Raw genomic sequence first — 57,017 nt, 5'->3', positions numbered from 1 at the left:
CGAGGCGCTCGGTCAGCTGCTCCGCCGCCTTGATGGCGTTGGAGTTGAAGGCGCCGGCCAGACCGCGGTCGCTCGTGAGGAGCAGGACCGCGGCACGGGTCGGGTTCTCCGCCTCCGTGGTGAGCGGGTGCTTGGTGTTCGACCCGGTACCGACCGCCGTGACCGCGCGGGTGAGCTCCTGCGCGTACGGCGCGGAGGCCGCCACCTTGCGCTGCGCCTTGACGACGCGCGAGGCGGCGATCATCTCCATCGCCTTGGTGATCTTCTTGGTCGCGGTGACGGATCGGATGCGACGCTTGTAGACCCGGAGCTGGGCTCCCATGAGTCAGGTCCTTCCTTACGTCACTTGGCGGCGGACGGGGCGTCCTCGCCGAGCAGCTTGCCGTCCGAGGTCTCGAACTGCTTCTTGAACGACGCGATCGCCTCGGCGACGGCCTGCAGGGTGTCGTCCGACATCTTGCCGCCCTCGCGGATGGAGGTCATGAGGCCCTGCTCCTGGCGGTGCAGGTACTCCAGCAGCTCCTTCTCGAAGCGGCGGATGTCGGCGACCGGCACCTCGTCCATCTTGCCGGTGGTGCCGGCCCAGACGGAGACGACCTGGTCCTCGGTGGCCATCGGCTGGTACTGGTCCTGCTTCAGCAGCTCGACCATGCGCTGACCGCGCTCCAGCTGCGACTTCGACGCGGCGTCCAGGTCGGAACCGAAGGCGGCGAACGCCTCCAGCTCACGGAACTGGGCGAGGTCCACGCGGAGGCGGCCGGAGACCTGCTTCATGGCCTTGTGCTGGGCGGAGCCACCGACGCGGGAGACCGAGATACCGACGTTCAGGGCCGGGCGCTGACCGGCGTTGAACAGGTCGGACTCCAGGAAGCACTGGCCGTCGGTGATGGAGATGACGTTGGTCGGGATGAACGCCGAGACGTCGTTGGCCTTGGTCTCGACGATCGGCAGACCGGTCATCGAGCCGGCACCCATGTCGTCGGAGAGCTTGGCGCAGCGCTCCAGGAGACGGGAGTGCAGGTAGAAGACGTCACCCGGGTAGGCCTCGCGGCCCGGCGGGCGGCGCAGCAGCAGCGACACGGCGCGGTAGGCGTCGGCCTGCTTCGACAGGTCGTCGAAGATGATCAGGACGTGCTTGCCCTCGTACATCCACTGCTGGCCGATGGCCGAGCCGGTGTACGGCGCCAGGTACTTGAAGCCGGCCGGGTCGGACGCCGGGGCGGCCACGATGGTCGTGTACTCCAGCGCGCCGTTCTCCTCCAGCGCGCGGCGGACCGACGCGATGGTGGAGCCCTTCTGGCCGATGGCGACGTAGATGCAGCGGACCTGCTTGTTCACGTCGCCCGAGCGCCAGTTGTCGCGCTGGTTGATGATCGTGTCGACGGCCAGGGCGGTCTTGCCGGTCTGGCGGTCGCCGATGATCAGCTGACGCTGACCGCGGCCGATCGGGGTCATGGCGTCGACGGCCTTGTAGCCCGTCTCCATCGGCTCGTGCACCGACTTGCGCTGCATGACCGTGGGGGCCTGCAGCTCGAGGGCGCGGCGGCCCTCGGTCTCGATCTCGCCGAGGCCGTCGATCGGGTTGCCGAGGGGGTCGACGACGCGGCCGAGGTAGCCCTCGCCCACGGCGACCGACAGGACCTCGCCGGTGCGGGTGACCGGCTGGCCCTCCTCGATGCCGCTGAACTCACCGAGGACGATGGCACCGATCTCGCGCTCCTCGAGGTTGAGGGCGAGGCCGAGGGTGCCGTCCTCGAACTTCAGCAGTTCGTTGGCCATGGCCGAGGGCAGGCCCTCGACCTTCGCGATGCCGTCGCCGGCAAGGGTGACCGTACCGACCTCCTCGCGCGAGGCCGCGTCCGGCTTGTACGACTGGACGAAGTTCTCCAGTGCGTCCCGGATCTCCTCCGGCCGGATCGTGAGCTCCGCCATCTGAGTTCCCTGCTCTCCTTGTTGGGCCCGAAGTTTCACTTGGGGGGTATTCCACGAGTCGGGACTCCCCCCAATGAGAGGTGAATCCTCTGCACGGCCCAACCAGGGCCGTCGTAAGTACGTACTGCTACTGCTACTGCTTTTTGTGCTGTTGTCGCGCGGGGGCGTCAGCTCGCCAGTCGGCGGCCGGCGTCCTCCAGACGGTCCGCGATGGAGCCGTTGATGACCTCGTCACCCACCTGCACCCGGATCCCGCCGAGGACCTCGGGGTCCACGTCGAGGTTGAGGTGCATCGGACGGCCGTAGACCTTCGCGAGGGCCGCGCCGAGGCGCTGCTTCTGCGTGTCGCTCAGCGGCACCGCCGAGGTGACGACGGCGACCATCCGGTCCCGCCGGTCGGCGGCGAGCTTGGACAGGGATTCGAGTCCCGACTCCAGGCTACGTCCCCGGGGCGCGGTGACAAGGCGCGTCACCAGACGCTCGGTGGTCCGCTCCGCCCGGCCGCCGAGCAGGCCGCGCAGCAGCTCGCTCTTGGCCGCGGTGGTGGCCGACCGGTTGGTCAGCGCGGCGCGCAGCTCGGTGTTCGAGGCGACGATCCGGCCGAACCGGAACAGCTCGTCCTCGACGTTGTCGAGCCGGCCCCGCTTCTGGGCGGCGGTGAGGTCGGCGGTGTTCGCCAGCTCCTCCAGGGCGTCCACCAGGTCGCGCGACTGCGACCAGCGGGAGCGCACCATGCCGGCCACCAGGTCGGCGGTCTGGCCGCTGATCTGGGCGCCGAGGAGACGCTGGGCGAGTTCGGCCTTGGCCTCGCCGGCCTGCGCCGGGTCGGTGAGGACCCGACGCAGCGACACCTCGCGGTGGAGCAGCGCGGTGACGGCGGCCAGCTCGTCGGCGAGCGAGCCGGCGTCCACGGACGTGGAGTCCGTCAGCGCGTCGAGACGCTCGCGTGCGGCAGCCAGGGCCTCGCGGCTCGCTCCGTTCATCGGGTCGCCTCTGCCTTCGTCGCCTTGTCGTCCAGCTCGTCCAGGAAGCGGTCGATGACGCGGCTCTGGCGGGCGTGGTCCTCGAGGGACTCGCCGACGAGCTTGCCGGCCAGCTCGGTGGCCAGCTTGCCGACGTCCTGGCGCAGCGCGGACGCGGCGGCCTTGCGGTCGGCCTGGATCTGGGCGTGACCGGCGGCGATGATCTCCTCACGCTGCCGCTGGCCTTCCGCGCGCATCTCGGCGATGAGCGTGGCGCCCTGCTCCTGCGCCTCCTGGCGCAGGCGCGCGGCCTCGTGCCGGGCCTCGGCGAGCTGGGCCTTGTACTGCTCAAGGACGCTCTGGGCCTCGGTCTGCGCGGCCTCGGCCTTCTCGATACCGCCCTCGATGGCCTCGCGACGCTCTTCCAGAACCTTGTTGATGTTCGGGAGCAGCTTCTTGGCGAGGAAGCCGAAGACGATGACGAAGGCGATCAGGCCGATGACAAGCTCGGGGATCGGCGGAATGAGAGGGTTCTCGCCCTCCGATGCCGCGATCGTGAGCAGCTGGCTCATGTGGGTGCCTTTCGTCTAGTCGGCTGGTCTGTGTCAGCGATCAGTAGCCGTAGACGAACGGCATGACCAGACCGATCAGGGCGAGCGCCTCACAGAAGGCGAAGCCGAGGATCTGGTTGGCACGGATCAGGCCGGCAGCCTCGGGCTGACGGGCCATGGCCTGGGTGCCGTTACCGAAGATGATGCCGACGCCGACGCCGGGGCCGATCGCGGCGAGACCGTAACCGATGGAACCGAGGGAACCTTCGACGGCAGCAAGGGTCTGGGACATGCCAGTTCTTCCTTTTCCTTTACGGACCGGTGGGGGTTGGCCACCGGACGACTTGGTTGAGGGCGGGGTGGTTGCCGGCTCAGTGGTGCTCGGCCAGCGCGCCCTGGATGTAGGTGCACGTGAGCAGGACGAACACGTACGCCTGCAGGGCCTGGATGAACAGCTCGAAGGCGGTCATCACGATGACCATCACGAACGACACACTCGCGTAGGCGATGCCGACGCCGTTCAGCAGGTACCAGCTGGCGATCGTGAAGAGCAGCAGCAGGGTGTGCCCGGCGAACATGTTGGCGAAGAGTCGCACGGCGTGGGTGAACGGCCGGATGAGCAGGTTCGAGAAGAGCTCGATCAGCATGGCCAGCGGCAGCACCGCACCGAGCGACTTGTCGTAGCCGGTGACGTTCTTCCAGAAGCCGACGAAGCCGTGCCGCTTGAAGGTGAGCGAGACCCACAGGATGTAGACGAGCAGGGCCAGGACCATCGGGTAGGCGATGATCGAGGTGACCGGGAACTGGGCGACCGGAATGATCGACCAGAGGTTCATCATCCACACGAAGAAGAACAGCGAGACCACGAGGGGGACGTACTTCTCGCCCTCCTTCTTGCCGATGGTCTCGTAGACGACACCGCGCCGGATGAAGTCGTAACCCGCCTCGGCGACCATCTGGAGCTTGCCCGGCACCACCTGCGGCCTGCGGAAGGCGGCCCAGAAGAAGCCGACGATGATGATCGAGCCGAGCAGCGCCAGCAGCATCGTCTTGTTGAAGTACAGGTTGCTGTCCCCGTCGCCCAGGAGCGGCTGGAACAGGAACGAGTGCAGGCCCGGGGAGACCTCGGCGAAGCCGCAGCCGTCAAAGATGTGACAGTCGGTGTCGAAGGCGAGCACCTGTGTCGGGTCAGCACTCACCGCGGGCTCCTTCATCGTGGCGCATGGGTACGGCAACCTCGTTGTGTCGGCGCGGCGCGGAGCCGCTGTACGGCACGGGACTGGTGTTACGGATGTGGGGGCGGCTGTGGGGCATCTCGCCTCGCGAATGAGCAGGCGTCAGCTGGGATGCCCGCGCCCGCGATGCCGCAGTTGGCACCGGACGATAGCAGGACTTCACATGCCTCTTTATCCCGGCCCTACCCCTCACGACGAGTGGCCCGTCTTTTCGGGCTTTTCGCCCGACGATTCGGGTTCGACGTAGAGAATCTTGGACTTCATGTGGGCGCGCGTCTGGGCGGCGATCCAGGCGAGGGTGCCGGCGACCAGGGTGAGCGCGAAGGCCCGGGGATTGAACAGCGTCGTGTTCTTGAACGCGGCGACGAAGATGAACAGCAGAAGAATCTGTGCCGCGTAGAGCATCAGGCCCATCGCTTGGAACAGGTGCGGAAGCGATTTGGCGGTGCGCTGGAGGATGTAGAGGCCCAGCCCCATGAAGAGGATCACCACGAGCGTCCCCACCACGGCACCGATCGCGCCCTTGCCGCCGGCGACCACGGCGCTGACGACGGCGGCTACCGCGCCGACGGCAGCCGTGGGCACGGCAGCCTGAAGCAAGATCCGGACGTCATTGGACGGCATGGCGGCAACTCCGCTTTTCACAGGGGGCAGGGTGTCGTCATGGACGAGCGTAGTCCCGGGCCGAACGGTGTCCTGACGCTCAAGAGACCGTCGCACTACGGTCCTTAAGGCTTACCCGGGGGTTCTCGTGAACCGTATCACAAACTATTTGATGAGGTCTTTACCTGTGGGTGTGCTTGCTGTCACACATGAGAGTGACAGCGCGCGTATGTGCAATTACTGCGCCCACTTGTCTGGTAATGGGGTACTTCGTTCCCCCACGACTTGGCAATGCTCTAGTCAGATTCTTACCTTGTGCCTCTTACCTGGCCCGCGAACGGGGGCCCACGGCAGTGGCCCCGTTGACGCCTGAGACCCCTGCGGCCACCGGCACCCGCTCCTCGTCCGCGTCCACCGCGGGCACCGGCTCGGCCTCGACGGCGACGGCGCCGCGGCGGCGGTAGCGGGGCGGCACGAAGCGCTCGGCCCAGCGCGGGGCGCGCGGCGTGAAGCGCGGCAGCAGGAGCAGCACCAGCCCGACCGCGCTCAGCACGACCACGCCCAGCACGATCCACATCGACGCGGAGTTGACGGAGTAGGTGAGCGCACCGAAGGCGATCAGCGCCGACCAGAAGTACATGATCAGCACCGCGCGGCTGTGCGAGTGCCCGATCTCCAGCAGCCGGTGGTGCAGGTGCCCCCGGTCGGCGGCGAAGGGCGACTGGCCGCGCCAGGTGCGGCGGACGATCGCGAGGATCAGGTCGGCGGCCGGGATGGCGATGATGGTCAGCGGCATCAGCAGCGGGATGTAGACGGGCACCATCTGGTGCACGGTGTTGCGCTCGGAGCCGGAGAACAGCTTCATCACGTCCGGGTCGACCTGCCCGGTGACGGAGATCGCGCCGGCCGCCAGCACGAGGCCGATCAGCATCGAGCCGGAGTCGCCCATGAAGATCCGGGCGGGGTGCATGTTGTGCGGCAGGAAGCCCAGGCACATGCCCATCAGGATGGCCGCGAAGAGGGACGCGGGCGCCGCGGCCTCGATGCCGTACGAGTACCAGATCCGGTAGGCGTACATGAAGAACGCCGCCGCCGCGATGCACACCATGCCGGCCGCGAGACCGTCCAGGCCGTCCACGAAGTTGACCGCGTTGATGGTGATGACGACCAGCGCCACCGTCAGCAGGGTGCCCTGCCACTGGGTGAGGGCCACCGTGCCGACGCCCGGCAGCGGGATCCACAGGATGGTCAGACCCTGCACCACCATCACGCCGGCGGCGATCATCTGGCCGCCCAGCTTGATCAGGGCGTCGATCTCGAACTTGTCGTCCAGGACGCCGATCAGCCAGATCAGGGCGGCTCCGGAGAGCAGCGCGCGCGGCTCGTTGGACTTCTCGAAGACCTCGCTGAGGTTGGTGAGGTGGTCGGCGACCAGCAGTCCGGCGCACAGCCCGAAGAACATGGCGATACCGCCGAGGCGCGGAGTGGGCTCCCGGTGCACGTCACGTGCCCGGATCTCCGGCATCGCCCCCGCAACGATCGCGAACTTCCGTACCGGCCCTGTCAGCAGATACGTCACCGCGGCCGTGATGCAGAGCGTCAGCAGGTATTCACGCACGGGCTTCCCCACAGGTCTCGCTGGCCATTCCCAGCCTCACACCCTAGCGATGCGCGCATATGGTTGAGGACTTCCGGGTAGCGACGATGGTTGCACGTGTGGCTGTGCACATGCGTGCGCCTACCCCGCCTCAGTCCGCATACGGCGGGAACTGCGCGACCAGGTCCCGCACGTCGTCCCGCGCCCGGGCCGGCTCCGTGCTCCCCCTGAGCACCTCGGCGACCAGGGTGGCCACCGCCCGCATCTCCCGCTCGCCCATGCCCTGGGTGGTCACCGCCGCCGTGCCCAGGCGCAGCCCGCGGGTGTCCGCGTGGGGCAGCGCACAGCAGTCCAGGACGATCCCGGCCGCCGCGAGCCGGCCCCGGGCCGTCCTGCCGTCGACGCCGAGCGGGGCGGGATCGGCGGTGAGCAGGTGGGTGTCGGTGCCGCCGGTGGTGACGGTCAGGCCCTCGGCGGCCAGGTGGGCGGCGAGGGTGCGGGCGTTGGCGATCACCTGATGGGCGTACGCGGCGAAGGCCGGTGTCGACGCCTCCCCGAAGGCGACCGCCTTGGCGGCGATGGTGTGCATCTGCGCGCCGCCCTGGGTGAACGGGAAGACCGCCCGGTCGACCCGCTCGGCCAGGTCGGCCCCGCACAGGAGCATGCCGCCGCGCGGTCCGCGCAGCACCTTGTGCGTGGTGGCGCACACGACGTCGGCGTACGGCACCGGGCTGGGCGCCGCTCCCCCGGCGACCAGCCCGATCGGGTGCGCGGCGTCCGCGATGAGGTAGGCGCCCACCTCGTCGGCGATGTCGCGGAAGGCCGCGTAGTCGGGGTTGCGGGGGTAGGCGATCGAGCCGCACACGATCGCCTTGGGGCGGTGGCCGCGGGCCAGGGTGCGCACCTGGTCGTAGTCGATCAGCCCGGTCTCCGCGTCCACCCCGTAGCCGACGAAGTCGAACCAGCGGCCGGAGAAGTTCGCCGGCGATCCGTGAGTGAGGTGGCCGCCGTGGGGCAGGCCGAGGGCGAGGACGGTGTCGCCGGGGCGCAGCAGCGCGGCGTAGGCGGCCAGCACGGCGGAGGAGCCGGAGTGGGACTGCACGTTGGCGTGCTCGGCGCCGAAGAGGGCCCGGGCGCGCTCGACGGCCAGCCGCTCGGCGACGTCCACGATCTCGCAGCCGCCGTGGTGCCGGGCGCCCGGATAGCCCTCGGCGTACTTGTTGGCCAGCGGGGAGCCGAGGGCGGCCAGCACCGCGGGCGAGGTGAAGTTCTCTGCGGCGATCAGCTGGAGGGTCGTCGACTGGCGGCGGCCCTCGGCGTGCAGGATCTCGGCCAGCTCGGGGTCCTGGCGCAGCAGGACGCCGAGCGTGCTGTCATCGGCCTCGAGGATGTCGTGGGTGACCGACATGGTGCGCTCCGGGCGTGCGTCGACGGTGACGTACGACCAATGTAGGCCCGGGACCGCGACGCCGCCCGGCGCACGCCGGCCCCGCGTCCCGGCCCGCCGGCGTCACGCGCGCGCGGGAACCCCCGTCAACGCCGTCACCACCGGATCCAGCGCCTGGTGTATCTCGTCGCCGATCGACCGGAAGAAGGTCAGCGGCGCGCCGTAGGGGTCGTACACCTCGTCGGCCTCGGCCGTGGGGGCCAGGAGCCACCCGCGTAGAGCGGCGGCCGCGCGGACCAGGGCCCGGGCGCGTACGACCACGCCGTCGTCCAGGGGCGGCAGCGTCGCGGGGTCGATGGCGTTCACCAGGCGGGTGAACTCCTTGAGGGTGAAGGTGCGCAGTCCGGCCGAGTGGCCCATGGAGATGACCTGCGCGCGGTGGTCCCGGGTCGCGGTGAGCACCAGGTCGGCGCGGATCACGTGCTCGTCGAGCAGCTCGCGCCCGGTGAAGCCGGCCGAGTCCGCGCCGAACTCCGCGAGGACCGTCTCGGCGTTCGCCTCCATGGGGGCGCCCTCGTGGCCCCAGGTGCCCGCGCTCTCCACGACGAGACCGCCGCCCAGCACACCGAGCCGCTCCGTCACGAAATGCCGGGTCAGCCGCTCGGTGATGGGCGAGCGGCACACGTTTCCGGTGCTGACGTGGAGGATGCGGAAGCTGTCGCGCGGGAGTCCCACGAACGTCGTCGTGATCTCCGCGGCGCGTTCCCCGTTGCCTATGCCACGCCCCGTCCCAGGGGCCGTCAATTCGCCACCTCGAGGTCGGGTACTACCTTTCGCAGCTCCTCGGCCGACAACGCGCCCGCGCGCAGCAGGACGGGCACCTCTCGGGTGACGTCGACGATGGACGACGGGACGTTGCCGGGGGTGGGGCCGCCGTCGAGGTAGACGGAGACGGAGTCGCCGAGCATCTGCTGGGCGGCGTCGCAGTCCTCGGGCGCCGGGTGGCCCGTGAGGTTGGCGGAGGAGACGGCCATGGGGCCGACCTCGGTGAGCAGCTCGATGGCGACCGGGTGCAGCGGCATGCGCACGGCGACCGTGCCGCGGGTCTCGCCGAGGTCCCACTGGAGGGACGGCTGGTGCTTGGCGACCAGCGTCAGGGCGCCCGGCCAGAAGGCGTCGACCAGCTCCCAGGCCATCTCGGAGAAGTCGGTGACCAGGCCGTGCAGGGTGTTCGGCGAGCCGATAAGGACCGGCGAGGGCATGTTGCGGCCCCGGCCCTTGGCCTCCAGCAGGTCGCCGACGGCCTCCGGCGTGAAGGCGTCGGCGCCGATGCCGTAGACCGTGTCCGTCGGGAGCACCACGAGCTCGCCACGGCGGACGGCGGACGCGGCCTCGCGCAGACCGGTCGTGCGGTCGGTCGCGTCATTGGTGTCGTATCGCCGTGCCATCTAGCGGGCCTCCTCGTACACGTACTGCGGGGTCGAAGTCGGTTCGGTGCTCACGGCAGTGCCTTGCGGGCCGTCGCGAAGCGGGGGCGGTTGTTGAGGTCGGGGTGGTCGGCCGCGTCGGCCCAGCCCCGTTCCTCGGCGAAGATCCACGGCACCTGTCCGCCCTGGGTGTCGGCGTGCTCGACGACGACCACGCCGCCGGGGCGCAGCAGGCGGTGCGCGGTGCGTTCCAGGCCGCGGATCAGGTCGAGGCCGTCCTCGCCGGAGAACAGGGCCATCTCCGGATCGTGGTCGCGGGCCTCGGGCGCGACGTACTCCCACTCGGTGAGCGGGATGTACGGGGGATTGGAGACCACGAGGTCCACCTGGCCGTCGAGGTCGGGGAAGGCGGTCAGGGCGTCGCCCTGGCGCAGCTCGACCCTGGACCCCTCCATGTTCTTGCGCGTCCACTTCAGGGCGTCCTCGGACAGCTCCACGGCGTACACGCGCGAGCGCGGGACCTCCTGGGCGAGGGCGAGCGCGATGGCGCCCGAGCCGGTGCACAGGTCGACGATGCAGGGCTCGACGACGTCCATGGCGCGCACGGCGTCTATGGCCCAGCCGACGACCGACTCGGTCTCGGGGCGGGGCACGAAGACGCCGGGGCCGACCTGCAGTTCCAGGTAGCGGAAGTAGGCGCGGCCGGTGATGTGCTGCAGCGGCTCGCGCGCCTCGCGGCGGGCGACGGCCTCCCAGTACCGGGCGTCGAAGTCCGCGTCCGGCACGGTGTGCAGCTCGCCCCGCTTGACGCCGTGCAGGTACGCGGCGAGTTCCTCCGCGTCGGTGCGCGGCGAGGGCACGCCGGCGTCGGCCAGTCGCTGGGTGGCCTGGGCCACCTCCGCGAGCAGCACGCTGCGGGGGTTCGGGGGTCGCCCCCCGTGTTGTTGCTGCACGCTGGTCCTCCGAGCTGTCGTACCGGGGTTACGCTGCGGCCAGCTTGGCCGCCGAGTCCGCGTCGACGCAGGCCTGGATCACCGAGTCGAGGTCGCCGTCCAGGACCTGGTCGAGGTTGTACGCCTTGAAGCCGACGCGGTGGTCCGAGATGCGGTTCTCCGGGAAGTTGTACGTACGGATCTTCTCGGAGCGGTCGACGGTGCGCACCTGGCTGCGCCGGGCGTCCGCCGCCTCCTTCTCCGCCTCTTCCTGCGCCGCGGCGAGCAGCCTGGAGCGCAGGATACGCATCGCCTGCTCCTTGTTCTGGAGCTGGCTCTTCTCGTTCTGGCAGGAGGCGACGACACCGGTCGGGATGTGCGTGATGCGCACGGCGGAGTCGGTGGTGTTGACCGACTGGCCGCCGGGTCCGGAGGACCGGTAGACGTCGATGCGCAGGTCGTTGGGGTTGATCTCGACGTCGATCTCCTCGGCCTCGGGGGTCACGAGGACGCCCGCCGCCGAGGTGTGGATGCGGCCCTGGGACTCGGTGGCCGGGACGCGCTGCACGCGGTGCACGCCGCCCTCGTACTTCAGCCGGGCCCAGACGCCCTGGCCGGGCTCGGTGGCGCCCTGGCCGCCCTTGGTCTTCACGGCGACCTGGACGTCCTTGTAGCCGCCCAGCTCGGACTCGGTGGCGTCGATGATCTCGGTCTTCCAGCCCACCCGCTCGGCGTACCGCAGGTACATGCGCAACAGGTCGCCGGCGAACAGGGCCGACTCGTCGCCGCCCGCGCCCGCCTTGATCTCGAGGATGACGTCCTTGTCGTCGCTGGGGTCGCGCGGGACGAGGAGGAGGCGCAGCTTCTCGGTCAGCTCCTCGCGCTGCTTGTCCAGCTCCTTGACCTCGGCGGCGAAGTCGGGGTCGTCGGCGGCCAGCTCGCGCGCGGTCTCGATGTCGTCGCCGGTCTGCTTCCAGGAGCGGTACGTGGCGACGATCGGGGTCAGCTCGGCGTACCGCTTGTTCAGCTTGCGCGCGTTCGCCTGGTCGGAGTGGACCGACGGGTCGGCGAGCTTCTTCTCCAGGTCGGCGTGCTCGGCGACGAGTTCCTCGACGGCCTCGAACATCTTGGGCTCCTGCTACTGCGTGGGAAAGGGAAGGCGGGCGACCAAAAACGCCGGTCCCGGCGCTCCCCCGGCTGGGGTCGCGGCCGTGGACCGGCGATCGGTGGCTCGCTACTTCTTGGAGCCGGCGGCAGCCTTGCCGAAGCGGGCCTCGAAGCGGGCCACACGGCCACCGGTGTCGAGGATCTTCTGCTTGCCCGTGTAGAACGGGTGGCACTCGGAGCAGACCTCGGCGCGGATGGTGCCGCTCTCGATCGTGCTGCGGGTGGTGAACGACGCGCCACAGGTGCAGCTGACCTGCGTCTCGACGTACTCGGGGTGGATGTCGCGCTTCAAGGTGTCTCCTAGGTTCGGGAGGGTGCCGGGTCGCCTCCGCGGGATGCGGGAGCGTGAACCGGGACCGACGGTCCAGTCTGCCAGGACTGGCGCCATCCCCCAAAACCGGGGGCGGCCGTCATCTATTCCGCCGTGTTCACGACGCCCTTGGCCTCGCCGGTGGCCGTGCCCCGAGTGGCCGACTCCGGGATCGGCCGGTCGTTCTTCAGGGCCGTCCAGACCTGGTCCGCCTTGCTCGTCTCCAGCAGGACCCGGTTCGGGTCGGCGGGGTCGTAGACGACCGGCATCGTGACCATGTGCATGTTGGCCGGGGTGATGCCCTTCAGTCCGGTCGCGAAGGACATCAGGGAGTTGACCGAGCCCAGGTCGGAGTCGGTGGTCACGGTCTTGGTGGCGGTGTCGGCGATGTCGTACAGCTTCTTCGGGTTGCCGAGCAGGCCGATGTCCTTGACCTGGTCGACCAGGGCCTTGACGAAGGCCTGCTGGAGCTGGATGCGGCCGAGGTCGGAGCCGTCGCCGACGCCGTGCCGGGTGCGGACCAGGCCGAGGGCCTGCTCGCCGTCGAGGGTGTGGGTGCCGGCCGGCAGGTCGAGGTGGCTGTCGGGGTCCTTGATGGCCTCGCTGGTGGTGACCTCCACGCCGCCGAGGTCGTCGACGAGCTGCTGGAAGCCGCTGAAGTCGACCTCCAGGTAGTGGTCCATGCGCAGGCCGCTGAGCGTCTCGACGGTCTTGACCGCACAGGGGGCGCCGCCGGTGGAGTAGGCGGAGTTGAACATCACCTGCCGCGCGGCGGGGTGCTCGCCGCCGTCCGCGTCGGTGCACTCGGGGCGGTCGATGAGGGTGTCGCGCGGGATGGAGACGACGCTGGCCTTCTTGTGGCCCTGGTAGACGTGCACGATCATCGCGGTGTCGGAGCGGGCGGTGCCGTCGTCGGTGCCGCCGCCGAGCTTCTCGTTGCCGCCGGAGCGGGTGTCCGAGCCGAGGACGAGGATGTTCTGCGAGCCGTTGTCGGCCTTGGCCGGACGGTCCGCGCCGAGCATCTGGTCGATGTCGACGCTGTGCAGATTGCCGTTGAGCTTGAAGAACAGGACTCCGGCACCGGTGCCGCCCAGGACCACGATCCCCGCGGCGCTCCACGCCGCGACGAGCAGGGCCTTGCGCCGCCCGGCCCGGGGCTTGCGGCGGCGGCCCTTGGCCCGGCGGCCGGGCCCGCCGGCGCGGGACGGTCCGGGGCCGGGTATCGCGGGGTCGGGCATGCTCTCGGCGGACATGGGCTCCTCGGTGGTCGTGCGGTCGCTTACCCCCTGCGGTCGGGGTCGGGTCGGTCGGCTCCGGCGGTTTCCACCGGTACCTCACCATCGTCCCCCCGTAGCCAGGACGGCGGAACTCGGGACAGGGTTGCACAACGCACTGTGCCCGACGCGTGGCGCGTCGGGCACAGGGAGTGACCACGAGGGCCGCGGAAACCGCGGTCACCTGGGGTTTCAGCTGATGATGTCGTAGCTGCCGTACCCGCCGCCGATCTTCACGGCTGTGGCGAAGATCGCGGTGGAGGCCTGGCCGGTGCCGCGGTACAGGTACATGTTCCCGTACTCCGTGACGGCCAGGACGTCGGCCTTGCCGTCCCCGGTCACGTCACCGGGCGAGACCACGCTCTTGACCTCGGGCCAGCTGCGCACCTTGATCCGGGGGGTGAAGGCGCTCCCGGCCTTGCCCGTGCCCGCGTACAGGTACAGGTCACCGTTCCAGGCGCGCGCGAGCATGTCCGCCTTGCCGTCGCCGGTGAAGTCGCCGTGACCCCGGATTTGGTCGTAGGCGGTCAGGCCGGTGGTCACCTGGACGCGGCCGGAGAAGTAGCCGTCGCCCTTGCCCGGGTAGAGCCACAGGGTGTTCGCGGAGTCCAGGGAGAGCAGGTCGGGCAGGGTGTCACCGGTGACGTCGCCCGGGGCGAGGATCTGCTTGCGGCTGCCCCAGCCGGTGGCGAGGACGCGGTGGTCCCAGGTCTGGCTGGAGGGCTGGTAGTGCGTCCAGACCAGCTCGCCCCCGAGGCCCCGGTTGAGGAGGTCCTGGTAGCCGTCCCGGTCGAAGTCGGCCTGGACGGCCAGGTCGACGGCGCTCCAGTCGCCCCAGAGGTCCGGGGCCGAGAAGGAGGTGCCCGTGGAGTTCTGGGAGTAGGCCACCTTGTCGGAGGCCCGGCGCAGCCAGAGGTCGGCGCGGCCGTCACCGCTGAGGTCGGTGTCGTCGACGCGCGGGTAGGTCACGCCGGCGTAGGTGCTGACCTTGGAGAAGACGCTGTACGCGCCCTCGGCGACGCAGTCCTCCACGCCCCAGGAGACGACGCCCACGATGCGGCCGCCGACGACCAGGGGGCCGCCGGAGTCGCCGTTGCAGGCCGAGACGGTGCCCTCGTCGGAGCCGGTCGCGGGCTCGCCCGCGCAGACCATGTGGCCCTTGACGAAGTCGGCGCCCCAGGCCTCGGCGCAGGTGGCGTCGGACTGGATGGGCAGCGTGGCCGACTTCAGCACCTGTGAGATCAGGGGGGAGGTGGAGCTGGTCCGGCCCCAGCCGTACACCTTGGCGTCGGTGCCGGCGGCGTAGGAGGCGGTGTCGTCCGCCGTCGTCATGGGGATCGGCTTGGCGTCGACCGGGTTCGGCAGGGTCAGCACGGCCATGTCGTTGTCGATGGCGACCGCGTCGTACGACGGGTGGCTCCACTGCCGCCACACACCGGAGACGGTGCCGCCGTGGAGGTCGTCCTCCTCGGGCAGCTGCGCGGTACCGGTGACGACGGCGCCGTGGCCGTACCAGTCGTAGCCGTCGACGCAGTGGGCGGCGGTGAGGATCTTCGTCGGCGCGATGACGGCGCCGCCGCAGAAGAAGCTGACGGTCTCGGCGCCGGTGTCGTCGTAGTACCAGAGCTGCGCCATCCAGGGCGCGGTGGAGATGGTCGTCTCCGTGCCGCCGATGATCTTCGGGTCGGCCCCGGTGACGACGGCGCCGCGCTGCGGTTCGCGGTGACGCTCGCCGGGCTTGTCGTCGTCACCGGCGACGGCGCCCGTGACGCGCCGCTCCAGCTCGGCCTGCGGCACGGTCCTGACGGCCGGCTCGACCGTCGGGTGCGGCGGGGTGGGCGCGGCGGCGGCGGGCGACACCGTCAGCGTCGCGGCCACCGCCCCGGCCAGACCCGCGGCCAGCGCGGACAGCGCGAAGCGCGTCCTGCGTCTCGGGCGGCGGGGCCGGCCGGACGCGGACAGGGATGTACTCACTCAAGTCCCCCCAGGAGATGAGAAGTTGCGCGATCGAGGTTCGCGACGCCGGTGCACTCCCCCCGGACGCCGCACACTCGCGAAGGCGTGATCGTACACCTGTTCAACGACATGTGCAGGACATATGCAGGCCACGCGGGGGATGCGTGGGGGCACGCGGAGGGCGGGAGGGGGCTGCAGGGCCGCACGGGACCGCGGCGGGGCCCTCGGGGTCCCGCTGGCCCTTGTGGGGCCCGCTCGTGCACGCGAAAGGGCCGCCCCCGTCACCGAGGTGACGGGGGCGGCCCTTCGAGGTCGCCGGGAGTGGTCCCGGGCGGTGCGAAGACGTCAGTCGCCGTTGCCCGGCGTCGGCGTCGTCTTCTGGATCTGCATCAGGAACTCGGCGTTCGACTTGGTCTGCTTCATCTTGTCGAGAAGCAGCTCGATCGCCTGCTGCTGGTCGAGCGCGTGCAGCACGCGACGCAGCTTCCAGGTGATGGCCAGCTCGTCGCTGCCGAGCAGGATCTCCTCCTTGCGGGTGCCGGACGCGTCGACGTCCACCGCCGGGAAGATGCGCTTGTCGGCGAGCTTCCGGTCGAGCTTCAGCTCGGCGTTGCCGGTGCCCTTGAACTCCTCGAAGATGACCTCGTCCATGCGGGACCCGGTGTCCACCAGGGCGGTGGCGAGGATGGTCAGCGAACCGCCGTCCTCGATGTTGCGGGCCGCACCGAAGAAGCGCTTCGGCGGGTACAGGGCGGTCGAGTCGACACCACCGGAGAGGATGCGGCCGGAGGCCGGGGCGGCGAGGTTGTACGCGCGGCCCAGGCGGGTGATCGAGTCGAGCAGCACGACGACGTCGTGACCCAGCTCCACCAGGCGCTTGGCGCGCTCGATGGCCAGCTCGGCGACCGTGGTGTGGTCCTCGGCCGGGCGGTCGAAGGTCGAGGAGATGACCTCGCCCTTCACCGACCGCTGCATGTCGGTGACCTCTTCCGGACGCTCGTCGACCAGGACGACCATCAGGTGGCACTCGGGGTTGTTGTGCGTGATCGCGTTGGCGATCGCCTGCATGATCATGGTCTTGCCGGTCTTCGGCGGGGCCACGATCAGACCGCGCTGGCCCTTACCGATCGGCGCGACGAGGTCGATGATGCGGGTGGTGAGGACGCCCGGGTCCGTCTCCAGGCGGAGGCGGTCCTGCGGGTACAGCGGCGTCAGCTTGTTGAACTCCGGGCGGCCGCGGCCGTGTTCGGGTGCCATGCCGTTGACGGAGTCGAGCCGGACGAGGGCGTTGAACTTCTCGCGCCGCTCGCCTTCCTTGGGCTGGCGGACCGCGCCGGTGATGTGGTCGCCCTTGCGCAGGCCGTTCTTGCGGACCTGGGCGAGGGAGACGTACACGTCGTTCGGGCCCGGCAGGTAGCCGGAGGTGCGGATGAACGCGTAGTTGTCGAGGATGTCCAGGATGCCCGCGACGGGGATCAGGACGTCGTCCTCGGCGATCTGCGGCTCCTGCACGTCGTCGCGCCCGCGACGGCCCCGGCGGTCGCGGTAGCGGCCGCGACGGCCGCGGCGGCCGCCGCCGTCGTCGTCGTAGCCGTCGTCCTGCTGGCGGTCCTGGCGGCCGCCGCCCTGCTGACGGCCCTGCTGACCGCCCTGGTTCTGGTCGTCGCCCTTGCCACGGCGGTCGCGGCCACCGTCACGGTCACGGCCACCGTCACGGCCGCCCTCGCGGTCACGGTCCCGGCCGCGGCGGTCGCGACGACGGCCCTCGCCGCCCTCGCCGTCGGAGCGGGCGTCGCCCTGCCCCTGCTGGTGGCCCTGGCCCTGCTGCTGGGCCGTCGCGTCGGCCTTCGGCTCGCGGGTCTCCACGGCCACCGTCTCGGTGGCGGCGGACGGGCTGCCCGCGTCGGCGGTGGCCCGGCGGCGACGGCGCTCGGCGGGGGCCTCGTCACCGGCGGCGGCCTGCTCGCCCGACGGGGAGACCTTGGGCGAGGGCTGGCCGGGGATCTCGATCTGCTGCTGGGCGGCGGCCTTGTCGGCGGCCGTCCTGTCCGTCTTCTTCCCGGCCTTCTCCGTCTTGCCGGCCTTCTCCGCCTTCTCGGCGGGGGCCTCGTCGCCCGTACGGGTACGGGAGGTGGCGCGGCGCTTGGGCTTGGTCTCGCCGGCGGTGTCCGCGGCGGCGGACGCGGCCTTCGCGGGGGCTCCCCCGGCGGCCTGCGCCTCCTTGATGACCTCGATCAGCTGGCTCTTGCGCATGCGCGCGGTGCCCCTGATGCCGAGGCCGGATGCGACCTGCTGCAGCTCGGCCAGCACCATGCCCTCGAGGCCGGTACCGCGGCGCCGCCGGGAGCCGGCACCGGTGGCAGGCGCGGAGGCGTCCGTGGCGGGCGCGGCAGCGGTCTCCTCGACACGTGCGCCCATCAGATCGGTGGTGTCGCTCACGAAGGGTCCTTCCCTGGAGCGGACGTCGGCCTGTCTGGCTCGGCGACCGGTTGTGCTGTCCGGCTTCGGTCCTTGCTGTGCGAACCGTGCCGGGGCGGTGGTCCGCCTGAACGGCGGAAGGAATATCTGGTGATGGCGCGCCCCTTGGCCGTGGCACCCAGTGTCTGTGTCACGCGGCGTGGTCGCACCGGTTCCGAAGCGTGCCCGGCGGGCCGCTCAGTGTCCGTGTCGGCCGTACTGACCACGTACGACATCCACTGCACAATGCGGCTTGGGGGGCTCCCGGAAGAATGTCTGTCCCGGACGGGGACACGAGGCACCTCGCCATGGTGGGGTCGGGTGCAGACTTGAGGTTAACACTACCGGATCCAACAAACATTCCCCCTCTCGAAATCCGGCAACCGCGCGTGCCTAAACGTCACCGGAGGTTGCCAGGGGCAGGACGCTCGCGCCCTGCTGGTCCAGGCCGAGCCGGTTGGCCGCCCAGTCCGTGCCGGCCAGCGCCTCGACCTTGTCGGCCGTGTCGGCGTCGGCCAGTGCCATCACCGTGGGTCCCGCGCCGGAGATCACCGCGGGGATGCCGTCGGCGCGCAGCCGCTCCACCAGTGCCGCGCTCTCCGGCATGGCCGGCGCGCGGTACTCCTGGTGCAGACGGTCCTCGGTGGCCGGCAGCAGCAGCTCGGGGCGCCGCGTGAGGGCCTCGACGAGGAGCGCGGCGCGGCCGGCGTTGGCGGCGGCGTCGACGTGCGGGACGGTGCGCGGGAGGAGACCCCGGGCGGTCTCCGTCAGTACCGGCTTTCCGGGCACGAAAACCACCGGAACGATGGAATCGGCGGGGTCCATCCTGATCGCCCTGGCGGCGCCGGCCTCCATCCAGGACAGGGTGAAGCCGCCGAGCAGACAGGCGGCGACGTTGTCGGGGTGGCCCTCGATCTCGGTGGCCAGGTCGAGCAGCGCGGCGTCGTCGAGGCGCGCCTCGCCGCCTATGGTCACCGCGCGGGCGGCGACGATGCCCGCGCAGATGGCGGCCGAGGAGGAGCCGAGGCCGCGGCCGTGCGGGATGCGGTTGGCGCAGACGATCTCCAGGCCGCGCGGCTGTCCGCCCAGCAGGTCGAAGGCGGTGCGCAGGGAGCGGACGAGGAGGTGCTTCTCGTCGCGCGGGAGGGTCTCGCTGCCCTCACCCGCGATGTCGATGTGCAGCCCGGAGTCGGCCACCCGGACGACCACGTCGTCGTACAAGCCCAGCGCGAGGCCGAGGGCGTCGAAGCCCGGGCCGAGGTTGGCGCTGGTGGCGGGGACGCGCACCCTGACGGCGGCGGCGCGGAACGCTGGACCGGCCATCGCTCGATGACTCTCCTTGAGCTGCGTGACTGTCGAATGACATTCGATGACGTACGGGACCCCGGGGCTCGCCGCTTCCTGCCGAACGGCCGGCCCTGGACCGGCCGCGGTCGGCCTCGGTCGGTCACGTCCGGTCGTGACCGGCCCGCGACCAGCCGCTTCCCGACCGCGGAGACAGCGCGGCCCGGCGGCATATGCGGCAGGCGGGTTCGGTACAGCCTATCGAAGGAAGGTTCTGTGGCGACATAGGGCGCACGGGAGGCGCACGATGCGTGTCGCAAGCCCCCTGTGCACCCCCCGTAAAGGGCTTTCCCGGCCGAGCGTCGCTTACGCCCTCTTACGCCGGTGAGAGGGGCGCGACCTCGGCCCGGGCCGTCGGGGCGGGCCCCGGTCGGATGCCGGGCCGCGCCCCGGGCCGGGACCTCAGACCAGACCGAGCCGCTCGGCCGCCGTCGCGGCGTCGACCGGGACGGTGACCGGCTGCGGGGCGCCGGCGACGGCCCAGTCGGGGTCCTTGAGGCCGTTGCCGGTGACGGTGCACACGATCCGCTGCCCCGGGTCGACCTTGCCCAGCTCGGCGGCCTTCAGCAGACCGGCGACCGACGCGGCGGAGGCGGGCTCGACGAAGACGCCCTCCTGGGAGGCCAACAGCCGGTAGGCGCGCAGGATCTCACGGTCCGTCACCTCGTCGATGGCGCCGCCCGACTCGTCCCGCGCGGCGAGCGCGAGGTCCCAGGAGGCGGGGTTGCCGATGCGGATGGCGGTGGCGATGGTCGACGGGTCCTTGACGACCTCGCCGCGCACGATCGGGGCACTGCCGGAGGCCTGGAAGCCCCACATGCGGGGCGTCCTCGTGCTGACCGCGTCGGCGGCGTACTCCTTGTACCCCTTCCAGTACGCGGTGATGTTGCCCGCGTTGCCGACCGGCAGGACGTGGATGTCGGGAGCGTCGCCGAGCATGTCGACGATCTCGAAGGCGGCCGTCTTCTGCCCCTCGATCCGCACCGGGTTGACCGAGTTGACCAGCGCGACCGGGTAGTTGTCGCTGAGCGCGCGGGCCAGGGTGAGGCAGTCGTCGAAGTTGCCGTCGACCTGGAGGATCTTCGCGCCGTGCACGAGGGCCTGGCCCATCTTGCCGAGCGCGATCTTGCCCTGCGGCACCAGCACGGCGGAGACCATGCCCGCGCGCACGCCGTACGCGGCGGCACTCGCGGACGTGTTGCCGGTGGAGGCGCAGATGACGGCCTGCGCGCCCTCCTCCTTGGCCTTGCTGATGGCCATGGTCATGCCGCGGTCCTTGAAGGACCCGGTCGGGTTCGCCCCCTCGACCTTGAGGTGGACCTCGCAGCCCGTGCGCTCGGAGAGCACCTGCGCGGGCACGAGCGGCGTGCCGCCCTCGCGGAGCGTCACGACGGGCGTGCTGTCGGAGACGGGCAGCCGGTCCCGGTACTCCTCGATGATTCCGCGCCACTGGTGGGTCATTGCTGGTTACTCTCCTTCAACCCGCATGATGCTGGCGACACCCCGCACGGTGTCGAGCTTGCGCAGCGCCTCGACGGTACCGCCGAGGGCGGCGTCGGACGCACGGTGGGTGACGACGACGAGGGATGCCTCGCCGTCCTTGCCGGACTGCCGCACGGTGTCGATGGAGACACCGTGCTCCGCGAACACGGTCGCGACCTGGGCGAGCACGCCCGGTTTGTCGGCGACGTCGAGGCTGATGTGGTAGCGCGTGACGACGTCGCCCATCGGCGAGACGGGCAGCGCGGCGTAGGCGGACTCGCCGGGGCCGGTGGCGCCGCCGATCCGGTTGCGGCACACGGCCACCAGGTCGCCGAGGACGGCGGACGCGGTCGGCGAACCGCCGGCGCCGGGCCCGTAGAACATGAGCTGACCGGCGGCCTCGGACTCCACGAACACGGCGTTGTACGCCTCGCGCACATTGGCCAGCGGGTGGCTGAGCGGGATCATCGCGGGATGCACGCGCGCGGTGACCGATCCCCCGTCCGCCGCCCGCTCGCAGATGGCGAGCAGCTTGATGGTGCAGCCCATCTCCTTGGCGGAGGCGAAGTCGGCGGCGGTGACCTCGGTCATGCCCTCGCGGTAGACGTCGTCGAGGCGCACGCGGGTGTGGAAGGCGATCCCGGCGAGGATGGCGGCCTTGGCGGCGGCGTCGAAGCCCTCGACGTCGGCGGTCGGGTCGGCCTCGGCGTACCCGAGGGCGGTGGCCTCGTCCAGCGCCTCCTGGTACCCGGCCCCCGTGGTGTCCATCGCGTCGAGGATGAAGTTGGTCGTCCCGTTGACGATGCCGAGCACCCGGTTGACCTTGTCGCCGGCCAGCGACTCGCGCAGCGGGCGGATCAGCGGGATGGCACCGGCGACGGCGGCCTCGTAGTAGAGGTCCTTGCCGTGCTCGTCGGCCGCGGCGTGCAGCGCGGCGCCGTCCTGGGCGATGAGCGCCTTGTTGGCGGAGACCACGGACGCGCCGTGCTCGATGGCGGTGGTGATCAGCGTCCGCGCGGGCTCGATACCGCCGATGACCTCGACGACGACGTCGATGTCCCCGCGTTTGACCAGGGCGGTGGCGTCGGTGGTGACGAGGGCCGGGTCGATCCCCTCGCGCACCTTGTCGGGGCGCCGTACGGCGACACCCGCGAGCTCCACCGGGGCCCCGATCCGGGCGGCGAGGTCGTCGGCGTGCGTCGTCATGATGCGCGCCACCTCTGAGCCGACCACTCCACAGCCCAGCAGCGCCACCTTCAGCGGACGCGTACGCATCATCCGACCTCGTTTCCTCTTACCGTCTAGGTTCGACCAGTCTCACGCACCGGACGGGATTTCCTGCCATTCGTCCGCATCATGAGACGTTTATTTCATTTTCGCAGGGGCGGAAAACGAAAGATCTTGCGCCTCCGCCCCTGGCTGCGGTGCCGGTCCCGGCGCCGGTTTTCACCCGACGTCGAGACGCAGCAGGTCCTCCTCGGTCTCCCGCCGCACGACGACCCGGGCCTCACCCTCCCGCACGGCCACGACCGGCGGACGCAGCACGTGGTTGTAGTTGCTGGCCATGGAACGGCAGTAGGCACCGGTCGCGGGTACGGCGATGAGGTCACCGGGCGCCAGGTCCCCGGGCAGGAAGGCGTCCTTGACCACGATGTCCCCGCTCTCGCAGTGCTTGCCCACCACCCGCACGAGCATCGGCTCGGCGTCGGAGGCACGGGAGACCAGGGCGACGGTGTACTCGGCGTCGTAGAGCGCGGTGCGGATGTTGTCCGACATGCCGCCGTCGACGGAGACGTAGGTGCGCAGCCCGTCGAGGGGCTTGACGGTGCCGACCTCGTAGAGCGTGAAGGCGGTGGGCCCGACGATGGCCCGCCCCGGCTCCACGGAGATCCGCGGCGTGCGCAGCTTCGCGCTCTCGCACTCCCGCGTCACGATCTCGGTGAGCGCCTTGGCGATCTCGTGCGGCTCGCGGGGATCGTCGTCGCTGGTGTACGCGATCCCGAGCCCGCCGCCCAGGTCGATCTCCGGCAGCTCGATCCCGTGCTCGTCCCGGATGTCCTTGAGCAGCCCCACCACGCGGTGCGCGGCGACCTCGAACCCGGACATGTCGAAGATCTGCGACCCGATGTGGGAGTGGATGCCGATGAGCTCCAGCCCGTCGAGCTGCAGCGCCCGCCGCACGGCTTCCGCGGCGTGCCCGCCGGCCAGCGGAATCCCGAACTTCTGGTCCTCGTGGGCGGTGGCGATGAACTCGTGCGTGTGCGCCTCGACCCCGACGGTGATCCGGATCTGCACCCGCTGCCGCTTCCCCAGCGACTGGGCGATGTGCGCGACCCGCACGATCTCCTGGAACGAGTCGAGCACGATGCGTCCCACCCCGGCGCGCACGGCCCGCTCGATCTCCTCGGGCGACTTGTTGTTGCCGTGGAAGGCGATGCGGTCGGCGGGCATCCCGGCCGAGAGCGCCGTGGCCAGCTCCCCTCCGGAACACACGTCGAGGTTGAGCCCCTCCTCGTGCAGCCACCGCACGACGGCCCGGGACAGGAACGCCTTGCCGGCGTAGAACACGTCGGCGTCCGTGCCGAAGGCGGTGCGCCAGGCACGCGCCCGGGCCCGGAAGTCGGCTTCGTCGAGGACGTAGGCGGGGGTGCCGTACTCCTCGGCGAGCTGGGTGACGCCGATCCCGCCGACGGTCACGACACCGTCCTCGCCCCGCTCCACGGTCTGCGCCCAGACCTTGGGGTCGAGGGCGTTCAGGTCGGCGGGCGGCGCGGAGTAGTGCCCCTCGGGAAGGACATCGGCGTGACGGGGCCCGGCGGGGTGTGCGGAACGGCTCATGACGTCTTCTGCGCTCTCTTCAGAGGTGGTCGGGTGCGTCGATGCCGAGCAGGGTCAGGCCGCCTGCCAGCACCGTCCCGGCGGCTTCGGCGAGGGCCAGCCGGGCGCGGTGGGCGGCCGAGGGTTTCTCCCCGCCACGCGGCAGCACGGCGGGCAGGAAGGGCAGCGCGGCGTCGGCGACGGCGACGAGGTGCCGGGCGATCCGGTCGGGGGCACGGTGCGCCGCGGCGGCGGCGAGCACGCGGGGGTGGTCGCCAAGGGCGGCCAGGAGCTCCTGGGGAGCGTCCGGCACCGGGCCGGGCACGGCGGTGAACCCGAGATCGGCGGCGTTGCGGGTGAGGGCGCGGCTGCGGGCGTGGGCGTACCGCACCCGGAAGAGGGGGTTGCCCTCGCGCTGGGCGAGGTGTTCGTCGCCGATCCGGGGCCGGTCGTGGGCGGCGGGGTGGAGCAGGGCCCAGCGGGCGGCGTCCCGCCCCAGGGGCAGGGGGTCGGCGGGCGCGGGCACGGGGCGCACGGTGACCGGCAGGCTCACCGGCGCGGGTCCGACCCCGTCGACGCGCACGCCGAGGGCGGCCGTCCACTCACGGTCGAAGCCCTCCGCCGTGACGCGCACGAGGGCGCCCTGGCAACGCAGCACCCGCGCGACCGCGTCGGCGACGACGACGGCACGAAGGTCGTGGGGGCAGTGCAGCCGCACGACGCTGCCGTCGGGGGCGTCGGGGGCGTCGGGGGCGTCGGGGGCGTCGGGGGCGTCGGGGGCGTCGGGGGCGTCGGGGGCGTCGGGGGCGTCGGGGGCGTCGGCGTGCCCGTACCGTGTCCCGGCGCTCAGGATCTCCTCGACGAGTGCGGCCGGGGCGGCACCGCCGAGGCTGATGTTGAGGAACCCGGGCCCGGTGAGAACGACGTCGGCGACGCCGTCGACGCCCACGAGGTACGGCCGCAGCACCTCCGCGACCCGGTACGGCGGCTGCCCGGCCGGCCGGGCGAGCTGGAGGGCGATGTTGGTGGCGTAGTCCCCGCATCCCCCGGGCCCCGGTGGGGCGACCACGGCCCGCGCCGGCACCGTCACGTCCAGCTCCCCCGCGTCGACGGCACGACGCACGGCGTGCAGCACGGTGCTGGAGAGCTCTGCGGGGGTCACGGGTCAAGCGTAGGGGAGGAGGGGGGTGGGTAGGCGAACGGGTTTGACCCTGGTCCCGACATGTGGACGACCACCCCCGCTGCCCCGCCCGGCCCGCGTCCGCCGGGCCCCTCGGCCACGGGCCCTCGACCGCGAACCCTCAGCCGGGATCCCTCAGCCAGGGTCCCGAACCCGTGGGAACCGGGGGGGACCTCAGCCGGCGGGCTCTGCCCGCGCCGGCGACTCACTCTCCCCCGCCGCACCGAGCACGGCCCGCACCCCGGCAGCCCCACCCCCACGCACCTTCCGCTCGACCAACTGCCGAACGAGCGCGACCAGCTCGGCGGGCTCGAAGGGCTTGGACAAGAAGGCGTCGGCCCCGGCATCGAACCCGGCGTCGATCTCGTACTGCGTACAGGCACTGACGATGGCGATCGGAAGCTCCCGCGTACGCGGATCGGCACGCAGCCGGGCGGCGGTCCGCACCCCGTCCAGCCGAGGCATGACCACGTCCAGCGTGACGGCGTCGGGCCGCACCTGATGGACGACATCAAGACACTCGGCACCATCGGCCGCGGTCACGACCTCGAAGCCCTCCAGCTCGAGATTGACCCTGATCAGCTGCCGGATGACCTTGTTGTCGTCCACAACAAGAACCCGGCCAGACGCCTTAGGCACAACTCGAGAGTAGGTCCGGACCGGCCACCGCGTCCGCGTTTTCCCCACTTCCACCCCACGCGGGGTGCGCGGGGTGGCTGCGGTTGACGCCGGGGGTGTGGGTGGGGCGGCTGGGGCGAGGCAAGCCCGGTCGACGGGTGCGGCACGACCACGAAAACCCGTTCATGACCACCCCGGGAGAGCTGGTAGTGTTCTACCCGTCGCCGCGAGCAACACCAACCGCGACCGACACGCCCCCGTAGCTCAGGGGATAGAGCAACGGCCTCCGGAGCCGTGTGCGCAGGTTCGAATCCTGCCGGGGGCACCCTGAATGAGGTGCCCAAAGACCCCGTCACCAGCGGAAACGCTGAGGCCGGGGTCTTCGCGTATGTACAGGCGCATGCCACCCTGAGCGGACGTATGTCGGGGTCTGTGGACGGGATCTTGGAGCGTTGTCCCAGGTGAGTCGCGCTGTCCGTGGCCTTCCAGTTCGGTGCGACAGTGACCCGCCGGGTAGCAACCTGAAGTGTCAGATGCGTGCGCTTGGATGAGCGGGTGACCGTTCATGACGTTGCCAGGCACCTGCCCGAGATAGCAGTCCACCGCGAACACTGCCGTTCCATGGCCGTCCTGGAGGCAGTCCTGAACCCTGAGTGGGAGAGCCGTCGCCACTCCTTCGATGACCACTGGTCCGAGACGGAGTCGGTGGCCTCCATGCGGAGCGGGTCGGGCGACGAGTACTCGATCGTTTTCTCAGCCGCCGGCGCCTACGTGCGGGGATTCGATCACGAATCGCCCATGAGCCCCTACGCAGAGGACGGGCCATGGCCCGGAGTGCTCGACGAGGTCCCTGAGGTCTTCCGGACGTGCGTCGAGGAGCCGGCGTTCTCTGATGAGGACGGAATGCCTCTTGTCACTGCCTGTACGTGGCGATAGACGCTTTCCCCGATGCGGCAACAGAAGATCCGGACGGTGCCGGATATCTCTTCCAGCTGTTGGTGGATCGCACCCCGGAAGCGTTTCACCGATGGGCCGAGGACTACTACGAGGCCCCGGTCGATCTGAAGGCCGTTCGTCACGTCTTCTCTTCCCGCCCGCTGACCGAAGAAGTGGCCCGCGCATTGAACGCAGAAATCGTCCAAGCGGACCTCTCGGAGAACATCGCGGAGACCGGCTACCCGACGGCCTGAGACGCAGAGCACCAATGAGACCCTTGGACGCGATACCAGTGGCCTCGGATGTAGGCAGGGATGCATATTCGCACTCGCACATCAGGCCTTCGATGCGATGGTTGGCGACGCGTTCGGCACCTTACGTATCCAGAAACGCAATATAACCCAACCCGATGCGTTCGAGTGCTCGGCGGTATCCGGATCAGCATGACATTAAGGTCCAGCTTCGCTCGCCACCAAGCCGCGTTTGCTTTTGGGCTGGTTGCATGCTCGGGAAGCTGTGCCAGAAACAGTCTGTCACGGCGAGGCTGTCGGCTCATGCGGTGCGTGACGGCAGGAGACGAGGGCACGAGGGAGTCAACCTCCCAGTGTTCCCCCTACTTCGCCGCGACCGAAGCGCGCGCTTCGGAGCGCCTAACAGCAGGATTATGAGGGTGATCTCCAAGTTGAATCAAGCAAGGATCGGAAAGTAGTTATTCGATGATCAAAAATAGCCAATAGCACTAAAAAGATCACAGTGTCAGCGGAATCTCGACGTTTAGCAGTCAAGATATGCGATCTTCTCACCCTGAGCGCGCCCTAGTCGCGCCGTCCAACCGCAGGCCTCGCAGTACTAGAAGAAGATGAGGTGCGTGAGTGGGACACTCACGCACTCCACCGGCATGCTCTCAGCTTGTGGTGAAGAATCCGAGCTCGTTCTTCCCGAGTCCACCAACCACCAAGGCACGGTCGAGGAAGCGGTTGTACTCCTCGCACGCAGTCTCAGGAAGCAGCGCGCAGGCGTGGCAGGCGGCAAGATTGCAGGATCCAGGACCTTGCCCCTTGCTCTCGATGCACACCGGGTCCGAGGAACACCACGCAGCGTGTGCCAGGGCGTTCTCCAGCACTCCCTCCAACCGACCGGGCTCGCCCATCCGAACCAGGCCGCCCAAGGTGCCCTCGGAGTCCCCGGCGGCGGTGTAGATGAGTATGCTGGCCATGCCGTCCGGGCCGGGGCTCACGTAGAGGCGCTCCCTAAGTGAGGCCGAGCTGTAGCCGCACTCGTAGGTGAGCTGGTTGATGAGCAGGTGCGCCAGTGTGTGCAGGAGGATGAAGCGCGGCGACAACTCTCGCTTGGTCAGGCCGCGCTGTTCGGCTAGGTCCGAGAAGCGCTGTGTGAGTAGTTCAGCCTGCGCCAGAACTGCCCGACGCTCCTCCCACGCGCCCAGAGACGCCGTGTCGAGTTCCAGGTATATGCCCTCGCCGCTGACAGCGTATGCGGGAAGCCAGTTGCCACCCGGGCGCGCAGGTGTGCGGCGCAGCAGTGCCTTGCGGGACGCGTCACCATAAGGGGACTCCGCGAAAACACGGTTGAAGCCCCATAGCACCCGAGTTTCGCGGAGCTTTTCTACAAGCCTTACGCGGGCGAAGGCGGAGGCAATGCTGGGCGCGTACTGTCCGCGGGGCTCGCGTACGACCAGTTCCTCAGACTCGATCGCACCGCGCAGCGTCTGGTACTCGGTGGCGCGGAATGGAGCTGGGTCCTGCGCAGAGCCGGGCTCCTCTGTCTCTGAGGCTTCGGATTCGGACTGTTGCAGCACGGCCAGTGCGCGGGCGATCTCCTCGTCGCTGAAGTCGTCGAGGAGGAAGGCGTTCCCCTGGGCCGCTTTCCGGAGCATGTGGACAGGCAAAGCCTCTCCCTTGTCAAGGAAGACTGCTGCCCTCTGCCGGGCCTGTACGATCGCCCCGTCCTGGAGGACAGCGAGGACCTTTGGATCGGCGGTCGACGCGGCCATCTCTGGTACGAAAATGGAGCTCTTTAGGAGCGAGTAGTAGACGTTCGCGGCGCCGCGCAGGCTGCCGCGGAGAGGGCTCCCGCACGGCTCCCCTTCGCGGTCGATCCCCAGCCAGGGCGCCCCGCCGCGGCACAGGTACGCCGGCCCACCCGGCTCTAGCTCTTCCGAGAGGAACGTGGAAGGGCCGCTCTCGGCACTACTCCTTGTTGATGTGATGCCTTCCAGGCTGCGGGTCGCGTTGCAGGAACAGGACACTCGTTGGGAGGCCAGAGTGCCGCCGCCGGAGGACCGCAGTGAGAGGCGGTGCCCCCGGCAGGAGGGCGTCGCTGACTTATGCGTCCATTCGAACCAGGGGAAGTCCTGGAGGTGCCCTCGCTCACAGATCGCGACGAAGGGCACTTGGGCGAAGAAGGGCTTGCGGCCGGAGGACTCATGCTCCTTGCAGGCCGGGCGGTTCTCCTGGTGGAGCCGGTCCTTGGCCAGCTTGCGGCAGCGCGGGCAGAAGCCCCAGGTGGGGAACCGAAGGACCGGGACGGTGAGACCGGTGTTGACCCCATCCTCCGAACGGGTGCGGTAGTCCGGAGGAGAGTAGAGCGCGTCGACACCGAGATGCTGTTCCAGGCGCCACTCGTGGATACGGAACTCTTCCTGGTTGCGGTCGTCTCCGCGCGGAAACCAGTGGTCGAGGCCTGCCGTGATGACTGACGTCCCGTCGGACAGCACGTGCATGGCCCCGGGGCCAAACGGGGCGACCATCTGGGAGCGCCGGACCTTGCCGCGGATCATGACTGTCCTTCCTGGATCGCGTACTCCGAGGTGACCTCGATCTGGCATTCGGCGTCGACGCCGCGCATGGAGGAGGGGATCGCCCAGGTCATACTCTGGGCCTGCTCGTCCGCGTACTGGCCAAGGGGGCGCAGGAGCTGGTCGCTGCTAACCATGGGCCCGAAGTCGCCCCAGTGCCCGGGCTGCCACGCCTCCCACTCCTTGCGCATCCTGTCCAGGATGTCGGCTGTGCGGTCGGCTTCTTCGGAGTCGCAGAAGTCGACCCGGTCGAGGAGAAGCTTTCTGGCCGCTTCCCAGCCTTCGGCGGGGAACGGCTGAGGCTCAAGCGCCTCCGGTCCCGTCTGCCGGATGTAGGCAACCGCGACTGCGCGCAGGGCCCGGTCCAGGGCGGGCGGGGCGAATGGGGTGGAGCTGGTCGGTTCGACCTGCGCGTACAGGCGTTCGTGGTAGCTGCGGAAGCGCTCGAAGTGGCTGCGGTCTCGGGGTTTGCCGGCCCCGTACAGGGTGACGACCAGTCCGGGAATGCGTCGTCCGACGCGACCGGTGACCTGGATGTACTGGGAGGTGCTCTTGGGCTGGCCGACAACGGCCATGAGTGAGAGACGGGGGATGTCGATGCCGACCTCAATCAGGCTGGAGGCCAGGCAGGCGTCTACGGCCCGCTGTTCGTCCGTGAGCTGCCGCTCGAGCTTCTGGATGGCTTCGGGGATCTGGTCCTGCCGGAGGCGGCTGGTCATCTCCTCGACCCAGTTGAGGTAGCGCATCCCGCTGCGGTCCGTCTCTGAGCGGTTGTTGATGGTCCTCAGGTAGTCGGGGATGTCGGACTGCATGAGCGACAGCGAGTTGCCGAGCTCACGGAGGCTGTTGAAGAAGGCGAGCAGCGTCCACCAGGGGTCGCGGAGGCCTTCGGGAAGGTCCTTGGCTGCCTGGAGCAGGGCGGCGAACGTGCGGACCTGTGTGGTCTGCATGGAGCCGAGGGCAGGGGCGTGCACGCCGATGTAGCGCCGCCCCGGCTTAAGAGTGCCGGTCTCCGGATCGCGGTCGTAGACGGCGAAGAAGGAGTCGGAGGCGTCGATGCCATGCGGCGGGAAAAGGTGCACCTGCTCACGGCCGTAAAGGGCCTTGACCTGCTCCTCGTGCCGCCGGATCGTCGCGGTGGAGGCGACGATCTTGGGGAGAATGCGCGTGCCGCCTCGCCGGTCGGTGCACAGTTCTTCGATAACGCCCTCGTAGAGGCCCGTAAGGGAGCCGAGCGGACCGGCGATGAGGTGCAGCTCGTCCTGGATGATCAACGAAGGTGGTGAGTAGGCTCGGGAGCCGTCCGAACCGAGCCCGTCGGATCCGAAGCCGAACAGGGCCCTTGCTTTGGGCCGCCAGGCAATGAGGGCGAACTTGTCCACCGTCCCGATCACGAGGGTCGGCCGGTGCTCGTAGAGGTCGTCGTCAACCACGTAGACAGGCAGTGGCGACTCCTCTGCGGAAAAGCGGCACTCATTGTCCGGGCAGATGAAGCGCACGGTTCCGCGGTACTCCGTGTACCCAGCTACGGGTGTGCGGGCCGCTGCTCCGGTGCGCCGGCCGGACCTACGGCGGCGCTGACCGTGCGCGGTATCTTCCTCCTGGCTGGGGACGGGGCCCATCTGAGCTGAGCACCAGGGACAGCGCAGTAGCAGAAACGGGTTCTCCTGCTCTCCGCGGTAGAGCCTGCCAAGTGCTGACTTCGCATCCGAGCGCCGGTTGGGAGTGGTCTCGCCACCCACCCAGATCCCGATCGAGAAGGGGACCGTTCCAAGGTCCGGTTCGTCTTCGCGCAGCTCCTCAAGCGCGCAGACGAGAGCGGCGGCGCGCAGGAATTGCTGAGCGGTCAGCAGACGCAGCGTATAACGCATGAGGACGGTGACACTCGTGTCACCTGAGCTGCGCAGACGACGGAGCAGCATGGTGAAGGCAGACAGTCCAAGATAGGCCTCAGTCTTGCCACCGCCGGTGGGGAAGTAGATGAGGTCAACAACCTCACGGTCGTCATGGAGGGGATCGGCACTTGAGGGGATGGCGGCCAGGAGGAACGCAATCTGGAAGGCACGCCAGTTCCCCTTGCCCTTGCGGCGAGCCTCGTTCTCATCCGGCTGAAGCCCCTCCACCTGGTACCGCCCGTCGACGAACCGCGTCGGACGCAGGTCGGCCCCGGAGCGCAGCTGCTGGCGCAACATGGCACGGTTCGCCATCCGGAAGGCACGGCCCACGTCGCTCCGTGCGTCACGGACCAGTTCGAGCCCTTCCCTCATACGGCCCAGAGCCTTGCGGCACCCTTCGATGTGCTGCGCCGCGGTCGGCCGGAAGCGCTCATCGAGGCCGGCAGCCTTCTCTTCGAGCCCCTCGATCCACTCCGCGTACACGCCGACGACCTGCTCCAGGCGCTCAGGACCGCCAGGACCGTCCCCAGAGAGCTGCTCCATGGAGACAGTGAGGGGGCTGCCGTTCTGCCGGATGTCGGGGGTGATGCTGGGTGCCTCGTACCAGGGCAGAGGGTCGGCCTTGGCCCAGGTGGCCCGGCCTTCTACAGGGTCGTCCCAGTCCGCGGCGCAGCCGTGCCCCACAGCGAAGGTCCGTGCTTCCCGGTAGAGCAGATTGAACGAGGCGTCGTCCGGGTGCCTCTCGGCTTCGGCAGCCTCCGGGTAGGGGGCGAGCCACCCGCCCTGCGGCTCGACGGTCATCTCGGCCTGGAACAGGCTCACAGCATCGAGTGGCTGGGTTCCGGGGACCGTCCGGTTGACGAGGGCGACTGTGATCAGCCTGCCGTCCTGGTGACTGCGCACGTTGACGATCAGCTCTAGGTCCAGCCCGTCAATGCCGCGCGAGGCGTCCGCGTCCGGCTGCGGCTTCCGCAGGACCCGATTGGCCGTGGCGATCTCGTCCGCAGACAGCTCCCAGACCGCCGTAACGGGGCTGCGTACCCACCACCGCCGCGCATCGCCCGCCACAAGCACGTTCTGGCGCCGGTAGCGGCCTCCTGTGAAAACGATGCGGAGAGCCGTACCGTTCCCGCCCGCCAGCATGAACGACAGGCCCATGGTGCTGGGACGTCGGTCGTTCGCGCCGGCGAGGTCGAAGTCGTCGTCCTCAGGCGGCCCGCCGACCGTGCGCTGCGCAGCTTCCTGCAGGCCCTCGAAGACTTTTCCGTCGAGCTCACCGTCCACGAGACCGGCGACGACCGTGCGATCCTCGTCCGCGGGCTGATCAGTGCCCTCGGCGGGGTACAGGACGCCGACGCCGTACCGCACCAGCGGGGCCCGGTCGAGGATCTCCTCTCCGGACTCGGGGTCCACCCATGGGCCGCGGGCTTCCTCCCAGTTGCCGAACTGTTCCCGGTCGAGGGACTTGCCGGCTGGCGCAGGGCCAAGCAGCTCGGCCCTCAGGGCGTCGATAACGTCCTCACGCGGACCGAGGTGGTCGCTGATGGTCATGCTGCCTTCTCCTTGAAGACCTGCTGGCGGAAGCCGGGGCGTGCGTTCTGGGACATCAGCACCGTGAGTTCGTCCCTGGCGCGGGAGGCGCCCACATAGAAGAGCGTCTGTTCGCGCGCCGACCCGAAAGAGGCGATATCAGTGAGGATGACCGCTGGGGAGTCCAGGCCCTTGAACGCGTGCACTGTCCCGTACCGCACCGCTCCCGGCCGCGGGGAGCCGAAGGGCACGAGCCGGTTTTGCCAGCGGGGGTCCTGGCAGCTGCCGGCCGCGCTCTGGTCATTACGCAGCGGTGACAGGACGACGATGTCCTCGGGCCGGAACCCTTCGCGGGTGAGCTGGGTGAGCCTGTCCGCCAGTAGCCGCTGCTGTTCCTTGCTGTCCGTCCACCACAGGTGCTCTGCGGTCCGGTCGTTGGAGGGCCGCAGCGTTCCGGCGTAGCCCGGGTCGAGGTCGGACGTCGCTTCCACGTAGAAGGTGATGTCGGGGACGCTCCTGCAGTTGTGACGCAGTATGAATACCGCTGGCTCGCCCGCTGTCCGCCCGTGGAGGGCTTCCATTCCTTCACCGCCGGAGTCATAAAGGGCCTGGCGCGTGAAGTCGCCGAAGGCCAGCCACTGGCCGCTAGACAAACCTCCGCGCAAGGAAGAGTCGAGGACGTTGAGGTAGGACTCGCGCATCAGGTCCTGTGCCTCGTCGATCACCAGCACATCGAACGTCGGGCCGTCGCGCTCCAGCAGGGCTTCCAGGGCGAGGTCGGGAAGCTCCTCTGTGAAGAACCCGTCACCTCCGCTCGCCACGGGGCGTGCAGAGGGAACCAGCCCCGCCATGTAGGAGTGAAGGTGAGCGGCCGTGATCCCTTCCACCCCGGCGGTCTCTTCCTTGAGCCAGCGGCCCAGCTGCCGGTTGAAACAGCACAGCAAGACTCTAAGACCGCTTCCGGCGAACCGCCGCGCCGCCTCCACGGCAACGAAGGTCTTGCCTGTTCCTGCGGCGCCGCGGACCAGGCACCGCCGATTGGCGGCGATCATGTCGAGCACCTCGTACTGCTGCTTGGTAAAGGTCTGAGTCTCCCGTTCCATCCGCTGCCGCCGCAGCTTGGGCGGTTCGGCAAACTCGAATGAGGGCCGAAGCGCCTCCAGGATCCGCTCGGTCTGGCCGGCGTCGGGAGCGGCGGATGCAGGGTTGAACCAGCCTCCTGTGGGAGTCGAGGTGAGGTGCGCGCGGTGGGCGTCCAGGACCCCGGTGATCAGAGCGGAAACGGGACGGCTGTGCAGGGCCACTGTGTCGATCGCCTGCCATGAGTGCCACTCCATGGGGCCTGACACCGCGAACCGGCTGTGCGTGAACAACACAGAGGAGGTCATCGGCACGGCTCCCAGCCCACCGCCGTGGCCTATGAGCTTCTCCTTGACCGCATGCATGGCCTCATCGGCCTGTTGGAATGGGCTCCTCAAGGTTGGTGGCTGGCTGCCCAACCGCCACTCGCCACTCGGGAGGCGCCTGACCTGGAGATGGGCCTTCACCTCCAGGACTAGGATTCCCTTCCCGGGCACGATGATGACGAAATCAGCCTCACCCTGGATCTGCCGTGGGTGGTTGGCTATCCCCAGCGAATGCAGCACCACCCAACCTTCCGTGCCAGGGTCATCGCGGAGCCGCTGGAATACCTCTTTCTCCCCGGGACTAGGGGTGACTTCCGGATCGAAGGCCGACGGGATCATGCGCGCCATCAGGGCACCTCCGAAGTGCGGAGCCGACAGAGGTAATGCGAGGGAACGCGCAGCTGGCCAGGGAGAACGGCGTCGACCAGAGCCACCCGCGCGCCCGAGTCCGTATCGTCCAAGGGGATCTCGCACCAGCGGTCCACCCAGAGCCGCTGCCACAAATCCCCGGAGACAGCACGCTGCACGGCCTCGGCGTAGCCCCGCCCGGCACTGCGGTGTGCATGGTCGATTCGGCCGAGGGCAGCCCAGACGTCCTGCGCCTCCCCTCTGCGGCCCAGGTAGGCCATGACAACAGCGAAGTCATCTCTACGCCGCATTCTGATGCACCAAGAGCTCGTCCAGTAGTCCAGGTTCGTTGTCACCGCGCCGCGCGCCACCAACTCCTTCGCAACCCCCCGACGGCCATCTGGATGATGGGCAATACGATCGCTCAGCTGCGTTTTCCACCCCTGTTGTAGCGCCCGCAGCATGGGTGCGTCGTCGCCCAAGACGACGTCGGCCCGCTCGATCAGGCTCTGATAGTAGGAGCTACCGCGAAGTACGACGTAGTCGCCGACCGAAATCGAGGCCCCGTCGACGGCCTCGACAGAGGGCTCATCATCCGGGTCCGACTCAACCAAAAGGATCTTGTGAACGCTGGATTCCACGGGCAGCAGGACATACGAGCCGTCGGCGAGCAGAGCCGCGCGGGCCTCCACCCCCTCATGACCGCCTTTGGCACCGTCCCGCAGAGCTTCAATGGGAAGTCCTGCGACAGCATCCTGCGCCAGGGAAACGACATCGAGATCCGTTAGCAGGGACTCTGTCGTCTCAGGCGACGTACCACCCGTGAGCTCGGACGGTGCTCCGACTGTCCTCGTGCCGCGGCGGCGTACGCGCGTTGGCATGGTGCCGCGCAGCACAGGCCCCTCGTCGAACAGCGGCTGTACGTCCAGCGGCTCACGGTAGAAGTCATAGTGGACCAGTCCGAGCCGCGCCGCTCGGGGAGCATTCAGCACACCCGGCGGAAGCCAGCCGACCGGTCCCACGACCACGGCCGAGTCATACACCTCAGCCCCCAACAGGTCACTGACCAGGCCAATCTCCACTGGGTAGTGGAGCACGCCGAACGCGCGGGCAACGGCGTCCTGGTAGAAGCGGTTGGTCACCGCCACAAGCGGCGTGCCCTTGCGGCCAGACGACAGGAACGTCATAACCCCGGACCTAAGGGGATTGGAGGAGTCCGTTCCCAGACGAGTCAAGGCCTGCGCGACGGCAGACAGCTGGCGCACCAGGTCGGCATCCGCAGCCTGCCGCAATCGAGCGCTGATGCCCGCCAAACTGTGCGCCGTTTCCTGAAGCCTGAGCTGCGCGCTATTGAGGGGCACCGGCACGGTACCGAGGAGCCACCGGACCCGCCGGATCTCGGCGCAAGCCTGCCTCCACAGGTCAGAGCTTTCCAACTCCGCTACTGCACGCAGAAACTGCGAAGCTACCCGCATGAACGAGTGCACTCCTGAGTGGTGCACAGGCTGCTCCTCGATAGCGCAGCCCGCATGCTGGTAGACCTTGTCTACCTCCCACAAACTCATCGTGCCGCCCCCCTGCTCTTCCATGCCAGCAGTTCAACTCCCGGAGGAATACGGCTGCCGAGGTCTCCGGGCACGTCGAGGTTGGCCACGCTGCGCCATCGGTTCTCGTAGAGCCCGTCCGCAGCGGCCAGCGCTGACGGGCTGGTGCGCTCGACCACGGCCACCGTCACGCTCGCGAGGCCGGCTCCAAGCCACCGCCGAACCGTTGCCGCACCGTCGAGGACGGCCACAGCCGGCTGGCAGGATCGCACCGCATCGCGGTACTCCTCCGGATCACCTCGGCTCGACAGCACCACGCTGCGATAGTGGGATCCAGGCGAGCGGACTGCGCGCAGACGCAGGAGCTCCTGCAGGGGCAATGCCGGCCCTCCGGCTGCCCCAACGACGAGCTGGGCCTCAGCCAGGACCGTGTTCCTTACCCCCACCACAACGCTGTGCAGCGAGCAGCGTCCGTAGTAGTCGGTCATCTGTCCGGCCAACAGATTCTCAGCGCCGACGGGTATTTCAAGCTCTTCGCTGAAGCGGTTGCTGCCCCTGTAGTCCTCCGGCAGGTCTGGCCAGCGGAGCAGCTGGAGCCGGTAGTCGTCTGCCGGGAACCACGAAATGGGTCCAGGACGCCGCCCAGGACTCGTGCTGCCTGCGAGTTCGTAGACCCGCCCATGATGGTTCTGAATCGCCCCGCCGAACACTCCCGTGTAAACGCGCCGCCCCTGCCCGGGGCCCTTGACCGGAATGACTCGAACACAGTTGCCGACAGGCAGGCAGGCTGCCTGCTCGAAGTTCTGCTTCGCCTCCGCAGGAACCACTTCCACCTGGGACGCCCGGTTCACAACCCCATAGGTCAGCAGCACCGCGAGGTAGTCACGCGTCGGAACGGACAGCGCCACTACCGCGTTTGAGCCCTCCTTGTGCAGGCCTGCCGCCCAATACCCGACCTCCGAGAACCATGCCGCCCACTCAGGCAGCCTCTGCCACCTGTCGCCGACCAGTGTGGACGCGCCCCGGAGTGATGTCTTGCCTCTTGCCACTGCCCAAGCCCCCACCAAGAGAACATCCCGCAGCACCGCCATCGAAGAGGCCCCCACCCCTGACAGTGCGTGGATCTTACAACATCTTCACGATTGCACGACCCCTGCTACACACTTTGAGGTGACAGGTGACAGGAAGGGAACAGTCCCTGCAGGCGCGACTGGTAAGGAGGCTCGGGCAACGCCTTAGACCTGCCATCCGACATCCGTGGTCAGCCCTACACAACCCCGGCCTCTTGGCCTCCTCCCTGCCGCAAACGGTGGACCATCTGCGGACCGGGCAGCGTCATTGGACCGGCCTGTAGCGCGTGACCTGCGCATATACCCCGGCCTGAACAGGCCTCCGGAGCCGTGTGCGCAGATTTCGAATCCTGCCGGGCGGCCAGCATGACGTGCCAGAGACCCCGTTCTCAGAAGAGACGCTGAGAACGGGGTCTTCGCGTGTGTGCGAGTGGATGAGGTGGTTCGGTGTGGTCGAGATCGGTGTCAGGGAGCGTTGGTGGATAGCGAGCGAGCCCGCCGTAAGCCACGGGTAGGGGGTGGGAGGCGGTGGGCGGGTTTTGGTGGTTCCAGCAGGGACGCGGTTGCGAAGGCGGGGGTAGGGCGCTGCGGTCGAGGTGTTCGGGAGGGGGTCGGCCGTGGGGGCTGCGTGCCCCGACGGCCGAGGCGCCTGGCAGAGGGGCGGCCGCCTGCGGCACGGGCGAGGTCGCTGCGAGGGCTTTGGGGGTTGGTGGTCGGTGGGTGGGGGTTGGTCAGGGCAGGGACAGGATCGTTCGGATGACCTGGCGGAGCATTGACTCCGGGTGGGGGGCGGGGCCCGGGGAGCGCCAGGCTACGAAGCCGTCGGGGCGGATGAGGACGGTGCCGCCGCGGGTGATGCCGTGGGACCTGGCCCAGTCGGTGCCCTCGGCGTCCGCGGGGGTCAGGTCGGCGTCGGGGCCGGCGCCCAGACGGTAGGACTTCAGGGGGACGCGGAGGTCGGTTGCCAGGCGGGTCGCCGCCTCGTGCCAGCCGGTGGGCTGGGAGGCGTCGCTGAGCAGGACGAGGGAGTCCTCGTAGAGGTCGAGGGTGGAGACGCGGTCGGCGTCTCCGCCGTCGGGGCGGTGGAGCCAGAGGTGGGGGGCGCGGCTGCCGGGGGCGCCGGTGAGGTCCAGGTTCTCGGGGACGACGGGGGTCGCCGGGTCGGCGCCGACCACGGCGCCCTGGGGGTAGCGGTAGCCGAGGGCGACGTTGAGGATGCCGCGCTGCGGGCCGCCGCCGGGGCCGGGCTTGCCTTCGGGGGCACCGCCGCCGCCCATCATCGGGGGCGGGGCGAAGCCCGGGTGGCTGTGTTCCACCGAGCGGGCCGCGGCGCGGGCGCTGGTGGCCTCGGCGACCGGGCGGCGTTCCGCGTCGTAGGTGTCCAGCAGGCCCTCGCCCGCCCAGCCCTCCAGGACCGCGGCCAGTTTCCAGGCGAGGTTGTGGGCGTCCTGGATGCCGGTGTTGGAGCCGAAGGCGCCGGTGGGGGACATCTCGTGCGCCGAGTCGCCGGCGAGGAGGACGCGGCCGGAGCGGTAGCTGCGGGCGACGCGCTGGGCGGCGTGCCAGGGGGCCTTGCCGGTGATCTCGATGTCGAGGTCGGGGTCGCCGACGGCGCGGCGGATGTGGGCGGCGACGCGGTCGTCGGTGAAGTCCTCGACGGTTTCGCCCTGTTCGGGGTGCCAAGGGGCGTGGAAGACCCAGTTCTCGCGGTTGTCGACCGGGAGGAGGGCGCCGTCCGCGTCCTCGCTGGTGAGGTAGCAGACGATGAAGCGGCGTTCGCCCACGACGTCGGCGAGGCGGCGGGAGCGGAAGGTGACGCTGATGTTGTGGAAGAGGTCACCGGGGCCGCTCTGGCCGATGCCGAGCTGCTCGCGGACCGGGCTGCGGGGGCCGTCGGCGGCGACCAGGTAGTCCGCGCGGATGGTGGTGTGCTCGCCGGTCTCGCGGCTCTTGACGATCGCCGTCACGCCGTCGGCGTCGGGCTCGAAGGAGAGCAGTTCCGTGCCGAAGCGGAGGTCGCCGCCGAGGTCCGTGGCGTGCGTGAGGAGTTCGGGCTCCAGGTCGTTCTGGCTGCACAGGCACCAGGAGCTGGGGCTAAAGCGGGCCAGGCCGCCTCCGGCGTCGATCTGCTTGAACAGCCACTCCCCCGCGTCGCCGACGAGCGTGGGTGTCTGCAGGATGCCGTGGTTGTCGGCGAGGGTGGCGGCGGCCCGGCGGATGTCCGGCTCGGTGCCGGCCACCCGGAAGAGTTCCATGGTGCGGACGTTGTTGCCGCGCCCTCGGGGGTGGATGGAGGTGCCCGCGTGCCGTTCCACCAGGGTGTGCCGGACGCCCAGCCGCCCCAGGAACACCGACATGGACAGACCCACCAGGGAACCGCCGACGATGAGGATCGGGACGCGGTGTGTACCGGCACCGATACCGGCACCGGGTCCGGTTCCGGGGGTGGCGCCGGCGGGGCGGTCGGTTCTTTCGTGCATCGTTGTTCGTCCTCCGTTGTGACAGACGCGTGGCTCGCCCCGTGACGGGTGCGCCCGGGTGTGCGCCGGGGCCCTCATGCATGCCCCGTCCGGCCCGGTGAGGCCCGCGGCGGGCCAGGCTTCACCCGCTTAACCCTCCTGGTTCGCGGTCCTCGCGGGCACGGCTCACGATCGTGCTTACTGCGACCGCCGCGCCCCGCCGACCACGGCACGGGCCGCGACGATCGCCGGACCAGTCCACGAGGAGTTCCCCGGAGAAGAGGTGGGCCGGATGACGGTCTCTCCCGTCGTAGCGACGGATGCCGTGTCGGCGGATGCCCTGTCCACTCAGGCCGCGCAGGCCGGGAAGGCCGTGGCGACACCGGCCGCCGCGGAAGCGGGCGGCGTGTCGATATCCGCGTTCGACGGAGCCCGTGTGCGCGTCGTGCTGATGCTGGACGTCCACGACGGCATGCAGCAGGAGTTCCTGAACGCCTACGAGCGCATCCGCGACCGGGTCGCCGCCGTTCCGGGACATGTCAGCGACCAGCTGTGCCAGTCCCTGGAGAATCCCACCCAGTGGCTGCTGACCAGCGAGTGGGAGAGCGCGGCGCCCTTCCTGGCCTGGGTCAACAGCGACGAGCACCTGGACACCGTCGAGCCGTTGCAGGACTGCGTCCGTGACACCCGCTCCCTGCGCTACAGCGTGCTGCGGGAGACCCTCGGCGAACCGGCTCCGGCGGCCCAGGCCGGTGCGGAGCTGCGGTCCACTCCCAGGATCGGGAGCAATGTCGTGCGGCACGCCCTGACCTTCACGGTGCGGCCCGGCAGCGAGACCGAGGTGGCCAGGCTGCTGTCCGAGTACGTGTCGCCCGACGCCCACGTGGACGAGTCCACGCGGCTGCTGCGCACCTCGCTCTTCATGCACGGCAACCGGATCGTGCGCGCCGTGGAGGTGCGGGGCGACCTGCAGGCGGCGCTGCGCCACGTCGCCCGGCAGCCCGGGGTGCGGGCGGTCGAGGACGCCCTCGACCCGCACCTGGAGCAGGAGCGGGACCTCAGGGACCCGCAGTCCGCCCGGCGCTTCTTCACCCGGGCCGCCATGCCGGCCGTCCACCACGTGGCCGCGCGAGGCGGGACCGAGGCCCGCACGCAGCGGGTGGCGCTGCTCTACCCGGCGCGGGCCGGCGCCGGTCCGGAACTGGCCCGGCTGCTCGCCCGGCAGGACGCGGCGGCCGCCGACGCCCCGGACAGTCCGGTCCTCGCCGCCACCGTCTTCCACCGCGACGACCTCGTCGTACGGCTCGTCGACGTGGACGGCGACCCCGAGGAGGCGCCCGCGTTCGTGCTGGGCCTGCACCGGTCGCCCGACGCGGCCGGGGCCTTCGGCGGGTCCGGGGTGGCGGTGGCCGAGCGGCTGCTCGACACCTCCGCCGCCGGCGTCGACGGCCCCCTGACGGAGGCGCGGAACCTGTCCCTGCTGCTCGCCGCGACCCGTATGACGCCGCTGACGGACCGGCGCTCTCCCGCCACCTGAACCAGAACCGGGCGGAACCGGCGGGACGGGCACGGCCGACGGCCCCACCCACCCGGCGGAACCGGCGCGACCGGCGGAACCGGCGCGACCGACGGAGCCTCCCGCCCCGACCATCCGCACCGGCCGCCTGCACCGGCTCACCACCGACCACCGGCCATCGGCCACCGGCACCGACCGCCGGCACCGGCCCACCACCGACCGCCGGCACCACCTCACCGACCCCGCGCCGGACCGTCGCGGTACCGGGCCCGACGGAGTGCCCGCCACCGCCCACGCGTCCGCGCGGTCTCCCGACCTCCCCACCGCCTCCCCTCACCCGGAGTGAACGACATGACAGACCAGCAGGTACGCATCGTCTCCCTCGGCGACATCGCGCCGAACCGGCGCCGAGGCGGAGACCTCCGCGCTCTCCTCACGCCCACCACCGCCGGGTCGACCAGCGGCTTCATGGGCGTGGCCATCGTGCAGCCGGGCGAGCGCATCGCCGAGCACTACCACCCGTACTCCGAGGAGTTCGTGTACGTCACGGACGGCGCGCTGGAGGTGGACCTGGACGGGGTGCCGCACGCCCTCTCCACCGGACAGGGTCTGCTGATCCCGCAGGACATGCGCCACCGCTTCCGCAACACGGGGGACACCGAGGCCCGGCTCGTCTTCCACCTGGGTCCGCTGGCCCCGCGGCCGGAGATCGGGCACGTCGACACCGAGGACGCGGCGGGCAACCCGCTGCCGCTCCCGGACCACGCCGGGTGTGCCGGGCACGAGCGTCCCGCCGCCGCGGCCGAGGCGGTGTCATGACCCGGCGTCGGGTCGCCGTCACGGGCATAGGCGTCGTCGCCCCGGGCGGGATCGGTGTGCCCCAGTTCTGGGGGCTGCTGTCCGACGGCCGTACGGCGACGCGCCGCATCTCCCTCTTCGATCCCGCCGGGCTGCGTTCGCAGATCGCCGCCGAGTGCGACTTCGAGCCGCTGGAGCACGGGCTGGACCTCGCCACGGTCCAGCGCAGCGACCGCTACGTGCAGTTCGCGCTGGTCGCCGCCGCCGAGGCGGTACGGGACGCGCACCTCGACATGGCGCGGGAGGACCCGTGGCGGGCCGGTGCCACGCTGGGCACGGCGGTCGGCGGCACGACCCGGCTGGAGCACGACTACGTGCTGGTGAGCGAGCGCGGCTCGCGCTGGGACGTCGACGAGCGGCGGGCCGAGCCGCACCTGGAGCGGGCCTTCACCCCGGCGACACTGTCGTCGGCCGTCGCCGAGGAGTTCGGCGTGCGGGGGCCGGTGCAGACGGTGTCCACCGGGTGCACCTCCGGTCTGGACGCGGTGGGGTACGCCTACCACGCCGTGGCCGAGGGCCGTGTCGACGTGTGCCTGGCGGGCGCGGCGGACTCGCCGATATCGCCCATCACGATGGCCTGCTTCGACGCCATCAAGGCGACCTCGCCCAGCAACGACGACCCCGCGCACGCCTCCCGGCCCTTCGACGCCGACCGCAACGGCTTCGTGATGGGCGAGGGCGCCGCGGTGCTGGTCCTGGAGGACCTGGAGCACGCCCGGGCCCGCGGTGCGCACGTGTACTGCGAGATCTCCGGCTACGCGACCTTCGGCAACGCCTACCACATGACCGGGCTGACCAAGGAGGGCCTGGAGATGGCGCGGGCCATCGACACGGCGCTGGACATGGCCGGGCTGGACGGCTCCGCCATCGACTACGTCAACGCGCACGGCTCCGGCACCCAGCAGAACGACCGGCACGAGACCGCGGCCGTCAAGCGTTCGCTGGGCGAGCACGCCTACGCGACGCCGATGAGCTCCATCAAGTCGATGGTGGGCCACTCGCTCGGCGCGATCGGCTCCATAGAGCTGGCCGCGTGCGTCCTGGCGATGCACCACCAGGTGGTGCCGCCCACGGCCAACTACACGACCCCCGACCCGGAGTGCGACCTCGACTACGTGCCGCGCGAGGCGCGGGAGCGGACGCTGCGGCACGTGCTGTCCGTGGGCAGCGGCTTCGGCGGCTTCCAGTCCGCGGTCGTGCTGAGCGGTTCCGAAGGAGGGCTGCGATGAGCGGACCACAGCGGGCCCGGCGCCCGGCGCAGGACGCCGGTGAACGCCCGGCACAGGACGCGAGAAGGAGCCCGGCGCGGGACGGGGACAGGCGTGCCGTCGTCACCGGCCTCGGCGTGGTGTCCCCGCACGGTCTCGGTGCCGAGGCGCACTGGAAGGCGGTCGCGGACGGCGCGAGCAGTCTCGGGCCGGTCACCCGCGAGGGCTGCGAGCACCTGCCGCTGAAGGTGGCGGGCGAGGTGCGCGGCTTCGACGCGGCCGAGACGGTCGAGGGGCGCTACCTCGTCCAGACCGACCGGTTCACGCACTTCGCGCTGACGGCGACCGAGATGGCCCTGGAGGACGCCCGGTTCGGCCGGGCCGACGTCGAGTCGCCGTACTCGGTCGGGGTGGTCACCGCGGCCGGTTCGGGCGGTGGCGAGTTCGGGCAGCGGGAGCTGCAGAACCTGTGGGGTCAGGGGTCGCGGTACGTGGGCCCGTACCAGTCGATCGCCTGGTTCTACGCGGCCAGCACCGGCCAGATCTCCATCCGCAACGACTTCAAGGGCCCGTGCGGTGTGGTGGCCGCCGACGAGGCGGGCGGCCTGGACGCCCTGGCCCACGCGGCGCTGGCCGTGCGGGGCGGCACCGACACGGTGGTGTGCGGTGCCACGGAGGCTCCGCTCGCCCCGTACTCCATCGTCTGCCAGCTGGGTTACCCGGAGCTGAGCGGGGCCGGTGAACCCGACCGTGCCTACCGCCCGTTCACCGAGGCGGCCTGCGGTTTCGCGCCGGCCGAGGGCGGTGCCGTGCTGCTGGTCGAGGAGGAGCGGGCGGCCCTGGAGCGCGGGGCGGACGTGCGGGCGACGATCGCCGGGCACGCGGCGACCTTCACCGGGCCCTCCCACTGGGCCGAGTCCCGGGAGGGGCTGGCGCGCGCGATCCGGGGCGCGCTGGCCGAGGCCGGGTGCCGTCCCGAGGAGGTGGACGTGGTGTTCGCCGACGCGCTCGGTGTGCCGGAGGCCGACCGGGCCGAGGCGCTGGCCCTGGCCGACGCGCTCGGTCCGCACGCCCGGCGGGTGCCGGTCACCGCGCCCAAGACCGGTACCGGACGGGCGTACTGCGCGGCACCGGTGCTGGACGTGGCGACGGCGGTGCTCGCCATGGAGCACGGGCTGATCCCGCCCACCCCGCACGTGTTCGACGTCTGTCACGACCTGGACCTGGTCACCGGCCGGGCCCGGCCCGCCGAGCCACGCACGGCGCTGATCCTCGGCCGCGGGCTCATGGGCTCCAACGCGGCGCTCGTCGTGCGCCTCGGCGGCACCGCGCCGCGCACCGCGTGAGGGCCGGCACCGGGCACGAGGACCGACCCACGCCAACCCGAGTGAGCGCCGGCCAGGGGCCGGGCGCCACCCCGAGTGAAGGAGGACCCGCATGACCGACCAACTGGACTACCAGGTGACCGTCGAGGAGCTGTCGGCGCTGATGAAGCGCACCGCCGGCGTGCACGTCGACCCGGTCACCCTCCGGCAGCAGGCCGACGACGGCTTCGACACCTTCGGCCTGGACTCCCTCGGCCTGCTGGGCATCGTGGCCGAGCTGGAGAAGCGGTACGGGCTGGGCCTGCCGGAGCAGGCCGAGCGCTGCAAGACGCCCGCGGATTTCCTCGCGCTGGTCAACGGCGCCCTGAAGACGGGAGTGTGAGATGGCAGGTCACACCGACAACGAGATCTCCATCGCCGCGCCGATGGAGCTGGTCTGGGACATGACCAACGACATCGACAACTGGCCGCGGCTGTTCAGCGAGTACGCCTCCGTGGACGTGCTGGAGCGCGACGGCGACCGGGTCACCTTCCGGCTCACCATGCACCCGGACAAGGACGGCAAGGTGTGGAGCTGGGTGTCCGAGCGGGTCGCCGACCCGACGACCCGTACGGTGCGCGCCCACCGGGTCGAGACCGGCCCCTTCCAGTACATGAACATCGTCTGGGAGTACGCGGAGACCGCGGACGGCACCCGGATGCGCTGGATCCAGGACTTCGCGATGAAGCCGGACGCCCCGGTGGACGACGCCTGGATGACGGACAACATCAACCGCAACTCGCGGACGCAGATGGCGCTGATCCGGGACCGGATCGAGCAGGCCGCGGGCGAGCGGCGCACCGCCGCGGCACTCGCCGACTGAATCCGCCGGGCCGGGTCGACCGGCCCGGCGCCCCGTGACCCCGAGGAAGGGCACCTCCCCATGCACCACACCCTGATCGTCGCCCGGATGGTCCCCGGCGCGGCACCGGACATCGCGAAGGTGTTCGCCGAGTCCGACAGCGGCGAGCTGCCCCACCTGGTGGGCGTCAACCGGCGCAGTCTCTTCGAGTTCGGTGACGGCGTGTACATGCACCTCATCGAGAGCGACGAGGACCCGGCCCCGGCGATCGGCCGGCTGACCGGGCACCCGGAGTTCCGCAAGGTCAGCGAGCGGCTGGAGCCGTACGTCTCGGCGTACGACCCGGCGACCTGGCGCGGTCCGAAGGACGCGATGGCACGCTGCTTCTACCGCTGGGAGCGCACCGCCGTCGGCTGACGGACCGACGGTCGACGCATCGCGCCGGGGCCGCCCGCTCGTGCCGGGCGGCCCCGGCGCGCGCGTGCGTGTCCGGGGGACCGTCCACCGCTGCCCCCTTTCCTGTCCGCAGCTCGCGGACCGTCCAGGAGGGTGAAGGGTTGTACGCGCGGAACCGAACAGGTGTGTGAGAAGCCCCACGTGAGTGCCGGTGATGTTTCGGCATGTCCTTCCGCTTTGATCTTGGGGGCGACAAAAGCACAGAGGAGTCCGCTGTGCGCGCCCCCGCCGACCAGGAGAGAGGACACGCGTCGTGGGCCGACCCACCGCCCGCCGGACCCGCCGACGACCGACGCCGGGTGGTGAGCGGCGCGTGTCCCGCGCCCGCGCCCGACGCCGTCGCGGATCGGCCCGCCTCGTCCTGGCCGGCCTGGCCTCCGGTGCCGTCCTGCTCGCGGCGGGCGCCGCCGTCGCGCACTGGCGGCACACCCGTCCCCCGGTGACGGACGATCAGGCGGCCGACGTGGCCGACGCCCTGGACGCCGCCGGCCGCACGGACGCCCCCGACGCCCCGTCCGGGTCGCCGTCCGGGAGGACCGCGGGCCCGTCCGGGTCGCCGTCCGTGAAGGCGTCGCCCTCCGCGTCGCCCTCCCCCTCCACCGTCGCCGTTCCCGCGACCGGCCCCGGCACCTTCGTCACCGCCGAGGCCGACGGCTCCACCGTGGGCACCGGCAGCCGCGTACGCCGTTACAAGGTCCTGGTGGAGGAGGGCATCGACATCCGGCCGAGCGCCGCCGCGGCCGAGATATCCGACGTGCTCGCCGACCGTCGCGGCTGGACCAGGGACGGGATCAACTCCTTCCGGCTGGTGAGTTCCGGGTCGTACGACTTCGTGGTGAAGATCGCCACGCCGGGCACCGTCGACGAGATCTGCGGCGCCTACGGCCTGCTCACCCGGGGCGAGGTGAACTGCGCGGTCGGCACGGACGTCGTGGTGAACCTCAAGCGCTGGGTGCTGGGCTCTCCCCAGTTCGACGGGCCCATCGGCGACTACCGGGCGCTGATCATCAACCACGAGGTCGGTCACCGCCTCGGCCACGGCCACGAGACCTGCCCCGGGCCGGGCCTGCCCGCACCGGCGATGATGCAGCAGATCAAGGGACTCAAGGGCTGCGTCGCCAACGCCTGGCCCTACGACCGGGACGGCAACTACCTGAGCGGGCCCTCGGTTCCCTGAGCGGGCCCTCGGCCGGTTCGCGGGACAGCGCTCCCGTGAGCGGCGATGATCGGCCCATGACCACGACACCGCGTTTCGACCCCCGCGCCCTGCTGGCCGAGAGCCGGCTCGGCGTGCTCGCGACGATCAAGGCGGACGGCCGCCCGCAGCTCTCCCCCGTCCAGCCCGCCTACGACCCGGAGGCGGACGTCATCCGCGTCTCGACCCGCGACGGGCTGGCCAAGACGGCGAACCTGCGCCGGGACCCCCGCGCCACTCTGGAGGTGACCGCCCCCGACGGCAGGTCCTGGGCCACCGCCGAGGGCGTCGCCACCCTCACCGGACCGGGCACCGACCCGCACGGTCCGGAGGTGGAGGCGTTGGTGGAGTACTACCGCGCGGCCGCCGGCGAACACCCGGACTGGGACGAGTACCGGGCGACGATGGTGTCCGACCGCCGGGTGCTGCTCACGATCCGGGTCGAGCGGGTCTACGGGGCCGACATCGGCTGAACGGAAGTTCCCCGCCGCGGCGGTGAAGGATCCGCGCCTCTTCTCCGTACCTGATGGCGTACCCGTCCGCCCCCTCCGCGTCCCCGGACGCGGAGGAGACGTCCACGTCGCCCTGGAGGCACCATGCGGCTGTCCCGCAGCAGGATCGGAGTCGTCGTCCTGTTCGCCACGATGACCCTGACCCTCACCGCGCTGGCCTTCCCGGCCGTGCTCGGTCTGGACAAGCCCGACGGGAACCAGAACCGGGTGATCGCCAGTACGAAGTTCGGGCCGCTCACCGAGGCCGACCGGGACTTCGTGGTGAAGGTGCGCGCGGCCGGGTTGTGGGAGTACCCGCTGGGCGAGATGGTGATGGAGCGCGGCACCACGAAGGAGATGAAGACGGCCGGCGAGCACCTGGTCGTCGGGCACGCCGGGCTGGACGCGATGTGCCGGGAGATCTCCCCCGAGTTGGGGATCACGCTGCCCAACCGGGCCTCGCCGCAGCAGGAGGGCTTCGTGGCGACGGTGGACGCGAAGACCGGCGGGGAGTTCGACTCGTCGGCCGTGAACATCATGCGGGTGACGCACGGCCAGATCTTCCCGGCCATCGCCAAGATCCGGGCCACGACGAAGAACACGCTGGTGCGGCAGCTGGCCGACCTGGCCAACGACACGGTGCTGGACCACATCACGGTGCTGGAGAAGACCGGGCTGGTCGAGTACGACAAGGTCACCTTCCAGCAGACCGGTCCGGCGAAGCTGCCCAGGGAGAAGGTCACCCCTCCCCCGCCGCAGCCCGGTGAGCGGGTGCTGGTGCTCAAGCCGCGGCCCGACCTGGACGTGAACACCGCCTCGCCGACGCCCGCGCCGTCACCGGCGACCGGGTGAGCCACGCCCCGGGCGCGGGTGGGTGTCAGGTGTCGCGGGCCGCGGTGACGTCGGCGGCCCAACCCAGTGGATGAGGTCCGGCCGGCGCCGGGAGCGGGGGCTCGCCGCCCGCCTCGCTGAAGGCGGTGAGCGCCTCGATCAGGGCCGCCCGCTGGTGCGGCGCGAGCCGTTCGACGATGGCGGCGACCTCGGCGCGCCGCCGGGCGCTGACGTGCTCGACGGTGCGCCGGCCCTCGTCGGTCAGGCGCAGCAGGGTCTCGCGCCGGCTGTCGGGATTGGTCTGCCGGTCGGCGAGGCCGGCCGCGATCAGCCGGTCGACCATGCGCATGGCCGTCGACGGGGCGACCTGGAGATGGTCGGCGAGCGCGACCAGCTTGGTGGCGCCCCTGGTGAAGAGCACCATCAGCATCCGGAACTGGGGCAGCGTCACCCGCTCCTCCACCTCGGCGAGCGACCGCGCGGAGACCGCCACCAGCAGTCGGGACGCGGCCAGCACCGCCCCGGTGACCGCGTCGACGTCGTCCAGGCCCCCGTCGGGCAGCTCACGCTCCGGCATGGGTCCTTTCTACCGTGCCGCCGCCACCCCTCACCCACCTGACCGGCACAGCGGTCACCGGCGGATCGCCCCCGCGCCACGTCTCCCGCCGGCCCGCGCGTCCGGCCCGCACGTCCTCCACCGGCCGAAGGGAACGGCGGCCACCGCCCGTACATCTTTCCCCTGTGGAAGGGTGGAGTCGGATTCCGGGACGCGGAGGACGGCGATGACACGACGCACACCCCCGGCGGCGCCGGGAACGGCCCGGCATGCCCACGCGTTCACGGATTTGGCGGTGGACGGTCAGCGGGCGCCGCTGCGTGGGGCGAAGAAGGAAGGAAGAGCGGGATCATGACCGCTTCCGGGCCGGACGGCGGCGCGACGCCGAACGAACCGCACGAGCCGGGCGGTGTGCCGCATGTGCCGGGCGGTGTGCCGCACGTGCCCGAGGACGTCTGGCGCAGGTTCCTGGAGGACGACGAGCGCGCCATCCGCGCCTCGGCCCTGCGGGAGCCCGCCGCACGGGAGCGGACGCCGGAGTGGCGTCCGGCGCCGCCGCCCGCCGCGGTCGGCGAACTGTGGCGGCCGGAGGACCCCTGGCCCGGACCCGCCTGGCGCGAGCTGGACCGCCGGGCCCGCGTCCGGCGCGTCTGCCGGGTCCTCGGGACGGCCGCCGCCGTGGCCCTCGCGCTGACCGCCTGGTCGCAGCTGTCCACCGGCCCCGGGGCCCCCGGCGGGGAGCCGGCCGACACGATCGGGCGGCGCCTGGAGGAGAGCCCCGTGCTGCCCTCGGCCGCCACTCCCGCGCCCACCGCTTCCGCGTCGACCGGCCCGGCGGTCTTCGAGCCCGACCCGTCGGCCGTGCCCCGGGCTTCCCTCACCTCCTGGACGATCGACTGAGCACCCGTCCGGCGGGGTGAGGCGGCGTTCGGTCCCGACGCCGGGCGAGCCGACCGGCAAAGCGGGCCGTGGGCACGTCGACGTCCGGCACCCGCCGAGGCGTCAGGCGCCGCGCCTGCGGGACGACGCCGTCTTCTTGGCGGCGCCCTTGCCGGCCGTGCTCCCGGCGGTCGCCTCGGCCGCGGTCTTCCGGGCGGTGCTCCGGTCCGGTGTCTTCTGCGCGGTCTTCGCCGACTTCGCCGTCTTGGCTGTGTGCGCTGTGGGCGCTGCGTGTGCTGTCTTCGCCGACTTCGCCGTCTTCTCGTCCGTCTCCGCCGTCGACTTCCGGGCGGCGGACGTCGACTTCCTCGCCTGCGTCTTCCCGGCCGCCGTCTTCCCGGCCGCCGTGGACGTCGACTTCTTGCCGCCGGTCTCCTTGGGCGTCCGCCGGGCCGGCCGTTCGCGTCGCTCCAGGGTCCTGACCTCGGCCGTCCCGGTGTCCTCCCCGCCCCGGGACTCCCGGGCCGCCCGCACGCTGCTCTCCAGCGCGGCCATCAGGTCGAGCACCTTGCCGGGCTCCGCGGGCCCGGGCGCCTCCGGGGGCGCCTCGCCGGCCGCCTTGGCGGCGATGACCTCCTCCAGCGCCTCGCGGTACTCGTCGTGCAGGTCGTCCAGGTCGATCTCGCCGAGCGTGTCCATCAACGCGTCGGCCAGGTCCAGCTCCTGCTCGCGGACGGTGACCCCGGCGTCGGGGGCGACGCCCTCGGGGGTGCGCACCTCGTCCGGCCACAGCAGCCCGTGCATCACGATGGCGTCGCCGGAGACCCGGAGCATGCCCAGGCGCTCGCGGCCCCGCAGCGCGAACTTGGCGATGGCGACCCGGTCGCTGCGGCCCAGCGCCTCGCGCAGCAGCGTGTACGGCTTGGCCGCGGGCGCGCCGCTCGCCGCGAGGTAGTACGCGGTGCCCATCTGGAGCGGGTCGATGCGCTCCCGCGGCACGAACGCCACGATCTCGATCGTCCGCGCGGTCGGGATCGGCAGGTGGGACAGGTCCTCGTCGGTGATCGGGATCATCGAGCCGTCGGCGTCCTCGTACGCCTTGCCGATCTCGGCCTGGCTCACCTCGCGGTCCTCCAGCTCGCAGACCTTGCGGTAGCGGATGCGGCCGCCGTCCTCGGTGTGGATCTGGCGGAAGGAGACCGCGTGGCTCTCGGTCGCGTTCATCAGCTTGACCGGGATGCTGACCAGGCCGAAGGAGATGGCGCCGTTCCAGATGGATCGCACGTGCCGCACCCTTCCTGTCGGCCGACCGCCGGACGACCGTCGGGCGGTTTGTCGGTGTTTCGTGAGATTGTCATGGTATGGCGCCTATCACTGAGGTGGAGGGGCGGCGGGTCGCCCTCAGCAATCTGGACAAGGTGCTGTATCCGGAGACCGGCCTGACCAAGGGCGAGCTGCTGCACTACTACGCGACGACCGCCGGGGTGCTGCTGCCGCACCTGCGGGACCGTCCGGTCTCCTTCCTGCGCTACCCGGACGGTCCGGACGGTCAGGTGTTCTTCTCCAAGAACGTGCCGCCGGGTACGCCCGACTGGGTCACCACGGCCGAGGTCCCCCGTTCGGAGGGGCCGGCCCGGATGGTGCTGGTGCAGGACCTCGCGAGCCTGATGTGGGCGGCGAACCTGGTGACCGAGTTCCACACCCACCAGTGGACCGCGGCCGACCCCGACGAGGCCGACCGGCTGGTCTTCGACCTCGACCCCGGCCCGCCCGCGACCGTCGTGCACTGCTGCGAGGTGGCGCTGTGGCTGCGGGAGCGGCTGGCGGCGGACGGGATCGAGGCGTACGCCAAGACCTCCGGTGCGAAGGGGCTGCACCTGCTGGCGGGGGTGCGGGGGGCGTCGTCGGAACGGGTCTCGGAGTACGCGAAGGCGCTCGCGGTGGAGGCGGAGCGGGCGCTGCCGCGGCTGGTGGTGCACCGGATGACGCGGAGTCTGAGGCCGGGCAAGGTGTTCGTGGACTGGAGCCAGAACGCCGCCCGCAAGACCACCGCCACCCCGTACACGGTCCGGGCCCGCGCGGTGCCGGCCGTCTCCACGCCGGTGACGTGGGAGGAGGTGGCCGGGTGCCGGCGCGCGGAGCAGTTCGTCTTCCGCACGCAGGACGTGGGACCGCGGGTCCAGGACCACGGCGATCTGCTGGCGCCGCTGTTCGAGCGGCGGCGGGCGTCCGCGCTGCCCTGACCCGCGCCGCCGCCCCCGCGCGCTCCCGCCCGGCCCGGCGCCTGCCGGGCGGGGCCGTCAGACGTGGGCCCAGGTACCGCGGTCCCGCGCCATGGCGTGCAGGGCCTCCACGTCCGCCGGTTTGAGCGTCCCGCCGAGCCGGGCCAGGCCGGGCAGCTCCCCGTCCGTGAGGACCCGGACCGAGCGCGGCGGCTGCTCGACGCTCACCTGCGCCGGTTCGACCAGGACCAGGACGGCGTGCACCTCGGCCGTCAGCGCGTGGGAGGCGCGGTCCGCGTCGGCGCGGACCCGGCGCAGCAGGGGAAGGGGCTCGCGGCGGCCCGGCGCGACCAGCGGGCCGTCGATGCGGACGCGTTGCCGGCGGGCGGGGAGCGTGTGCACGGCGAAGAGACCGCCGGGACCGATCAGCAGGTGGTGGAGGCGGTCGCCGCCGGGCAGCGGGACGGAGTGCAGGGTCCGCCAGCCGGCGCCGTCGAGGCGGTCCAGGGCCGTGCCCACCGTCTGCTCGGCGGCCAGCGCACGGCGCCGCGGGTCGGGGCGCAGCCGGTGCGCGGGGCCGGGCTCGCGCTCCAGCGCGACCAGAAGCGCCTCACCGGGCCGGTTGGGGGCGAGGTCGTCGTCGGGGTGGAGGGTGAGCCGGGCCAGCTCGGCGGGGGTGGGGACCGGCGGCGGGCCCACCGTGACCGGGCCGGTGAGGAAGGGGCCGAGCGCTTCGAGGACGTCGCCCTCGCGGTCCTCGCGCAGCAGGTTGACGCGGGCGCTCTCGCGGTCGTACCAGGCGACGTTGCCGCCGTCCGGGAGGCAGACGTAGAGCCGTTCCCGGCCGTGCCGCCGGGTCGGTACGACGCGCAGTCCGGTCATGCACCATCACCCCACGACCATGGGAACAGGCGGGGTGCTGCGGGGGCAAGAACCGGGCTACCTTTGACGGGAGTCGGGAAGATCGGTGTGGGGTAGGTCCTGGGGTGGGCTTGGGGAGGCGCCGTTGCGTACCCGTGGGAAAGGACCCGACGTGCCGGCTCCGGGCCGGCCGTGGACGGAGATCGTGCCGGGGCTGTGGATGGGCGGGCACGAGTGCCGGCGGCAGGCCGGAGGGCTGGAGACCGTCGTCGTACGGGACGAGTTCGACCTCGTGCAGACACTGCTGCGGCTGCCCGGACACGGGCCCGACCCCGGTGTCGAGCACCAGGTGTGGCCGATCCCCGACGGCCCCCTGGACGGCACCCAGCTCGCGGGGGTGATCCGGCTGGCCGAGGCCGCGGATGCGGCGCTGGACGCCGGCCGCACGGTCCTCGTCCGCTGCTTCCACGGGTACAACCGCTCCGGCCTCGTCGTCGCGCACACGCTGATGCGCCGGGGCAGCACCGCCGAGGAGGCGGTTCGGCTGATCCGGGCCAGGCGTTCGCCGTGGGCGCTGCACAACGAGCTGTTCGTGGAGTACCTGCGGACCGGCCTGGACACGGTGCGGCTGCTGGAGGACCTGGCCGAGTAGCCCGCCGCGCGGGGCCGCGCGCAGAATGGACTTCCGTACGAATGATCTACGAATGATCACCGAACGCCAGGAGTGCAGTGGTCCCGAGCCGCCGCGGGCGTCCCGCCCGCGTCCCAGCCGTCCTCGCGCTGCTCGCGGCGGTGGCGGCCGGCGGGGCGCTGGCGGCGTGCGGTGACGCGGGCGGACTGCGCGGCGCGGGCGCGACACCGGCCGCGCAGAGCCCGGCCCGGCTCTGGCCCGACCTGACGCCGGCGTCGACTCCGGCCTACGACATCGGCGAGGTCGACAACGAGACCGTTCAGGGCGTGGCCGTCCCCGGCGGCGACATCCGCCGGACCGATCCGGTGGCGGCCGTGCGCGCCGAGATCGCCGCGCACCCCGACGAGTACGAGGGTGCCGGGGCGCCGTACCGCGAGACGGCCGACCGGATGGCGGACTGCGGCGGGGGTGCCGGGAGCGGCCGGTGCCCGGTGCTGCGGCCGTACTACCGCGACCTGACGGGCGACGGGCGCCCCGAGATGACCCTGGGCTTCCGGCTGCTGCCGGAGGAGCTGACCGCCGTGCGCGTCTACACGGCCGACGGGGGCCGGCTGGTGCGGATCATGTCCTACGAGGACGCGGTCAGCGCGGTCGAGCTGGCCGGCCGGACGGTGATCGTCCGTTCGCCGTCGGAGGTCGCGGGCTACGAGTACCGGCTCCAGTGGACGTGGGACCCCGACCAGCGGGCCATGCTGCTCACCAGCGACGAGATGCTGCGCACGGACGACGGCGGCCGGCACACCGGGCGCCCGTCGGCGACGCCGACCCCCTCCCCGGCTCCGTCCTCCGCCGCCACCGGCTCCCCGTCGGCGGGCTCCCGGTGAGGCTCCCCCTGCTCCGGTGGACCGGCCCGCTCGCGGTGCGGGCGGCCGTCTTCATCACCGTGATGTGCTGCGCGCTCGCCGCCCTGCTCGGTGTCCTGGTGCACGTCTCGGTGACCAACCAGACCGTGGGCGAGGCCCGCGACACGGCTCTGGCCCGGCTGCGGGAGGCGACGGATGCCTACGAGGCCGGGGACCCGCTGCGGCGCGGGGCGGGCGTCGATCCGGCGGGGCTGCCCGAGCGGCTGCGGGAGCTGGCCGTGTCGGGCCGGCGCGGCACGATGGTCGCCGACTACGAGGGCCGGCCCACGATGTGGGCGGCGGGTCCGGCCGCCGGTGGCCGGGCGCTCGCGGTGCGGATCGACCACACCCAGGGCGAGCGCACCATCGACGGCCTCGACAGCGCCATCGTGTGGTCGTCGGCGCTGGCGATCGGGGCGACGCTGCTGGTGGGGGCGTTCGCCGTGACCCGGGTCACCAGGCGGCTGCACACCACGGCGCGGGTGGCGCGGCGGATCAGCGCGGGCGACCTCGACGCGCGGGTCGGCGATCCCCGTGCCCTGGACCCGTCCCGCCCGCAGGACGAGGTGGCCTCGGTCGCCGCGGCGCTGGACTCCATGGCGGCGTCCCTGCAGGGCAAGCTGCTGGCCGAGCAGCGTTTCACGGCGGACGTGGCGCACGAGCTGCGCACCCCGCTCACCGGTCTGCACGCGGCGGCCGAGCTGCTGCCGCCGGGCCGCCCCACCGAGCTGGTCCAGGACCGGGTGGCCGCCCTGCGCACGCTCACCGAGGACCTGCTGGAGATCTCCCGGCTGGACAGCGGGCGCGAGCGGCTGGAGCTGGACGCGGAGCCGCTGGGCGAACTGGCCGCGCGGGTGGTCCGCGGCTCGGGCACGGACACGCGCGTGGACGTCGTACGGGACGCGCGGGTGGAGACCGACCGGCGGCGGCTGGAGCGGGTGCTCGGCAATCTGGTCGGGAACGCGCACCGGCACGGTCGGGGGCCGGTGGTGCTGACCGTGGACGGCCCGGTGATCACCGTGCGGGACCACGGGAGCGGCTATCCGGAGTACCTCCTGGCCCACGGGCCGCAGCGGTTCCGCACCGAGAGCGGGACGAAGGGGCACGGGCTCGGGCTGACCATCGCGCTCGGCCAGGCGGAGGTGCTGGGCGCCCGGCTGGAGTTCGCCAACCCGCCGGACGGCGGAGCGCTCGCGACCCTGACCCTGCCGCAGCAGCAACAGCAACACTGACACCGCCTCAGCGGCCCCCACTCGGCCGGAGGACGGGGCCGCGCACCGATGGCGCAGCGCGACGGGCGGACCTCACCCGCCGCTCCTAATGTGGCGATCAGTCACCTTCGACCGCCATTGGCACCTTTGAGCCCCTGAGCTTCCGCCCCGTCCGCTTCCCGGGAGGTACTCCCATGTCCCTGCTGAACGCACTGTCCCCGCGCTCCTCCCTCGTCCGCGGGCTGGCCGCCACCGTCGCCGCGGGCGCGCTCGCCACCGCCGCGGCCGTCGCCCCCGCCGTCGCCGACGACGGGTGGGGCGGCGGGAGCCCGGGCTCCGACAACACCTTCGCCGGCCCCACCGGCGGCAACGGCGGCGACGGCGGCGACTGGGGCGGCGACGGAAACCAGGAACAGGGCCGCTACCGCGGTGTGGTCACCGCCGACCGGCTCGCCCTGCGCACCTCGCCGACCCGCGGCGGAGAGGTCATCCGGTACGCCCACCGGGGCGAGACCGTCCGCATCCACTGCAAGACCCCGGGCGACAAGGTGCACGGCAACCCCCTCTGGTACCTCCTCACGGACGGCACCTGGGCCTGGGGCGCGGCCCGCTACATCGACAACATCGGTCCCGCGCCGCGCTGGTGCTGATGCGAACGACCCCCACACCACACCATTTGGGTAAGTTCCGGACATGACCAAGGCCGGAACCGGAACCGGAATCACCGTGGCCCAGGCGGACACGCCCGCTCCCGTCGCCCGGCTCCCCCGGCGTCGGGGCATCGAACTCGCGCTGATCCTGATGGCCGTACTGCTGTCGGTGTTCGGCTACTGCAACGTCGGTCTCGCCCAGCACGGCACCCTCCCGCCCGGCGCCGCCGGTTACGGCGCCGGGCTCGGCGTGCTCGCCCTCCTCGCCCATCTGGCGGTACGGCTGCGCGCCCCGTACGCCGACCCGCTGCTGCTGCCCATCGGCGTCCTGCTCAACGGGCTCGGACTGGTGCTGATCTACCGCCTCGACCTGGAGACGCCGGGCGACCGGGCGGCCCCCACCCAGCTGGTGTGGTCGACGCTGGGAGTCGCGCTGTTCATCGTGGTCGTCCTGCTGCTGCGCGACCACCGCGTCCTGCAGCGCTACGCCTACGTCTGCGTGGCCGCCGCGCTCGTCCTGCTCACCGTGCCGATCTTCTTCCCGGCGGTGAACGGCGCCCGCATCTGGATCCGGATCGAGGGCTTCTCCATCCAGCCCGGCGAGTTCGCCAAGGTGCTGCTCGCGGTGTTCTTCGCCGCGTACCTGGCCGCCAACCGCAGCGCGCTGGCGTACGCGGGCCGCCGGGTGTGGCGGCTGCAACTGCCCACCGGCCGCGTCCTCGGACCGATCGTGGCGGTGTGGCTGGTCAGCGTCGGCGTCCTGGTCCTGGAACGCGACCTCGGCACCTCGCTCCTCTTCTTCGGCCTGTTCGTGGTCCTGCTCTACGTCGCCACCGGACGCACCGGCTGGATCGCGGTCGGCCTGCTGCTGGCCTCGCTGGGCGCGGTCGCCGTCGGCTGGCTGGAGCCGCATGTGCACAGCAGGGTCGAGGACTGGCTGCACCCGTTCGCGTCGATCGAGGCCGGGCGGGGACCCAACCAGCTCGCCCAGTCCCTCTTCGCCTTCGCGGCGGGCGGAGTGACCGGCACCGGCCTCGGCCTCGGGCACTCCGTGCTGATCGGATTCGCCGTCAAGTCGGACTTCATCCTGGCGACCGCCGGTGAGGAACTCGGCTTCCTCGGACTGACCGCGATCTTCCTGCTGTACGC

General features: G+C 71.0%; 49 protein-coding genes, 1 tRNA gene and 1 pseudogene (2 of these 51 running past the window's edge). 19 read left to right on the top strand and 32 right to left on the bottom strand.

What is annotated here, in order from left to right; all coding sequences use genetic code 11:
• From ACFZP7_RS23885 to ACFZP7_RS23775, 23 genes are all read right to left on the bottom strand, one after another.
• Positions 1 to 322: the 5' end (the start) of a F0F1 ATP synthase subunit gamma gene (locus ACFZP7_RS23885; RefSeq protein WP_019326854.1), read on the bottom strand. 596 nt of this gene lie to the left of the window's left edge; only the first 322 of its 918 coding nucleotides appear in the window; its start codon is at positions 320 to 322; its stop codon lies off the left edge, out of view.
• 20 nt (positions 323 to 342) lie between these two features.
• Positions 343 to 1,932: a F0F1 ATP synthase subunit alpha gene (gene atpA, locus ACFZP7_RS23880; RefSeq protein WP_019326855.1), complete on the bottom strand. Its 1,590-nt coding sequence runs from the start codon at positions 1,930 to 1,932 to the stop codon at positions 343 to 345.
• Between the two features lie 167 nt (positions 1,933 to 2,099).
• The gene (locus ACFZP7_RS23875; RefSeq protein WP_019326856.1) at positions 2,100 to 2,915 is read right to left on the bottom strand and encodes a F0F1 ATP synthase subunit delta; all 816 of its coding nucleotides are present in this window, start codon (positions 2,913 to 2,915) and stop codon (positions 2,100 to 2,102) included.
• Entirely contained in the window at positions 2,912 to 3,466 is a 555-nt protein-coding gene (locus ACFZP7_RS23870) for a F0F1 ATP synthase subunit B (RefSeq protein WP_019326857.1), read from the bottom strand. The genes ACFZP7_RS23875 and ACFZP7_RS23870 overlap by 4 nt, the downstream gene beginning before the upstream one ends.
• 40 nt (positions 3,467 to 3,506) lie before the next feature.
• Entirely contained in the window at positions 3,507 to 3,737 is a 231-nt protein-coding gene (gene atpE, locus ACFZP7_RS23865) for an ATP synthase F0 subunit C (protein ID WP_003973629.1), read from the bottom strand.
• A 79-nt stretch (positions 3,738 to 3,816) separates the two neighbouring features.
• Complete coding sequence (atpB, locus tag ACFZP7_RS23860) at positions 3,817 to 4,659, bottom strand: F0F1 ATP synthase subunit A (protein ID WP_046249530.1); 843 nt, start codon at positions 4,657 to 4,659, stop codon at positions 3,817 to 3,819.
• Positions 4,660 to 4,869: 210 nt separating this feature from the next.
• Positions 4,870 to 5,304 (bottom strand): hypothetical protein, encoded by a 435-nt coding sequence (locus ACFZP7_RS23855; protein ID WP_046249529.1) that lies wholly within the window; start codon positions 5,302 to 5,304, stop codon positions 4,870 to 4,872.
• Between the two features lie 301 nt (positions 5,305 to 5,605).
• Positions 5,606 to 6,901, bottom strand: a complete 1,296-nt coding sequence (locus ACFZP7_RS23850) for an MraY family glycosyltransferase (RefSeq protein ID WP_031016292.1) — start codon at positions 6,899 to 6,901, stop codon at positions 5,606 to 5,608.
• Between the two features lie 130 nt (positions 6,902 to 7,031).
• Entirely contained in the window at positions 7,032 to 8,288 is a 1,257-nt protein-coding gene (gene glyA, locus ACFZP7_RS23845; protein ID WP_385635608.1) for a serine hydroxymethyltransferase, read from the bottom strand.
• Positions 8,289 to 8,390: 102 nt separating this feature from the next.
• Positions 8,391 to 9,071 (bottom strand): low molecular weight phosphatase family protein, encoded by a 681-nt coding sequence (locus ACFZP7_RS23840; protein WP_029393656.1) that lies wholly within the window; start codon positions 9,069 to 9,071, stop codon positions 8,391 to 8,393.
• Entirely contained in the window at positions 9,068 to 9,715 is a 648-nt protein-coding gene (locus ACFZP7_RS23835) for an L-threonylcarbamoyladenylate synthase (protein ID WP_030970565.1), read from the bottom strand. Before ACFZP7_RS23835 ends, ACFZP7_RS23840 begins: the two co-directional genes overlap by 4 nt.
• A gap of 50 nt (positions 9,716 to 9,765) precedes the next feature.
• Positions 9,766 to 10,605, bottom strand: coding sequence for a peptide chain release factor N(5)-glutamine methyltransferase (prmC, locus tag ACFZP7_RS23830; protein ID WP_019326865.1), 840 nt, complete (start codon positions 10,603 to 10,605; stop codon positions 9,766 to 9,768).
• Between the two features lie 70 nt (positions 10,606 to 10,675).
• Positions 10,676 to 11,752: a peptide chain release factor 1 gene (gene prfA, locus ACFZP7_RS23825; protein ID WP_019326866.1), complete on the bottom strand. Its 1,077-nt coding sequence runs from the start codon at positions 11,750 to 11,752 to the stop codon at positions 10,676 to 10,678.
• Between the two features lie 108 nt (positions 11,753 to 11,860).
• Entirely contained in the window at positions 11,861 to 12,085 is a 225-nt protein-coding gene (rpmE, locus tag ACFZP7_RS23820; protein WP_019326867.1) for a 50S ribosomal protein L31, read from the bottom strand.
• 122 nt (positions 12,086 to 12,207) lie between these two features.
• Positions 12,208 to 13,356: an LCP family protein gene (locus ACFZP7_RS23815; RefSeq protein ID WP_385635605.1), complete on the bottom strand. Its 1,149-nt coding sequence runs from the start codon at positions 13,354 to 13,356 to the stop codon at positions 12,208 to 12,210.
• A 213-nt stretch (positions 13,357 to 13,569) separates the two neighbouring features.
• The gene (locus ACFZP7_RS23810; protein WP_385635603.1) at positions 13,570 to 15,351 is read right to left on the bottom strand and encodes a trypsin-like serine protease; all 1,782 of its coding nucleotides are present in this window, start codon (positions 15,349 to 15,351) and stop codon (positions 13,570 to 13,572) included.
• Positions 15,352 to 15,678: 327 nt separating this feature from the next.
• On the bottom strand, positions 15,679 to 17,772 hold the full coding sequence (gene rho, locus ACFZP7_RS23805) for a transcription termination factor Rho (RefSeq protein WP_385635601.1): 2,094 nt from the start codon (positions 17,770 to 17,772) through the stop codon (positions 15,679 to 15,681).
• Between the two features lie 411 nt (positions 17,773 to 18,183).
• The gene (gene thrB, locus ACFZP7_RS23800; protein WP_030970555.1) at positions 18,184 to 19,113 is read right to left on the bottom strand and encodes a homoserine kinase; all 930 of its coding nucleotides are present in this window, start codon (positions 19,111 to 19,113) and stop codon (positions 18,184 to 18,186) included.
• 423 nt (positions 19,114 to 19,536) lie between these two features.
• On the bottom strand, positions 19,537 to 20,595 hold the full coding sequence (gene thrC / locus ACFZP7_RS23795) for a threonine synthase (protein WP_031016287.1): 1,059 nt from the start codon (positions 20,593 to 20,595) through the stop codon (positions 19,537 to 19,539).
• A gap of 6 nt (positions 20,596 to 20,601) precedes the next feature.
• The gene (locus tag ACFZP7_RS23790; RefSeq protein ID WP_043379906.1) at positions 20,602 to 21,894 is read right to left on the bottom strand and encodes a homoserine dehydrogenase; all 1,293 of its coding nucleotides are present in this window, start codon (positions 21,892 to 21,894) and stop codon (positions 20,602 to 20,604) included.
• Between the two features lie 168 nt (positions 21,895 to 22,062).
• Positions 22,063 to 23,454: a diaminopimelate decarboxylase gene (lysA, locus tag ACFZP7_RS23785; RefSeq protein ID WP_019326874.1), complete on the bottom strand. Its 1,392-nt coding sequence runs from the start codon at positions 23,452 to 23,454 to the stop codon at positions 22,063 to 22,065.
• A 19-nt stretch (positions 23,455 to 23,473) separates the two neighbouring features.
• A complete protein-coding gene (nrtL, locus tag ACFZP7_RS23780) occupies positions 23,474 to 24,595 on the bottom strand; it encodes an ArgS-related anticodon-binding protein NrtL (protein WP_385635597.1) in 1,122 nt (373 codons plus the stop codon).
• A gap of 192 nt (positions 24,596 to 24,787) precedes the next feature.
• The gene (locus ACFZP7_RS23775; RefSeq protein WP_385635594.1) at positions 24,788 to 25,252 is read right to left on the bottom strand and encodes a response regulator; all 465 of its coding nucleotides are present in this window, start codon (positions 25,250 to 25,252) and stop codon (positions 24,788 to 24,790) included.
• A gap of 232 nt (positions 25,253 to 25,484) precedes the next feature.
• Here ACFZP7_RS23775 and ACFZP7_RS23770 point away from each other — a divergent pair.
• Both ACFZP7_RS23770 and ACFZP7_RS23765 read left to right on the top strand, forming a co-directional pair.
• A tRNA-Arg gene (locus tag ACFZP7_RS23770) sits at positions 25,485 to 25,556 on the top strand.
• 230 nt (positions 25,557 to 25,786) lie between these two features.
• Positions 25,787 to 26,421, top strand: a pseudogene (locus ACFZP7_RS23765) (hypothetical protein).
• Positions 26,422 to 27,071: 650 nt separating this feature from the next.
• Here the strand turns inward: ACFZP7_RS23765 and drmB are convergent.
• The 6 genes from drmB to ACFZP7_RS23735 form a co-directional block, all read right to left on the bottom strand.
• On the bottom strand, positions 27,072 to 28,964 hold the full coding sequence (drmB, locus tag ACFZP7_RS23760) for a DrmB family protein (protein ID WP_385635592.1): 1,893 nt from the start codon (positions 28,962 to 28,964) through the stop codon (positions 27,072 to 27,074).
• Complete coding sequence (locus ACFZP7_RS23755) at positions 28,961 to 32,428, bottom strand: helicase-related protein (RefSeq protein WP_385635589.1); 3,468 nt, start codon at positions 32,426 to 32,428, stop codon at positions 28,961 to 28,963. Before ACFZP7_RS23755 ends, drmB begins: the two co-directional genes overlap by 4 nt.
• Positions 32,425 to 34,161, bottom strand: coding sequence for an NERD domain-containing protein (locus tag ACFZP7_RS23750; protein ID WP_385635587.1), 1,737 nt, complete (start codon positions 34,159 to 34,161; stop codon positions 32,425 to 32,427). Before ACFZP7_RS23750 ends, ACFZP7_RS23755 begins: the two co-directional genes overlap by 4 nt.
• Positions 34,161 to 35,750 (bottom strand): hypothetical protein, encoded by a 1,590-nt coding sequence (locus ACFZP7_RS23745; RefSeq protein ID WP_385635585.1) that lies wholly within the window; start codon positions 35,748 to 35,750, stop codon positions 34,161 to 34,163. Before ACFZP7_RS23745 ends, ACFZP7_RS23750 begins: the two co-directional genes overlap by 1 nt.
• Positions 35,723 to 36,796: a hypothetical protein gene (locus tag ACFZP7_RS23740; RefSeq protein ID WP_385635582.1), complete on the bottom strand. Its 1,074-nt coding sequence runs from the start codon at positions 36,794 to 36,796 to the stop codon at positions 35,723 to 35,725. Before ACFZP7_RS23740 ends, ACFZP7_RS23745 begins: the two co-directional genes overlap by 28 nt.
• 710 nt (positions 36,797 to 37,506) lie before the next feature.
• Complete coding sequence (locus tag ACFZP7_RS23735) at positions 37,507 to 39,255, bottom strand: FAD-dependent oxidoreductase (RefSeq protein WP_385635579.1); 1,749 nt, start codon at positions 39,253 to 39,255, stop codon at positions 37,507 to 37,509.
• 271 nt (positions 39,256 to 39,526) lie between these two features.
• Here ACFZP7_RS23735 and ACFZP7_RS23730 point away from each other — a divergent pair, with 271 nt between their 5' ends.
• The 10 genes from ACFZP7_RS23730 to ACFZP7_RS23685 all read left to right on the top strand — a co-directional run bounded on the left by ACFZP7_RS23730 (position 39,527) and on the right by ACFZP7_RS23685 (position 47,977).
• Entirely contained in the window at positions 39,527 to 40,771 is a 1,245-nt protein-coding gene (locus ACFZP7_RS23730; protein ID WP_385635576.1) for a SchA/CurD-like domain-containing protein, read from the top strand.
• A 330-nt stretch (positions 40,772 to 41,101) separates the two neighbouring features.
• Positions 41,102 to 41,569 carry a cupin domain-containing protein gene (locus tag ACFZP7_RS23725; RefSeq protein WP_019326886.1) on the top strand — a complete coding sequence of 156 codons (468 nt, stop codon included), beginning with the start codon at positions 41,102 to 41,104 and terminating at the stop codon, positions 41,567 to 41,569.
• Positions 41,566 to 42,837: a beta-ketoacyl synthase gene (locus ACFZP7_RS23720; protein WP_019326887.1), complete on the top strand. Its 1,272-nt coding sequence runs from the start codon at positions 41,566 to 41,568 to the stop codon at positions 42,835 to 42,837. The genes ACFZP7_RS23725 and ACFZP7_RS23720 overlap by 4 nt, the downstream gene beginning before the upstream one ends.
• On the top strand, positions 42,834 to 44,162 hold the full coding sequence (locus ACFZP7_RS23715; protein ID WP_125536430.1) for a ketosynthase chain-length factor: 1,329 nt from the start codon (positions 42,834 to 42,836) through the stop codon (positions 44,160 to 44,162). The genes ACFZP7_RS23720 and ACFZP7_RS23715 overlap by 4 nt, the downstream gene beginning before the upstream one ends.
• Positions 44,163 to 44,253: 91 nt before the next feature.
• Entirely contained in the window at positions 44,254 to 44,523 is a 270-nt protein-coding gene (locus ACFZP7_RS23710; RefSeq protein ID WP_019326889.1) for an acyl carrier protein, read from the top strand.
• 1 nt (position 44,524) lies between these two features.
• Positions 44,525 to 45,004 carry an SRPBCC family protein gene (locus ACFZP7_RS23705; protein WP_019326890.1) on the top strand — a complete coding sequence of 160 codons (480 nt, stop codon included), beginning with the start codon at positions 44,525 to 44,527 and terminating at the stop codon, positions 45,002 to 45,004.
• 60 nt (positions 45,005 to 45,064) lie between these two features.
• Entirely contained in the window at positions 45,065 to 45,400 is a 336-nt protein-coding gene (locus ACFZP7_RS23700) for a TcmI family type II polyketide cyclase (RefSeq protein WP_019326891.1), read from the top strand.
• Between the two features lie 352 nt (positions 45,401 to 45,752).
• Positions 45,753 to 46,616, top strand: coding sequence for a DUF3152 domain-containing protein (locus ACFZP7_RS23695; protein WP_261699639.1), 864 nt, complete (start codon positions 45,753 to 45,755; stop codon positions 46,614 to 46,616).
• Between the two features lie 56 nt (positions 46,617 to 46,672).
• Complete coding sequence (locus ACFZP7_RS23690; RefSeq protein WP_019326893.1) at positions 46,673 to 47,107, top strand: PPOX class F420-dependent oxidoreductase; 435 nt, start codon at positions 46,673 to 46,675, stop codon at positions 47,105 to 47,107.
• A gap of 123 nt (positions 47,108 to 47,230) precedes the next feature.
• Positions 47,231 to 47,977, top strand: a complete 747-nt coding sequence (locus ACFZP7_RS23685; protein ID WP_030970540.1) for a DUF4142 domain-containing protein — start codon at positions 47,231 to 47,233, stop codon at positions 47,975 to 47,977.
• A 25-nt stretch (positions 47,978 to 48,002) separates the two neighbouring features.
• On the opposite strand, the gene ACFZP7_RS23680 is transcribed toward ACFZP7_RS23685, so the two are convergent.
• Positions 48,003 to 48,533 (bottom strand): MarR family winged helix-turn-helix transcriptional regulator, encoded by a 531-nt coding sequence (locus ACFZP7_RS23680; protein WP_385635572.1) that lies wholly within the window; start codon positions 48,531 to 48,533, stop codon positions 48,003 to 48,005.
• A 330-nt stretch (positions 48,534 to 48,863) separates the two neighbouring features.
• On the opposite strand from ACFZP7_RS23680, the gene ACFZP7_RS23675 reads away from it, so the two are divergent.
• Positions 48,864 to 49,412, top strand: coding sequence for a hypothetical protein (locus tag ACFZP7_RS23675; protein ID WP_385635570.1), 549 nt, complete (start codon positions 48,864 to 48,866; stop codon positions 49,410 to 49,412).
• Between the two features lie 102 nt (positions 49,413 to 49,514).
• Here the strand turns inward: ACFZP7_RS23675 and ACFZP7_RS23670 are convergent, their stop codons facing one another.
• Entirely contained in the window at positions 49,515 to 50,675 is a 1,161-nt protein-coding gene (locus ACFZP7_RS23670) for a Ku protein (protein ID WP_385635568.1), read from the bottom strand.
• A 77-nt stretch (positions 50,676 to 50,752) separates the two neighbouring features.
• Between ACFZP7_RS23670 and ligD the strand changes: the two genes are divergently transcribed.
• Positions 50,753 to 51,634: a non-homologous end-joining DNA ligase gene (ligD, locus tag ACFZP7_RS23665; protein WP_029393663.1), complete on the top strand. Its 882-nt coding sequence runs from the start codon at positions 50,753 to 50,755 to the stop codon at positions 51,632 to 51,634.
• Between the two features lie 57 nt (positions 51,635 to 51,691).
• Here ligD and ACFZP7_RS23660 read toward each other — a convergent pair whose 3' ends face one another.
• Positions 51,692 to 52,495 (bottom strand): nuclease-related domain-containing protein, encoded by an 804-nt coding sequence (locus ACFZP7_RS23660; protein ID WP_125536426.1) that lies wholly within the window; start codon positions 52,493 to 52,495, stop codon positions 51,692 to 51,694.
• Positions 52,496 to 52,646: 151 nt separating this feature from the next.
• Between ACFZP7_RS23660 and ACFZP7_RS23655 the strand changes: the two genes are divergently transcribed.
• The 5 genes from ACFZP7_RS23655 to ACFZP7_RS23635 all read left to right on the top strand — a co-directional run.
• Positions 52,647 to 53,126: a dual specificity protein phosphatase family protein gene (locus tag ACFZP7_RS23655; RefSeq protein WP_193448647.1), complete on the top strand. Its 480-nt coding sequence runs from the start codon at positions 52,647 to 52,649 to the stop codon at positions 53,124 to 53,126.
• A 77-nt stretch (positions 53,127 to 53,203) separates the two neighbouring features.
• A complete protein-coding gene (locus ACFZP7_RS23650; protein WP_385635565.1) occupies positions 53,204 to 53,989 on the top strand; it encodes a hypothetical protein in 786 nt (261 codons plus the stop codon).
• A complete protein-coding gene (locus tag ACFZP7_RS23645; RefSeq protein WP_385635564.1) occupies positions 53,986 to 55,239 on the top strand; it encodes an ATP-binding protein in 1,254 nt (417 codons plus the stop codon). The genes ACFZP7_RS23650 and ACFZP7_RS23645 overlap by 4 nt, the downstream gene beginning before the upstream one ends.
• A gap of 173 nt (positions 55,240 to 55,412) precedes the next feature.
• Positions 55,413 to 55,868 (top strand): SH3 domain-containing protein, encoded by a 456-nt coding sequence (locus ACFZP7_RS23640; RefSeq protein WP_385635561.1) that lies wholly within the window; start codon positions 55,413 to 55,415, stop codon positions 55,866 to 55,868.
• A gap of 43 nt (positions 55,869 to 55,911) precedes the next feature.
• A protein-coding gene (locus ACFZP7_RS23635) for an FtsW/RodA/SpoVE family cell cycle protein (protein ID WP_031016268.1) crosses the window boundary here: on the top strand, positions 55,912 to 57,017 show its 5' portion. Its footprint extends 256 nt past the window's final position; only the first 1,106 of its 1,362 coding nucleotides appear in the window; the start codon lies at positions 55,912 to 55,914; its stop codon lies beyond the right edge, outside the window.

Source organism: Streptomyces sp. SudanB5_2050, assembly GCF_964272335.1.
In the GTDB taxonomy this organism is placed as follows: Bacteria; Actinomycetota; Actinomycetes; order Streptomycetales; family Streptomycetaceae; genus Streptomyces; species Streptomyces rochei.
Note: the sequence above shows the minus strand (reverse complement) of the source record. Positions and strands in the feature narration are given on the sequence as shown.

What these genes read in the sequence shown, in the direction of transcription:
- lysA (WP_019326874.1), bottom strand. Translation starts at nt 23,454, where the DNA reads ATGAGCCGTTCCGCACACCCCGCCGGGCCCCGTCACGCCGATGTCCTT.
- ACFZP7_RS23720 (WP_019326887.1), top strand. Translation starts at nt 41,566, where the DNA reads ATGACCCGGCGTCGGGTCGCCGTCACGGGCATAGGCGTCGTCGCCCCG.
- ACFZP7_RS23745 (WP_385635585.1), bottom strand. Translation starts at nt 35,750, where the DNA reads ATGGAAGAGCAGGGGGGCGGCACGATGAGTTTGTGGGAGGTAGACAAG.
- thrC (WP_031016287.1), bottom strand. Translation starts at nt 20,595, where the DNA reads ATGACCCACCAGTGGCGCGGAATCATCGAGGAGTACCGGGACCGGCTG.
- ACFZP7_RS23750 (WP_385635587.1), bottom strand. Translation starts at nt 34,161, where the DNA reads ATGGCGCGCATGATCCCGTCGGCCTTCGATCCGGAAGTCACCCCTAGT.
- atpB (WP_046249530.1), bottom strand. Translation starts at nt 4,659, where the DNA reads ATGAAGGAGCCCGCGGTGAGTGCTGACCCGACACAGGTGCTCGCCTTC.
- ACFZP7_RS23710 (WP_019326889.1), top strand. Translation starts at nt 44,254, where the DNA reads ATGACCGACCAACTGGACTACCAGGTGACCGTCGAGGAGCTGTCGGCG.
- ACFZP7_RS23740 (WP_385635582.1), bottom strand. Translation starts at nt 36,796, where the DNA reads ATGGCGGTGCTGCGGGATGTTCTCTTGGTGGGGGCTTGGGCAGTGGCA.
- thrB (WP_030970555.1), bottom strand. Translation starts at nt 19,113, where the DNA reads ATGGCCGGTCCAGCGTTCCGCGCCGCCGCCGTCAGGGTGCGCGTCCCC.
- ACFZP7_RS23815 (WP_385635605.1), bottom strand. Translation starts at nt 13,356, where the DNA reads ATGTCCGCCGAGAGCATGCCCGACCCCGCGATACCCGGCCCCGGACCG.
- atpA (WP_019326855.1), bottom strand. Translation starts at nt 1,932, where the DNA reads ATGGCGGAGCTCACGATCCGGCCGGAGGAGATCCGGGACGCACTGGAG.
- ACFZP7_RS23690 (WP_019326893.1), top strand. Translation starts at nt 46,673, where the DNA reads ATGACCACGACACCGCGTTTCGACCCCCGCGCCCTGCTGGCCGAGAGC.
- ACFZP7_RS23700 (WP_019326891.1), top strand. Translation starts at nt 45,065, where the DNA reads ATGCACCACACCCTGATCGTCGCCCGGATGGTCCCCGGCGCGGCACCG.
- ACFZP7_RS23680 (WP_385635572.1), bottom strand. Translation starts at nt 48,533, where the DNA reads ATGCCGGAGCGTGAGCTGCCCGACGGGGGCCTGGACGACGTCGACGCG.
- ACFZP7_RS23790 (WP_043379906.1), bottom strand. Translation starts at nt 21,894, where the DNA reads ATGATGCGTACGCGTCCGCTGAAGGTGGCGCTGCTGGGCTGTGGAGTG.
- ACFZP7_RS23875 (WP_019326856.1), bottom strand. Translation starts at nt 2,915, where the DNA reads ATGAACGGAGCGAGCCGCGAGGCCCTGGCTGCCGCACGCGAGCGTCTC.
- prfA (WP_019326866.1), bottom strand. Translation starts at nt 11,752, where the DNA reads ATGTTCGAGGCCGTCGAGGAACTCGTCGCCGAGCACGCCGACCTGGAG.
- atpE (WP_003973629.1), bottom strand. Translation starts at nt 3,737, where the DNA reads ATGTCCCAGACCCTTGCTGCCGTCGAAGGTTCCCTCGGTTCCATCGGT.
- ligD (WP_029393663.1), top strand. Translation starts at nt 50,753, where the DNA reads ATGGCGCCTATCACTGAGGTGGAGGGGCGGCGGGTCGCCCTCAGCAAT.
- ACFZP7_RS23640 (WP_385635561.1), top strand. Translation starts at nt 55,413, where the DNA reads ATGTCCCTGCTGAACGCACTGTCCCCGCGCTCCTCCCTCGTCCGCGGG.
- ACFZP7_RS23755 (WP_385635589.1), bottom strand. Translation starts at nt 32,428, where the DNA reads ATGACCATCAGCGACCACCTCGGTCCGCGTGAGGACGTTATCGACGCC.
- ACFZP7_RS23705 (WP_019326890.1), top strand. Translation starts at nt 44,525, where the DNA reads ATGGCAGGTCACACCGACAACGAGATCTCCATCGCCGCGCCGATGGAG.
- ACFZP7_RS23870 (WP_019326857.1), bottom strand. Translation starts at nt 3,466, where the DNA reads ATGAGCCAGCTGCTCACGATCGCGGCATCGGAGGGCGAGAACCCTCTC.
- ACFZP7_RS23715 (WP_125536430.1), top strand. Translation starts at nt 42,834, where the DNA reads ATGAGCGGACCACAGCGGGCCCGGCGCCCGGCGCAGGACGCCGGTGAA.
- drmB (WP_385635592.1), bottom strand. Translation starts at nt 28,964, where the DNA reads ATGATCCGCGGCAAGGTCCGGCGCTCCCAGATGGTCGCCCCGTTTGGC.
- glyA (WP_385635608.1), bottom strand. Translation starts at nt 8,288, where the DNA reads ATGTCGGTCACCCACGACATCCTCGAGGCCGATGACAGCACGCTCGGC.
- ACFZP7_RS23675 (WP_385635570.1), top strand. Translation starts at nt 48,864, where the DNA reads ATGACCGCTTCCGGGCCGGACGGCGGCGCGACGCCGAACGAACCGCAC.
- ACFZP7_RS23835 (WP_030970565.1), bottom strand. Translation starts at nt 9,715, where the DNA reads ATGGCACGGCGATACGACACCAATGACGCGACCGACCGCACGACCGGT.
- ACFZP7_RS23735 (WP_385635579.1), bottom strand. Translation starts at nt 39,255, where the DNA reads ATGCACGAAAGAACCGACCGCCCCGCCGGCGCCACCCCCGGAACCGGA.
- ACFZP7_RS23855 (WP_046249529.1), bottom strand. Translation starts at nt 5,304, where the DNA reads ATGCCGTCCAATGACGTCCGGATCTTGCTTCAGGCTGCCGTGCCCACG.
- ACFZP7_RS23725 (WP_019326886.1), top strand. Translation starts at nt 41,102, where the DNA reads ATGACAGACCAGCAGGTACGCATCGTCTCCCTCGGCGACATCGCGCCG.
- ACFZP7_RS23730 (WP_385635576.1), top strand. Translation starts at nt 39,527, where the DNA reads ATGACGGTCTCTCCCGTCGTAGCGACGGATGCCGTGTCGGCGGATGCC.
- ACFZP7_RS23685 (WP_030970540.1), top strand. Translation starts at nt 47,231, where the DNA reads ATGCGGCTGTCCCGCAGCAGGATCGGAGTCGTCGTCCTGTTCGCCACG.
- ACFZP7_RS23660 (WP_125536426.1), bottom strand. Translation starts at nt 52,495, where the DNA reads ATGACCGGACTGCGCGTCGTACCGACCCGGCGGCACGGCCGGGAACGG.